Source organism: Rugamonas apoptosis (genome assembly GCF_014042355.1).
Lineage (GTDB): Bacteria > Pseudomonadota > Gammaproteobacteria > Burkholderiales > Burkholderiaceae_D > Rugamonas > Rugamonas apoptosis.
The window spans coordinates 167401-225071 of the sequence record NZ_JACEZU010000011.1; the positions used below are offsets into that span (position 1 = coordinate 167401).

Sequence of the window (57671 nt, forward strand, 5' to 3'; positions counted from 1 at the left end):
GCGGTTGACGATGTCGATCACGCTACCATACAGGTGGCCGTCGCGCAGCGTGAGCCGGAAGAAGTCCGGCACCAGCAGCAAATCGAGCAGCAGCAACAGCGCCAGCGCCGCCACGGGCCGCGCCAGCGGGTGGCGCACAAATATCGCCACCAGCGACGACAGGGCCGATGTAACCGATTTGGCCGATGCGGCCGATGTTGCGGAGGTGGCCGCGAGCGGGCCACGCGCCGCCAGCAGGCTCGCGTCGGCCGCCGGCGGATTCAAGGTTTCATGCACTATGTTCTCCCGCCGCGATCACTTGCAGCACCGAGGTTTCGTCCAGCGCACCGCGCTGGTATTCGCCGCACGCCTTGCGGTCGCGCATGACGACCACCCGGTCGCTATAGCGCAGCACTTCCGGCAGTTCGGAGGAAATGAACAGGATCGCCATGCCCTTGCGGCACAGCGCGGCCACGTAGTCCATGATCTCCTGCTTGGCACGCACGTCGATGCCGCGCGTGGGTTCGTCCAGGATCAGCATCTTGGGCGCCGTGGCCAGCCAGCGTGCCAATAGCACCTTTTGCTGGTTGCCGCCGGAGAGCATGCCGATCGGCGTCTCGATGCTGGCCGTCTTCACGCCCAGCGCCTGCACGTATTCCCGGGCCATCGCCTGCTGGCGTTGCAATGGGATGGCGCGCAGCAGGCCGCCGCGTGCCTGCAGGGCCAGCACGATGTTCTCGCGCACGCTCAGTTCGAGAATGGCGCCTTCATGCTTGCGGTCTTCCGAACAGAAACCCACGCCGGCCGCGATGGCGTCGCGCGGTGACTGGAAGCCGCGCTCTGTGCCGTCGATGGCGATGGCGCCGCTGTCGGCACGGTCGGCGCCGAACAGCAGCCGCGCCGCCTCCGTGCGGCCGGAGCCGAGCAGGCCGCACAGGCCCAGCATCTCGCCCTGGCGCAGGTCGATGTCGAGCGGCGCCAGCGCGCCCTTGCGGCCCAGCCCGCGCGCCCGCAGGAACGGCGTGCCGCCGGTGTGGGCTGGCGCGCCGCCATTCGCGCCGGCGGCGTCCACAATATCGGCATCGGCGGCGTCCGCCGGCGCACCGATCATCTTGTTCACCAGCGCCAGCCGTGACAGCTCGGCGCAGGTGTACTCCCCTTCCCGTTCGCCGTTGCGCATGACGGTGATGCGGTCCGAGATCGCATAGGTCTGGTCCAGGAAGTGGGTCACGAACAGGATCGCCATGCCTTGCGCGCGCAGCTTGCGCAGCACGGCGAACAGCAGGTCGACTTCGTTTTCGTCCAGGCTGGAAGTGGGTTCGTCCAGGATCAGCACCCGCGCCGATACGCTGATGGCGCGCGAGATGGCCACCATCTGCTGGATCGCCAGCGGATAGCGCGCCAGCGGCGCCGTCACGTCCACCTCGATCTGCAATTGCTTGAGCAGGTCGGCCGCCTGGCGCCGCATGGCGCCCCAGTCGACCTGGCCCCACTTGCGCGGATAGCGGCCGATGAAGATATTCTCGGCCACCGACAGGTTGGGACACAGGTTCACTTCCTGGTACACGGTGCTGATGCCCAGCTGCTGGGCTTCCAGCGTGGAGGCCGGACGGATCGGCCGTCCATCGAGCAGGATCTGGCCCTGGTCGGGCGTGTAGACGCCGGTCAGCACTTTGATCAGGGTCGACTTGCCGGCACCGTTCTGCCCCATCAGCGTATGCACTTCGCCCGGATACAGGCGCAGCGCGACGTTGTTGAGGGCTTTCACGCCGGGGAAGGACTGGCAGATGCCGCGCAGCTCCAGCACCGGCGCAAGCGATACGCGCGCCGATGCTGGCGCCGGGGCGGCGCCAGTGTCACTGAGGGACAAGCTCATGGCGTGTCAGTACTTACGGTTCGGGAATTCCCTGGCCGCGATTTCAGCCGGGAACACCCCCTCCTGGGTGGTGATGCGTTTCGGGACCGGCTTGGCGGCCACCACGTCGGCCGCGATCTGCATCAGCTGTGGACCCAGCAAGGGGCTGCATTCCACCGTAACGTTCAGCTTGCCGGCGATCATCGCCTCGAACGCGCCTTTCACGCCGTCGATCGAAACAATGGTGATATCCACGCCCGGCTTCAGGCCCGCTTCCTCGATCGCCTGGATGGCACCGATGGCCATGTCGTCATTGTGCGCATACAGCACATTGATCTTCTTGCCTTCCGCCTTCAGGAACGCTTCCATCACTTCCTTGCCCTTGGCGCGGGTGAAGTCGCCCGTCTGCGAGCGGATCACCTTGAACTTGGGATTGGCGGCGATCACGTCCTCGAAGCCCTTCTTGCGGTCGATGGCCGGTGCGGAACCGACCGTACCTTGCAGCTCGACGATGTTGACGGTGCCGTCAGGCGCCGTGTTCTTCGCGTGCTCCAGCAGCCACTTGCCGGCGCGCCGGCCCTCTTCCACGAAGTCCGAACCGATGAAGGTGACGTACAGGCTGTCGTCCGTCACGCTGACGGCGCGGTCGGTCAGGATGACGGGAATCTTGGCCGCCTTGGCCTCACGCAGCACCGTGTCCCAGCCCGATTCCACCACCGGCGAGAAGGCGATCACGTCGACCTTTTGCGCGATGAAGGAGCGGATCGCCTTGACCTGGTTTTCCTGCTTTTGCTGGGCGTCCGCGAACTTGAGCGTCACGCCGGCCTTCTTGGCGGCGTCCTTGATCGAGACGGTATTGGCGGTGCGCCATTCGCTCTCGGCGCCCACTTGGGAAAAACCGATCACCAGCGGCTTGGCGGCGAACGCGGTCAACGGGGAAGCGGCGCAGGCGGCGAGGACGGCCGCGGCCAGGATGGTTCTGCGAGTGAAAGTCATACCTGTCTCCTTGAGGTTTTTTTACCATTCTTGGCGCCGCCAACGGGATCGTCGGGCATGCCGCCCGGCCTGTATCGGCCGTTACTGTTCAGAGATGGTAGGAGAAAGGCAAATATCGTACTAATGACATTTATTTCAAAATTGATATCGATTTCGGTATGAGTGGCTGGCGCGTATAATGCCCGCTTTGATTTTTCAACCGTCCGTTATGATCACCACCGCCCTGCCGCCGGACGCGCGGCCCGCCCTCGTCCTGCTCCACAGCTCCATGAGTTCCCGCGCCCAGTGGGCCGACCTGATGGCCCGCCAGGAAGCGGGCTTCCGCTGCATCGCCGTCGACCTGCTCGGCTATGGCAAGTCGCCATTTCCAGCCGTGGACGGGCCCTACACGCTGGGCCACGAGGTGGACGCCATCAATGCCGCCATCGCGGCCCACCTGGCGCCGGGCGAACCGTTCCATCTGGTGGGCCACTCCTACGGCGGCGCCACCGCCCTGCGCCTGGCGCGCCAGATGCCGCGACGGGTGCTGTCGCTGACTGTGTTCGAGCCGGTGGCCTTCCACCTGCTGCCGGCGGCCGATCCGGCGCGGCGCGAGATCGAGGCCGTGGTGGGCGCCATCGCGCGCGCCGCCAGCCCGCACGACGCCACCCGCGTGTTCATCGATTACTGGAACCGGGAAGGTGTGTTCGACTCGCTGCCGGAAACGCAGCAGCAGCGCTTCACGGCGCAAATCGCCAAGGTCAAGCTGGATTTCGAAGCCTTGCTGGGTGAACCGGCCACGCTGGCCGACCTGGCTGGCCTGACGATGCCGGCGCTGGTCATGTCCGGCGCCGCCAGCCCGGCCTCCACGCGCCGCCTGGCAGCCGAACTGGCGGCCGCCCTGCCCAACGCGGCGGCCATGCAGACCAAGGGCGGCCACATGGCGCCCATCACCCATGCGGCTGTCGTCAACGAGATGATCGCCGGTTTCCTGGCCGGCGCCGAGGTGGATGCCTGACCCAGACTCACAGATAGCCGCAGCGCGCCAGCATGGCGCCCGCCTGCGGCCAGGCCGCCGCCAGCCGCGTACCCAGCGCCCGCAGCGCGGCCGGCTGGAAGCCATACAGGCCGGCCAGCGCCAGCCAGTCCTCGTCGGACGCGCCGGCGCTGGACGTCACGCCATCATCCCGTGGCGCGATGGCGGGCACCAGCTCAAACGGCGCCTGCGACAGCCACTGCCCCACCTCCTCCACCACACTCACCGCATACGCACCGTGCGCACCGTGCCCACCGTGCGCGCCATTCGCCGCGCGCCACGCCCGCACCAGCGGATCGAACACGGCCCAGCGCGCGCAGCGCAGGCCGGACGCGGTGCGCAGTTCCGGCCCCAGTCCCCGCAGCAGGGGCGAGGCGGCGGCCGGCAGCGCGCGGCCCGTCGCCAGGCTGTCGAGCACCTCCACCAGCAAGGCGTTGCCCACGTAACGGGGACAGGCGTTGGCCAGCACGCGCGCCGCCCGCCTGGCCGTGTCGCCGCGCCCGTCGAAAGCCAGCGCACCGGCCAGGCTGTACCAGGCCAGCAAGGGCCGCACCACGGCCAGCAACACGGCCCGCCGCGCCAGCACGTCGCCCTCAATGCGATTGGCGATGGCGGGACTGAACTGGGCATATTCGGCATACACGGCGTCGATCAGGCGCGCGGCCAAGAGGGAACGGGCGGCCACACGTGCGCGCAACTGGCGCAGCAGGTGCACTTCGTCCGACTGGGGCGAGCCGGTGGCGGCCGACACGACAAAACACACGGTCGTGGTGCCGGCCGCGCAGCCGCCCGGCGGCGGCCCGCTGTCGGCGCCGCCGTCGCTGCCGCCGCAATCGCTGCCGTCGCCGCAACCGCCTTCATGGTCGTTCACGTTGCGCAGGCATAGGCCCAACTGGGCGCGCAGCACGTTCTCGTCACCGATCACGGTCGCTTCCACATCGGGCTGATGATTCACTTCCAGGAACACGTGCGCCATCTCGTGATACAGCAGCACGGGATTGGGCACGGTGATGTTGTCGCCGTTAATGTTGCGCGCCACGATACCCTTGCCGCAGCACTGGCTCACGTCATACACGATGCGGATCACCAGGTGGCCGGGACTGTGGTCGGTGTAGGCCTGCGCATTGCCGGTGATGTCGTTGCCCTTGTACGGATCGTTGCCGCCGTTGAGCGCTGTGACGATGATGGGCGCGCCGAAGTCCGTATTCACCAACGCGCTCAAACGGTCCGCCGTGGGCAACTGGCCGCTCACGTCGTCGTAGGTGAGCTGCTTCATGGTGGCGTCGCCCACCACGTCGAGCAGGCCCACGCCGCCGCTCTGGCCGGACACGATGTCGAAATTGTTGAAGGCGGTGGCCGTCTGGCCCGCCAGGTCGAGAAAGATGGTCACGCATGGCCTCCCGGGGGCGATCGGCCGCGCGCATGGCGGCCAGGTTGACTAGTTGGGGCCAGGCGGACGGTTGCCATCGCCCCCCACCTTGGGCAAGTCCGGCATCTTGGCCCGCTCCACTTTCGGGCATGGCTGGTAGGTACAGGCCGGCGGCGTTTGCTCCGGCGGGCAGCAGCGCTCGATCTCGGCCTGCAACGCGGCCAGCCGCGCGCGCTCGAGCGCCGCCGCCGGGTGCTCGGCCTCCTCCATGGCGCGGATCGCGTCCAGGTTGTCGGCCATGCGCTGTTGCAACTGGGTTTGGATGGTCATCTGGGTCAGCATGGCGCAGGTGTTGCGTGAGATATTCTCCAGCGTGCAGATCACCGTGTCGGTCTGCTGCGTAAGGTGGAACAGCAGCTTGACCGCTTCGATGTCGATCAGCGCGATGGTGGTCAGGCCCTGGACCGTGGCGTTGAAGCCGGCCTTGATGTCGGCATCGACCGTGTCGACGCTGCTCTTGACCTGGTTGGTGGCGTTGGTTTCAGCGATGCCGTCCGCATGCAGCGTGGACAGGTTGGTGTTGACCGCCTGGAGTTGGTGGAATACGTCGTCGATCGATGCCATGATGCTTACTCCTTCGTTCCGGTGGGACTGATGGTGGCCCGCGCAAGTTCACCCTGCGTGCGCAGGCGCTGGCGGTGTTCCTCGGGCGTCGCGTCGGGCGGCTTGGTGAATGGCGCGTCCGCGAACTGGATGTGCAGATCGACCTGCTCGATCCGCGTGATGGCTTCCTCCACGAACGCCATGCCCAGCCCCTTGCCCGGCACCCGGCGCCGTATTACGGACGGCACGGCCAGCTCCAGCTTGGCGCGGCTGTGCGGCGGCACCTCGACCTGGCTGGGCGTGCGCGGATGGTCGGAAATCATCTTGATGGTGTCGGGCAGCGCCGGCGTGCGCTCGGTCAGGTACAGCGTGAGCACACCGCTGGCGGCGTCGTACTCGTAGGCGCGCCGGCTGGTCCACACGTGCAGCGGCGTGCCGCCGGGGTTATCCACTTCCACCAGCAACTGGCGCGGTTCGCGGTCGCACGGCGCGGCCGCGCTCAGCGCTTCGGCGCTGCGGCGCTGCAGTTCGGCGCCCAGGATATTCAACGGTTGGATCGTCATCATGCACCTCGGTTCAAATGAAACCATGGCGCGCCAGCGCGCTGATGGCTTGCGGCCAGGCTAGCGCCAACCGCGCACCCAGCGCGCGCCGCGCGTCAGGACGGAAATCGAACAGGCCGGCCAGCGCGGCCAGCTCGCCATCCAGCAGTGCCTCGGCGGGCCGGGCCAGCTGGTCGAGCGGTGCGTCGGCCAGCCATTGCGCCACCTCGGCGCGCACGTCGCGCCGCGCGCCGGCCGCGCCCCAGGCCCGCGCCAGCGGATCGAGGATGGCCCAGCCGGCATTGGGCAGCACGGCCGCCTTGCGCACGTCGGCCGCGAAGCTATGCAGCAGCGGCGGCATCTTGTCCGGCAGCGGCTGGCCGGCGCGCAGCCCGGCCAGCACGCCGGCCACGGAGGTGCGGCCCAGGTAGCGCGGGCAAGCCCGCTCCAGGTCGCGCATGGCCTGATCGGCGCCGTTGCCATCGCCATCGAAGGCGAGGATGCCGGCCAGCGTATACCACGCCAGCAAGGGCCGCACGGCCACCAGCAACACGGCCTGGCGCGCGAGCGCGTCGTGCCCCAGGCGGCCGGCGATGGCGGGACTGAACTGGTAATACTCCGCGTAGATGCGCTCGATCAGCGTGGCGCCCAGGCCGGTGGTGCCGGCCACCAGCTCGCGCAACGCCCGCAACCGTTGCACTTCCTCCGACTCGGGCGAACCGGTGGTGGCCGAGACGATGAAGCAGCCGTTCACGGTGCCGCCGCAGGTGTCGCCCGCGCCGCAACCGCCGCCGTGGTTGTTCACATCGCGCAGGCACAGGCCTTCCTGGCTGCGCAGCACATTCTCGTCCGTCTCGGCCGGAATCTCGTCGTTGCTCTGGGTGGTGCCGGTGGCGGCCCGCAGCGCGTGCGACAGCTCGTGATACAGCAGCACCGGACCGGGAAAGGTGATCTGCTTGCCGTTCACGTCGAAGACGAAAAAGCCGGAGCCGAGGCACTGGCTGGCGTCGTACACGACGCGCACGATGGAAATGCCGCTGCTGCTGTCAATATAGGTTTCGCCGGCCACCGTCGTCAGGTCGATGCCGGTGATGGGATCGGTGCCGTCGTTAAGCGCGCTGATCACGATCGGCACGCCGAAGTCCGTGTTGACCAACTGGTTGATCCGGTCTGCCGTGGCAGGCGCGCCGGCCGTTTCCACATAAGTGACCTGGAACACGGTGCTGTCGGTGGGGACATTGACTTCACCAAGGCCGCTGTCGCTGCCGGTGGCCGTAAACAGGTCGCCGAAGGCCACATCGGACAATCCGCTGGTATCGATAAAGACAGTCATGGCCAGCCCTCCTGCATCGGTGCCGCCCACTCCGGACGGAGTGCCGCCGCAGCCACCATGGGAACATGCTAGGCCGCTGCCGAGCACCGCCTTTGATCTATCGCAGCCTTGCGCGTGGCGCTACACACCATCGCGTAATCCTTGTTACCGCTGGTCGGTTATGATGCGGCGCGCGTGTTGTGCCATGCCCACAATGCGCCCGCAACGTGCATACTGAGTTCGCGCTACGCACGCCCCGGCGTGGCTTGCGTGGCCATGCGGTTGGCTTGCCGCGAACAGACGTGCGCGCCGGACGCCCGGTGCATTCGTGTTGAAATCAGCTCACCCAAAACATAAACGTAAAAATGGAGACAACATGATGCGAAGGATCGTATTGCAAGCGGCAAGCCACGTGGCGCAATTGACGGTGGCGGCGGCCTGCCTGGCCGTGCCGCAGGTGCAAGCCGCCAACAACTATCCGGTGGTGATGGTGCACGGCTTCCTCGGCTTCGGCACGGATGAACTGCAAGGCACCGGCTTCCTGTACTGGGGCGGCACCAACGACATCGCCGGCCACCTGAGCGGCGCCAACCACCAGGTCTACGTGGCCGGCGTGGGACCGGTCAGCTCCAACTGGGACCGCGCGGTGGAGCTGTACTACCAGATCAAGGGCGGCTGCGCCGACTATGGCTTCAAGCACACGGCCGCCTACGCCGCGTTTGGCGCGATCCAGACGCCGGCCGGCAAATGCTGGGCCGCCGATCCGAACAACAATCCCAACCACTATCCGCTGGCCCTGTATCCAGCGTGGGACGCCAACCATCCGCTGCACCTGATTTCGCACAGCCAGGGTGGCCAGACCATCCGCACCATGATCCAGTTGATGGAGAACGGTTCGCCCAACGGCAATGAAGGCAGCGGTGAATTGTACGCGGGCGGCAAGGTGGGCTGGGTCAAGAGCGCCACCACCATCTCCACGCCCCACAACGGCACCACGCTGCGCGACGTGATCGTGGATTACGTGCCCAAGGTATCTGAACTGGCGGGCAAGATCGTCGAGGTGGCGGGACTGGGCGGCAGCACCAATCCGATCTACAAATTCCGCCTCGAACAGTTTGGCCTGGCGCAGGGCCCCAGCGAATCGATCAGCGACTTCCTCGCCCGCACCCAGGGCGCGTCGTTCTGGCAACTGGCCAATCACGATTCGGCCCAGTGGGACCTGGGGCCGGATGGCGCGCGCGAACTCAATAACTGGGTGAAGACGTCGCCCAACGTTTACTACTACTCGATCGGCAGCGACGCCACGGAGCAAGGCAGCTGGTGCTGCAACGGCACCGACCGCATCATCGCGCCGTTCCAGAGCAGCAGCTACCAGTATGCGCGCGACGACATGATCTTCTTCCTCAAAAACACGGCCGGCGAGTGGGTGGTGCCGTCCATCCTGCAGCGCGGCATGGGCTCGTACACGCAGACCGATCCGAGCCGCGTGCTGATCGACAGCAGCTGGTTCGCCAACGACGGCGTGGTCAACACGGTGAGCATGAAGGCGCCCGCCGGCCAGCCCGTGCGCAACTACAACGGCAGCTCGGTGCGCGGCAGCTGGAACTACCTGGGCTACTACAGCACCTACGACCACTTCGACGTGATCGGCTGGCTGCAGCCTACCTCCGGCGTCTACCCGATCTACGACAATATCGCCGGCATCATCTTCGGGCTGTAACCATGCGCCCCGGTCCAGGCTTACGCAACGCCTGCGCTGGGGCCGTCGTCGCGGCCGTGCTGCTGTATGCGGCATGGCCGGCGGCGGCACCCGAACGCACTGCCGTCGCGGATCACGATAACTACTTCGACTTCGTCAAGGCCACGCCATTCGCCGCGCCGGCCGCCGCTTCGGTGGCGGACGCGCGGCGCAACGAGGTCGCGCTTGCGACGACGGTGGATGTCCCTGCCCTGCCCACCGCGCTGGCGCAAATGGAGACGGAGGTGCACACGCTGCGGCGACAAGGCGCGGACGAGCAGACCGTGTATCGCCTGCGCGCGCGCCGCGTCAACGCGCAAGTGGCGGCGCAACTGGCCGAACAGGAACAGGCGGAAGCGGCATGGCAGCGCCGCGTGCAGGCATATCGCACCGAGCGTGCCCGCGTGGCCGAGCGCGGCGACGACACGCCTGATCAGCGCGCGGCGGCACTGGCGCAACTGCGCGCCGAACGTTTCGATCAGGAGGAACTGGCGCACCTGGAAGCGAGCGATACGCCCGGCGTGCCGGTGCTGAAGCAGGACTGAGGCGCGCCATGCGGGCGCCTCGCCCGCTCGGTGTATGCGCCCACGCTTCATGCGCTGGACGGGCTTCTAGCCTATGCGCCGGACGGATTCGCGCACGACCAGGCTGAGCGCCGGGATATCGACCGTGAATTTTTCGTGGTTGATCATCTTCAGCATGATCTGGCCGATACATGTGCCGACATCAAACAAGGGCTGACGCACCGTTGTCAGCGGCGGCGTGGTGCACATGGAGCTGTGCAAATCGTCGAAGCCGATGATCGAGACATCTTCCGGCACGCGGATGTTGCGCCGGTACAGCGCGAGACGGGCGCCATAGGCGGTCAAATCATTGCCGGCAAAAATGGCGCTGAAGCGTTGTCCCGTTTCAAGCAACTGGTTGACCGCCAACAGGCCACCCGATTCCAGGAAGTCGCCCGGTACGATCAATTTCGGATTCACTTCAATATTGTGGCGTGCCAGCGTATCGCGATAGCCGGCCAGACGTGCGCGCGCATCCTCCTGCTCCGGTGGCCCCTCGATGAAGGCGATGCGCCGGTGCCCCTGCTCGATCAGGTAATCGACGGCGTCGCAGGCGGCCTGGTAATTGTCCAGGCAAAAACCGAAGGCCTGCTTGCCTTCCAGTTTGCGGCCGAACGCCACGATGGGAACCCGATTTGAATATTGCAGAATTTGCGCGTCGCTCATATTACCAGTCAAAATGACCAGGCCGTCGACGCGGCGCGCGATCAACAATTCAACGCGCTCGGCTTCTTCACTGGCGTGCCAGTGGCCGGTCATGATGAGCGGGACATAGCCCGCATCCTTCATCGCTTCGTCGATGCCGGTCATCGCTTCGTTGAAGTAGCCGCTGACGAGGGACTGCGTCAGCACCCCGATGGTGCGTGAACTTCCCATCTTCAGGCTCTGGGCCAGGACATTCGGCTTGTAATTGAGCTGCTCGATCACCTTTTCGATGCTGGCGCGCTTTTCGTCCGAGATCTTGGCCGTGCCGTTCAAGAACCGGGAAACCGTCGCGGGCGACACCCCGGCCACACGCGCAACCTCATAGACGGTGGTCGATGTCGCATTGTTCGTATCTTTTTTCATGGGTCCTTATGTGCACGAAAGCTGGCGCGGCAAGACCGCGCCCTCCGACAGCATAGCATGAAACCGGTTTCTGAAATGGCTCGCCAACGCCCCTCAACCGAGGCCGAAACATGGCGGGCATCATCCATCGCCCGCCCGGGAGTGGCATCAACCACGCGGCTGGGGCCTTGCGCGCCAGCGGCCACGCGCGGCACGCCGCGGCGGCCCATCCCAGCAAAATTATCCGGACGACGATTTTTTTGTTTGACATCGGCGCTTTTTCAAATGTACCATGAAATCGATTTCACGATAAATGAAACCGATTTCAAATTGAAAGGATCGGTTCACAGTGAAACAAACAGCAAGATCAAATCCAATAAATCAATAAATCCATCTGGAGACAAGATGACTCATTCCGCACCGCCGCGCCGCCTCTATGCGGCCTCCCCGATTCAATTCGCCATCCTGACGCTGCTGGCCGGCATGAGCACGGCACAGGCCCAGGTCCAGGAACAGGCAGCGGCAGCCGCGCCGGCCGCCGCCCCCGCCCCGGCCGTAAAAGACGACAACGTGATTCAGGAAGTCTTCGTCACGGCGACCAAACGCGCCACCTCGTTGCAGCGCACCCCGGTGGCGATCACCGCCCTGAACGCCAACGCCCTGGCGGACAACCATGTCCAGACCATCCAGGACGTGGTGAATCTGGTCCCCGGCTTCCAGGCCACCACCGAAGGCGATCATGGCGTCATCACCATGACCCTGCGCGGTATTGGCAACGACAGCGCCAAGACTGAATACGCGGACCCGGAAGTGGCCTCCTTCATCGACGGCATCTACTCGCCGCGCCCGGAAGGCGCGACGTCGCTGCTGTTCGACCTCGACGCGATTGAAGTGCTGCGCGGCCCGCAAGGCACGCTATGGGGCCGCAACTCGTCGGTTGGCGCGGTCAATATGCAAACGGCCAAGCCAGTGCTGGGTGACAGCAGCGGCAATGTCGAAACCGGCGCCGGCAGCTACCACCGCCTGGGCGCGCGCGGCGCGGTGAACGTGCCGCTCGGCGACACGGCGGCGATGCGCATCGCCTTCGTCCACGAGCAGCACGACGGTTATGTCGATTTCCAGAAGCTGCCCGTCCCTTCCGTGGCCAGCCAGCAAGCCGCCTATCTGGCCAGCGGCGGCACGCTGGCCAGCTTCCAGCCGATCAATCCGAACCTGTTCGTCACGGGCGGTCCCAAGTATGGCGCCCAGGACCAGAGCGCGCTGCGCCTGAGCTTCCTGTGGCAGCCGACGCCGCAACTGAAATGGAATCTGGCCTACGAGAACTTCGCCGACCGCGGCACGCTCAGCATGAACCTGCTGCAAACCCAGCGTCCCGGCCAGGACAAGTGGTCGGCCCTGATCGATACCGCCCCCTCGCTCACGCGCGATACCGATTCGTTCCGCAGCCGCGTCGAATACAGCCTCAACGACGCGACCATGCTCACCTACATCGCCGGCTATTCGCGCTTCAGTGGCTCATCCACCTTCGACGCTGACGGCGGCGCCAACATCCCGACCAGCTTCGCCACCGGCGCCACCTTCCAGGCCAACAATACGGTGTCGTCCCACTACGCCAACTACAGCCATGAGCTGGAGCTGCAATCGGTGGGCAAGCGGGCTGTCGACTGGCAGCTCGGCCTGTACTATGGCGCGGAAAAGAACGACATGCGCTTCGATATTCCGATCTTTAACGGCACCCAGCAAGGCACGGTGGCCTGGCAAGGTTCGTTCATCCAGCCCAAGGAAACCGTGGCCTCGACCGCCGTGTTCGGCCAGTCGACCTGGAACGCCAGTGACAGCCTGCACCTGACCGGCGGCCTGCGCTACACGTCCGACAAGCGCACCAACGTCGGCGGCAACGGCTACACCTGGAATTACGACGCATCCGTGCCCCAGGTGCCCGTCAGCCCGAGTATCGATCCGACCAAGCCGGGCCAGGGCTACAGCCCGAGCGTGCCATCGAACGACGGCGAGTTCACCGGCCACAAGATGACCGGCCTGGCCCGTATCGGCTACGATATCGACCGCAACAACATGGTCTATGCGAGCGTCTCGACCGGCTACAAGTCGGGCGGGCTGCAGGACGGCGGCCTGCACTATGGCGCGGAAACCCTGACCAACTATGAAATCGGTTCCAAGAGCACGCTGATGGGCGGCGCGCTGAAGATCAACAATGCGCTGTACTACTCGAAATTCAAGGATTTCCAGTTCAGCTCGCCGGTGACCAAACCTGACGGCTCCCATGCTTTGGCCACCAGCAATGCCGAAGGCGCGACGGTCTATGGTTTCGAGTCGGAAATCGCCGCCAAGCTCACCAAGGACGACAAGCTCCAGGCGTCGCTGGCCTGGACCCACGCGGTGCTAGGTACGCTGCGCGGCGCCGGCTCCAACGACTACTCGCTGCCGGTGTGCTCGATCCCGGGCATCAGCACCTGCCTCGACGTGTCGGGCAATACGATGCCGCACTCGCCCAAATTCTCGCTGCAACTGATGTACCAGCATACGGTCCATCTGAACGACGACGCCACGTTGACGCCGCGCATCAGCACCCACTACGAAACCTCGTCCTGGCTCAGCGTATTCAATCTGGGCGATGGCGATAAACAACAGGCGTACACCCGCTCCGATCTGGGCCTGCGCTACAGCAAGAAGAACTGGTGGATCGACGCCTTCGTGCGCAATGCGGGCAACGGCAACGTCAAGACCAGCGCTTCCAACGGCGGCAACGTCTGGCTCGCGCAATACCTGCCTCCGCGCACTTTTGGCATCAACACCGGCTTCGACTTCTAAGCTAAAGAGAACCGCTGCGCCGGTACCGGTAGCGGTTCCGCCGCAGGACGCCGCGCGGCCACAAGCTGCGCGGCGGACCAGGACGCCTTATTTCCATCCCATTACATAGACTTAAACCATGAGTGAACGACATCCATTTCCCGCCGATTTCACCTGGGGCGTTGCCACCAGCGCCTTCCAGATCGAAGGCGCCTGGGACGAAGACGGCAAGGGGCCGTCGATCTGGGACACCTTCTGCCACCAGGGCGGCAATATCATCGATGGCAGCACCGGCGACGTGGCTTGCGATCACTATCACCGGTACCGCGAGGATGTCGACCTGATCTCCTCGCTCAACGTCGACGCCTACCGTTTTTCCATGGCATGGTCACGCGTGCAGCCCGACGGCAGGGGCGCCTGGAATGAAGCCGGTTTTGATTTCTACGACCGCCTGCTCGACGCCTTGAAGGAAAAAGGAATCGGCGCGCACTTGACGCTCTACCATTGGGATTTGCCCCAGGCATTGCAAGACCATGGCGGCTGGCTCAATCGCGATACCGCCTGTCGTTTCGCCGACTACGCGGCGGAAGTGGCGCGCCGCTTCGGCGACCGGGTCGACGCCATCGCCACCCATAACGAACCCTGGTGCAGCGCCAACCTGGGTTACGGCAATGCCCAATTCGCGCCCGGCGTCGCCGATGCGAAATCGGCGATCCAGGTATCGCATCACCTGCTGCTGTCCCACGGGCTGGCCATGCAGGCGATGCGCGCGACGGGTACCACGGCCAAACTCGGCATCGTCCTGAACCAATGGACCGCCGACCCCGCCACCACATCGGCAGCCGACCGCGCCATGGCCGACCTTGAGTATGCACGCTCGGTCCAGTGGTTCATGGACCCGATCTTCAAGGGGCGCTATCCGGAACTGGCCTTGCGCGCGCATGGCGCCAATGGACCGGAAGTCCGTGCGGGCGACTTCGAGATCATCGGCCAGCCGCTCGATTTCCTCGGCGTGAATTATTACTTCCGCGCGTACTGCAGCGCCGAAACGCCGCCGCGCACGCCCCAGGGCGGACAGGGTTTCACCGACATGGGCTGGGAAATCTACCCGCAAGGACTGACCGAACTGCTGCTGGCGCTCAAGCGCGAGTATGCATTGCCCCCCATCTACATCACGGAGAACGGCATGGCCAACGCGGACCGGCTGACCGATGGCCGGGTGCCGGACAGCGCCCGTATCGCCTATATCAGACTACACCTGGCCGCGCTGGCGGCGGCGATGGAGCAAGGGGTCGATGTGCGCGGCTATTTCCTGTGGAGCCTGCTGGACAATTTCGAATGGAATTCCGGCTACGCCAAGCGTTTTGGCATCGTCCACGTCGACTACGCGACGCAACAGCGCACGCCCAAGGACAGCGCCATCTGGTACCGCGACTTCATCACCGGCCAGCGGCAAGCGCTGGCCTGAACCTGGCAAACGACGCATCACAGCAATCGGGAGAACGCCATGCATCAGGATTCTTGCACCGAGGGGCCACGCTTGTTGGCCGACAGGGGCGACACCAAGGTAGGATCACACGCTATGACCAACGAAATGGACCACCATCATGCGCGCAGCTAACCGGACGATTTCCCCGCTGCTATGGGTACCCAGCGGCTACTTCACCATGGCATTGTGCTATGTGATGCTCACCAGCGTGACGGCGATCATGTTCAAGAACCTGGGCATGGGCAATGGCCAGGCTGCGCAGTACTCAAGCATGCTCATCCTCGCCTACACCATCAAGCCCCTGTTCGCGCCGTTCGTGGAGATGTACCGCACCAAGAAGTTTTTCGTGCTGTGCGCGCAAGCGGTCATCGGCCTGGGCTTCGCCGGCATCGCCCTGGCCATGGCGCTGCCCGGTTACATGGTCGTACTGCTGCCCATGTTCGGCCTGCTGTCCTTTATCGGCGCCACCCAGGATATCGCCTGCGATGGCGTCTACGTCACTTCGCTCGACCAGCGCAGCCAATCGCTGTATTGCGGCATCCAGAGCCTGAGCTGGAATATCGGGCCCATCGTCGCTTCCGGTGGCCTGGTCTACCTGAGCGGCAAGCTCCATACGCAATGGTTCCATCATGACGCCGGGACGCCGGGCCCGGAATGGATGGACGCCTGGCGCATCGTGTTCTTCATCGTCGCCGCCATCACGATCCTGATGGCGCTGTGGCATGCCCGCTTCATGCCCGACGGCGCCCGCGCCGCCAACACGCCGGCCAGCATCCGGGACGCGGGCGGCATCCTGGGCGACGCGCTGACCACCTTCTTCCAGAAACGCGGCGTGTGGCACATGATCGCATTCGCGTTTCTGTTCCGGCTCAGCATAGGATTTCTGGAAAAGATAGGGCCATTCTTCATGGTCGACCCGCGTGCCAGCGGCGGACTCGGACTGTCGAACGAATTGCTCGGCATTATCTACGGCACCTATGGCCTGGCCGCCGTCCTGCTCGGCTCCCTGCTCGGCGGCTTCTTCGTCGCGCGGCGGGGCCTGAAAGCGACACTGTTCCTGCTGTGCTGCGCGGTCAATATTCCGAACGTCACCTTCCTGATCATGAGCATCTACCAGCCCAGCAATCTGCTGGTGATCAGCCTCGGCGTGGTGGTTGAAAAATTCTTCTTCGGCTTCGGCGCGGTGGGCTTCATGATCTATCTGATGCAGCAACTGGCTCCCGGTAAATACGCCACCACCCACTACGCATTCGGCACCGGCCTGATGGGCCTGTGCGGCCTGGTCACCGGCGTGATCAGCGGCCACCTGCAGCAGCGGCTCGGCTACGTCAGCTACTTTGTCTTCGTGATGGTCGCGACCATTCCATCGTTCCTGGCATGCTGGTTCGCGCCCTTCTACCAGGAGGAAGGCGCGGCGCAGCAACCGCCGGAACAGACGCCACTGGCGGCGGCGTCGAATGAATAAAGCGCCCTTGCGGAAACCTGGCCTGCGCTCGACCGCCGCTGCGCTCCTGTTGTCGGCGCTGGCCGCCACCGCTGGCGCGTGTACCGCGCCCATAGCCACAACCACAGCCAGCATCAAGCTCAATCAACTCGGCTTCCTGCCGGCCTCGGACAAAGTGGCCGTGGTACCGGCGAGCCCGGCAATGGTTTTTTCGGTGGTGAACGCCACGAACGGCACCGTGGTCTGGCACGGCGTGCTGGGCACCCCTGCACACTGGGCACCGTCCGGCGAAATGGTCAGCCTGGCTGATTTCTCAGGCCTGACCGCGCCGGGCGACTACCAGATCAAGGTCGATGGCCTGGCCGCTTCCACGCGCTTTACCATCGGCACGGATGTTTACCGCGCGGTCAGCGCGGCCGCGCTCAAGGGCTTCTACTTCAACCGTGCCGGCACTGCCCTGCTGGCACAGCACGCCGGCGCGTACGCGCGCGCGGCCGGCCATCCGGATACGCAGGTACTGGTGCACCGGTCGGCAGCCTCCGCCGCGCGGCCCGAAGGCACTGTCATCGCCAGCCCCAAAGGCTGGTATGACGCGGGCGACTACAACAAATACATGGTCAACTCCGGCATCGCCACCTATACGCTGCTGGCCGCCTATGAGCATTTCCCAGCGTACTTCCAGGCGCAGCAAGTGAACATCCCCGAATCGGGCAACGGCATTCCGGACATATTGAACGAAGCCCTGTGGAATCTGGAGTGGATGCTGTCGATGCAAGACCCGAACGATGGCGGCGTTTATCACAAGCTGACCAACAAGACCTTCGATCCCATGGTGATGCCGGACCAGGCCACCAGCGCGCGCTACGTGGTCCAAAAGACGACGGCGGCGACGCTCGACTTTGCCGCCGTGATGGCCAGCGCCAGCCGCGTCCTGCGTCCGTACCAGGACAAGCTGCCGGGCTTGTCGGCGCGAATGCTCGCGGCCGCCAAGATGGCATGGGCCTGGGCACAGGCCCATCCGGACGAGGTTTACCGCCAGCCGGCCGATATCGTCACCGGTGAATACGGCGATGCCACACTGGACGACGAGTTCATGTGGGCGGCGGCGGAACTCTATATCAGCACGGCCGACGACAGCTTCTACCTTGCCATGAAGCCGGGCGGGGTATCCGCCACAGTGCCGGCATGGGACGACGTGGGCAGCCTCGCCTGGATCTCACTGGCGCATCACCGCTACCATCTGAGCCCCATCGCCGACCGGGCGCTCATCGCGAATCGCATCATGACGCTAGGCGACGCATTGCTGGCGGCCCGGAAGAACTCGGCCTACGCGGTCGCGATGCGGCAAGCCGATTTTGTCTGGGGCAGCAACGCCGTGGCGCTCAATCAAGCCATCATGCTGCTGCAGGCCTATCGCCTCGGTGGCCAGCGCGCCTACCTGGACGCGGCGCAGTCGGCGTTCGACTACGTGCTCGGTCGCAATGCGACTGGGTACTCCTTCGTCACCGGTTACGGCAGTCCATCGCCACAGCACCCGCACCACCGGCCCTCGCAAGCGGACCACGTTACCGCGCCGGTGCCGGGCTTCCTGGTCGGCGGCCCGCAACCGGGGCAACAGGACAAGCAGGAATGTGCGCAGGCCTACCCATCGAACCTGGCTGCGCGGTCCTATCTGGACCAGGTCTGTAGTTACGCAAGCAATGAAATTGCGATCAACTGGAATGCGCCACTGGTCTACGTTGCGGCAGCGCTGGCGTCTTGGCCGCAAGTGAGCGCTGATCCCGGCGGGTCGTTGGCGCGCTGAAATGATCCGCACCGTTTGACGCAGCCCACCCTGCGCGCGTGGGCGCTGGAGCGGCAGGCCACGGTCACATTGACGCGGCCGTGTCGCCCGGCGTGTGATGGCGCGCGCCACCGACGGCGTCACCTCCCCGCTTCCTCGTCCTCCGTCCGCTCGTAGCGCATCCACCAGGGCAGCCTGCGTTTGCGGCGCTTGACCGTGGTGGACTGTTCCTGTCCGGCCTTGAGCGCCGGCGGCGGCGCAACCGGCAAGGGAAAACCGACAAACACCATCACCAGCAAGACGGGCAGCAACAGGTAGAACAGGGGGCGTTTCCAGTTCAGTTTGTCTTTTGTCATGTTCCGCACGTGGGGATGGCTATGGGCCGATGCAAGGCGTGCGGCAAAAATACCACATGGGCGGACCGATTCCGCCCGCCATCGCGCCGATGTGCCACCAGGCCGCGTGATATCCTGTTCAAAATTCCACCAACCGACGCAATCCAATTTGATTATTCTCAATACTTGATTTGGCTGCTTGCCGTGCGGCGCCTTCAACGCCACCATGGTTGCGCAGACGGGTCGAGTTTCTTCGGCCGCAACGGGATGTCACATGAAAGCAGACTTGATTCCTCCGCAGGAGATTCCTGGCGAGAGCCCGCACTACATTCTCGCCGTGACGGAGATGGGCGACACGCGGGAAGTTCTGGCCAGTGCCGACATCTATGCCAGCAACGGCATGAAACTGCTGGCCAAGGGCGCCAGGGTCGACAGCCTGCAATACGCCCGCCTCACCCGCCATCGCCTGTCCGCGCCGCTCGACAACATGCTGACGACGGATCGTCCCGTCGACGGCAATTTCCTCGCGCTCGAAGTGGACCGCATCATCGCGCAGGATGCCATCTACCGCCGCATCGTCACCCGGGCCGGCGACCCGCGCATGCTCAAGCACAGCCTGGTCAGCCTCACGCTGCCGCCGCCGGTGCAATTGCGCCTGACCGTGATGAGCGAGCAGCGCAAGGAAATCTATCAACACTGCTTGCGCGTGGCCATCATCGCCTTTGCCGTGGCGCAGCGGCTGCGCCTGCCCGAGGAGGACTACGGCACCATCCTGCTCGCCGCCCTGTGCCACGACATGGGCGAAATGCATACCGATCCGGACATCCTGGACCTGACCCACAGCATCACGACCGAAGAGCGCCGCTTCGTCCATGTGCACCCCATCACCGGTTATGTACTGCTGCATGAAATGCCCGATTTTCCCGCCGCGGCGGCGCAAGCCATCCTGCAGCACCACGAGCGCATGGACGGTAGCGGCTATCCGCATGCCTTGTCCGGCAATAACATCGGCACGCTGGGCAAGTTGCTGGGCGTGGCGGACGTGACGGAGGCGGCCATCAAGCGTTTGGCCCTGCCCCGCGTCGAAATGCTATTCAGGATCAACCGCGCCCGTTTCGCGCCGGCCATGCTCGATGCGCTGCGCGACCTGTTGCATGTGACGGCAAGTGATGAGCACGGCTTGCCCAGCGAGGAGGACACGGCCGCGCAGCTGAACCATCTTGGCGAGCTGCTGCAAGCATGGTTCAGCCTGCGCGCCATGCTGGTGGGACAGAAAGCTCCCGCACCCGGCGACAAGGCACCGCTGGGTTTCCTGTTCGAGCGCATGGCACAGATACGCTCGGTCGTGCTGCAAGCCGGCATGGACCCGGACAACATGAGCAGCATGCTGGCGATGACGCAGGATGCGCCGGAATTGCGGGTGGAACTGCACGCCATGCTGGACGAGATGGACTGGCTATTGCGTGACCTGGCCAACGAAATCGACCGCCGCTCGCCCGAACTCACAGGACTGTCGCAGGGGGCGCTCAAGGATTTGCAATTGCAACTGCGGCATCCGGAGACTGCGGCGGCGCATTGACGCCGGACAGTTCTTCGCAGTCACCAATGGCTGAACCCGCCAGCCACCGCCGATAAAGATTGCTATATCAAGCACGCTTGCTCAATTGCGCTTGACGATTTAAGCATGCGTGCTTAATCCAACTCTGTCGCAACGGCGAACGGAGCTACCGTGAAGCAAAGCGAAATTGTGAAGTCGCTCGGCGTGCAAGGCGCGACTTTTGAGGAGAGAACGAATCACCTCAGCGTCTACTGCAATGGTGAAATGAGTCACTTGCCACGCCCTCCGGCAAAAGAACTGAAGAAGGGGTTGGTTGAAGGCGTCAAGAAGTAGCTCAAGTTGAAGTGAGGCGGTTCCGTACGGGCGCTCGGCGCGTTTAGTTTCGCTCCCCATCAACATCTCGGCCAAAGTATTGTTGCTGAACGAAATGCTTGCCCAAGGTGTCGGCCCATCAGAGCTGGCACGTCGGATGGGCACGATTCCGCAGAACGTGAACCGCCTCATTGATGTGCGCCATACGTCAAAGCTTGATAGCATCGAGCAGGCAGTCGCAGCGCTGGGAAAGCATCTTGAGCTGCGCCTCGCGTGAATAGGTGACCGAACCCAACGGGCGACGCGCAATTTTGTCATTGCGATCGGCAGCAAAGGGAAATATCGAATTTATCAAGTAATTTGTGAGAGGGCAAAGCGCCGCAGCAGTCAACAGGGTCAGTCCCGGCAATAGTCAACAGGGTCAGTCCCGGCAATCGGCCAAATTTGTCAGAGCAGTCAACGGGGTCAGCGGGGTCAGTCCCGGCAATCGGCCAAATTTGCCAGAGAGAATGATGCTTTTAGGAATTTTGCGCTGCGCGCGGCGCCTCCGGCGCGCCACCGCGTTGCGGTGGCAAAATGGCGATTCGGAGCGGCTCGCCCCTGCAGGGGCGATGCCTTCGAATCCCCCACGCAGGGCGCGCAGGCGCCCTGCTTCTCTCCGCCATGAAACAAATGCAAAAAGGCCACCCGAGGGTGGCCTTCTTTACATTTGTATTCCTGGCGGAGAGAGGGGGATTCGAACCCCCGATAGGCTATGAACCTATACACGCTTTCCAGGCGTGCGACTTCAACCACTCATCCATCTCTCCTGCTTCTCCCCATTCAGGGAGCGGCAGATTATAGCAAGGTTTTTGGAAACCACCAACATTATTTGCCGGCAACCCCTCCATCCGACGGACAACCAACATCACCCGGCTGCCCGCCTTCTTCCAACGTTTAGGACGCTTCCTTCAACTGCTCCAGAATCGCTGGATTTTCCAGCGTGGAGACGTCCTGGGTGATCGTCTCGCCCTTGGCCAGCACGCGCAGCAGACGACGCATGATCTTGCCCGAGCGCGTCTTCGGCAGGTTGTCGCCGAAGCGGATTTCTTTCGGCTTGGCGATCGGTCCAATCTCCTTGCCCACCCAGTTGCGCAACTCCAGCGCCAGCCGCTTGGCATCTTCGCCCGTCGGACGCGCCTGCTTCAGCACCACGAACGCGCAAATCGATTCGCCCGTCGTATCGTCCGGCTTGCCCACCACGGCCGCCTCGGCCACCAGTGGATTGGCCACCAGCGCCGATTCGATCTCCATCGTGCCCATGCGGTGACCCGATACGTTCAGCACGTCATCGATACGGCCGGTGATGGTGAAGTAGCCGGTTTCCTTGTTGCGGATCGCGCCGTCGCCCGCCAGGTACATCTTGCCGCCCAGTTCTTCCGGGAAGTAGCCGGACTTGAAGCGCTCCGGATTGCCCCAGATGGTGCGGATCATCGATGGCCATGGACGCTTGACGACCAAAATACCGCCCTGCCCGTTCGGCACGTCATGCCCCGCTTCGTCGACGATGGCGGCCATGATGCCCGGCAGCGGCAGCGTGCACGAACCCGGCACCATCGGCGTGGCGCCCGGCAGCGGGGTGATCATGTGACCGCCCGTTTCCGTCTGCCAGAAGGTATCGACGATCGGGCATTTTTCGCGGCCGACATTGTTGTAGTACCACATCCACGCTTCTGGATTAATGGGCTCGCCCACCGTGCCCAGCAAACGCAGCGTGGACAGGTCGAAGTTGTTCGGATGCACTTTCGGATCGACATCCGAGGCTTTGATCAGCGAACGGATCGCGGTCGGCGCCGTGTAGAAGATGCTGACCTTGTGCTTGGCGATGGTGTCCCAGAACCGGCCCGCGTTCGGGTAGGTCGGGATGCCTTCGAACACCACCTGGGTGGCGCCCACCGCCAGCGGGCCGTAGGCGATGTAGCTGTGGCCGGTCACCCAGCCGATGTCGGCCGTGCACCAGAACACGTCGTTCGGTTTGATGTCGAAGCTCCACTTCATCGTCAACGCGGCCCACAGGAGGTAGCCGCCGCTCGAGTGCTGCACGCCTTTCGGGGTGCCGGTCGAGCCGGACGTGTAGAGGATGAACAGCGGATGCTCGGCGCTCACCCATTCCGGTTCGCATTCGGCCGACTGCTGATCGACCAGGTCGCTCAGCCACATGTCGCGGCCGGCCACCATGGCGATGTTGCCGCCCGTGCGTTTGTAGACGATCACGTCCTTCACGGATTCGCAGCCGCCCAGCGCCAGCGCTTCGTCAACGATGGCTTTCAGTGGCAGTTGCTTGCCGCCGCGCAGTTGCTCGTCGCCCGTGATCACGGCCACGGCGCCGGCGTCGATGATGCGTTCCTGCAGCGATTTGGCGGAGAAGCCGCCGAACACCACCGAGTGGGTGGCGCCGATGCGGGCGCACGCTTGCATGGCGGCCACACCTTCCACCGACATCGACATGTAGATGATGACGCGGTCGCCCTTCTTGATGCCGCGCGATTTCAGGCCATTGGCGAATTTGCACACTTTTTCGTGCAGTTGGCGATAGCTGACGGGGGTGCTGGTGCCGTCGTCCGCTTCGAAGATGATGGCGGTCTTGTCGGCGTTGCCGTTCTGCAGGTTGCGGTCCAGGCAGTTGTACGACACGTTCAGGTGGCCGTCTTCGAACCATTTGTAGAACGGCGCGTCCGCTTCGTTCAGCACACTGGTGAACGGTTTTTGCCACGCCAGGTTTTCACGGGCCAGACGGGCCCAGAAACCTTCGTAGTCGGCGGCCGCTTCGGCGCACAGGGCGTCGTAGGCGGCCATGCCCGATACGGCGGCCTGCTCCGCGAACGCCGCTGGCGGTGCGAAGACGCGGGATTCTTGTGGACCCTGTTGTTGGGCGCTTTGTGCTTGGTTTGCGGTGCTGGTCATGCTGATCTCCAGTGTAGTAATCGTTTGATAACAACATTAAACTTGATCGCTTACTGAGTCCTTACAGACATTCGGCGGCAGTGGATTTGACGTCAGTACCCGTTGCAATCACGCCTGTTGTGCCATTTTACCAATCTTTTAATTCGGGCATTCCTGACGCATCAAGGCGCCGCGCGGATGCGATTGCCGATCAGCACGTGTAGAATGTCGGCAGTTCTCATCTGCCTGCCTGCTAGCATACCGGAGTCCTGCCCTGATGACTTGTCCGCTTTCCCCACAGCCCGCGCCGCGCTTGTGGCCGCTGTGCGCCACGCGGCCGTCGTGGGCGCCGCAACTGCCGCCATTGCCGCCGCCGGGCCGCTGCCCCGATTTCCGCATCACTCATCGTTCCTTTCGAATTTAACCACGCGAGATCACCATGACCATCATCAAGCAAGAAGACCTGATCGACTCCGTCGCCGCCGCGCTGCAGTACATCAGCTACTACCATCCAGCCGATTACATCCAGCACCTGGCGCGCGCCTACGAGGCCGAACAGAGCCCGGCCGCCAAGGACGCCATCGCACAGATCCTGACCAACTCGCGCATGTGCGCCGAAGGCAAGCGTCCGATCTGCCAGGATACCGGTATCGTCAACGTGTTCCTGAAGATCGGCATGGGTGTGCGCTTCGAGGGCTTCTCGGGCACCGTGACCGACGCCGTCAACGAAGGCGTGCGCCGGGCCTACAACTTCGATGACAACAAGCTGCGCGCTTCCATCGTGGCCGATCCGCTGTTCGACCGCAAGAACACCAAGGACAACACGCCAGCCGTGGTGCACATGGAACTGGTGGAAGGCAACACGGTCGACGTGAAAGTGGCGGCCAAGGGCGGCGGCTCGGAAAACAAGTCGAAGATGATCATGATGAATCCATCCGATTCGCTGCTGGACTGGGTGCTGAAAACCGTGCCGACCATGGGCGCCGGCTGGTGCCCTCCCGGCATGCTGGGCATCGGCGTCGGCGGCACCGCCGAGAAGGCCATGATGATGGCCAAGGAAGTGCTGATGGACGACATCGACATGTACGAACTCAAGCAGCGCGGCCCGCAGAACAAGCTGGAAGAACTGCGTATCGAGCTGTGCGACAAGATCAACGCGCTGGGCATCGGCGCCCAGGGCCTGGGCGGCCTGACCACGGTGCTGGACGTGAAGATCATGATGCACCCAACCCACGCGGCGTCCAAGCCGGTGGCCATGATCCCCAACTGCGCAGCCACCCGCCACGCCCACTTCGTGCTCGACGGTTCCGGCCCGTCCTACATCACGCCGCCGGCGCTGTCGACCTGGCCTGAAGTGCACTGGACCCCGGACACGGAAAAATCCAAGCGCGTCGATCTGGACACGCTGACCAAGGAAGAAGTGGCATCGTGGAAGCCGGGCCAGACCCTGCTGCTGAACGGCAAAATGCTGACCGGCCGCGATGCCGCGCACAAGCGCATCCAGGACATGCTGGCCAAGGGCGAACCGCTGCCGGTGGACTTCAAGAACCGCGTGATCTACTACGTCGGTCCGGTCGATCCAGTGCGCGACGAAGCCGTTGGTCCAGCCGGCCCAACCACGGCCACCCGCATGGACAAGTTCACCGACATGATGCTGGAGAAAACCGGCCTGATCGCCATGATCGGCAAGGCCGAGCGCGGCCCGGCCGCCATCGAGTCGATCCAGAAGCACAAGTCGGCTTACCTGATGGCCGTGGGCGGCGCCGCTTACCTGGTGTCCAAAGCCATCAAGAGCGCCAAGGTGCTGGGCTTTGCAGACATGGGCATGGAAGCGATCTACGAGTTCGAGGTGGTCGACATGCCCGTCACCGTGGCCGTCGACTCGGCCGGCACTTCGGTCCACAACACTGGTCCAAAGGAATGGCAAGCCAAGATTGAGCAGCTGAGCACCGTGGGCAAGATCCCCGTCACCGTCGCTTAAGCCGTACCCTTGCCGCCCCGCTGTCGTCAGGCCGCGGGGCGGTTGCCGTTTACCGAGACCACCATGCACCCTATCCCCGCTATCTCCACCGACCCGGACGCGCCCATCGGCGTATTCGATTCCGGCGTGGGCGGCCTGTCCGTACTGCGCCATATCCGCGCCCAGCTGCCGCATGAGCACCTGACCTATTTCGCCGATATCGGCTACGCACCCTACGGCGACAAGCCGGAAGCCGTGGTCACGGCGCGCGCGCTGGCGGTGGCGGACTTCCTCGTCACACAAGGCGTCAAGGGCTTGGTGGTGGCCTGCAACACGGCCACCGTGGCCGCCATCAAGGCCATCCGGGCGCGCTATCCGCTGCTGCCCGTGGTGGGCGTGGAGCCCGGCCTGAAGCCGGCCGTGGCGGCCAGCCACAATGGCAAGATCGGGGTGCTGGCCACGGACCGCACGCTGTCGGGCGAAAAGTTCCTGCAGTTGCGGGCCCAGATCAGCGGCGCCAGCGGGGCTGAATTCCTGCTGATGCCGTGCATCGGCCTGGCCGACCAGATCAACCTCGGCGAGCTCGACACGCCGGCCACGCAAGCGCTGCTGCAACGCTACGTGGCGCCACTGATCGCGCAAGGCGTCGATACGCTGGTGCTCGGTTGCACTCATTATGTGTTCGTGCAACCGGGCATCGAACACGTGGTGGAGCGCACCAGCGCCCATCCGGTCGCCATCATCGACACGGGCGACGCCGTGGCGCGCCAGATCGCGCGCCTGTTGCACGCGGCCGGGCTGGAGCGCATGCCGGCAGCGGACGCGAACGCGGGCGATTGCGCCGGCGCTGCACCGTCGCCAACGCCGTCACCAGCCAGACTGCTGGGCTACACGAGCGCCGGCGCGGACGAATTGGCGACCGCGTTCAGCAACCTGCTGGGCCTGGCCCCACCTGTGCAAAGCGTGACCATTTAGGTGCGCCGCGCGCGTGATCGGCGCGCCGCTGTGACAACCTGTGCATTTAGATTTGCACGTTTCAAAACTGGCTTGTATAATTCGGCACCTGTCTCGCAAACACCGAGACAAACGTAAGACCAGTGGTGGCTGTAGCTCAGTTGGTAGAGTCCAGGATTGTGATTCCTGTTGTCGTGGGTTCGAGCCCCATCAGCCACCCCACCGGATTCGTAGTACGCAAAAGGCCATAAGTTCATCCTTGTGGCTTTTTTGTTTTAGTAGAAACACCTGCCGTCGCGCCTGGCGCGATGGCCGTAGCAAGTCAGTGGTGGCTGTAGCTCAGTTGGTAGAGTCCAGGATTGTGATTCCTGTTGTCGTGGGTTCGAGCCCCATCAGCCACCCCAAGAATTCGCAGCAAACAAAAAGCCACAAGTTCGCACTTGTGGCTTTTTTGTTTTCCAGCCCGCCCCAGCCCGAAGGCGGGGCCGGGGCTATCCGGCGATCGGCGACGCTCAGGCTTTGGACTGGCGGCGGCGCATCAGCATCAGACCGGCCAGGCCCACGCCCATCATGGCCCAGCTCGATGGCTCAGGTACCGGCGAAGTAGGCAGCACGCCGGCGAAGGTGCGGTCATGCAGCTCGCCATCGCCCACGTAATTGGCGGCGTACAGGAAACCATTCATGGCCGAGCCGGCGCTGACCGTGGAGGTGCCCGCCAGCACGGTGCCATACCAGCCGCGGAAGTTCACGGCGGTGGTGTCGACGAAGTTCCAGACGATATGGTTGCCCATATGAGAGTTATCGTTGAAATTGCCATTGATGGTGAAGGCTTTCGCGCCATTACCACCCACCACGCCATCGTAGCGCACGTTGATGATGACGGTGCCGGCCGTGCCACTGAAGTTGATGTTGGCGGCCGAGCCCAGCTGGCTGGTGGTCAGGTTGAACACCGAGGTGGAGCTGGCGCTGCCGGTCAGGTTGAAGGTGAAATTATTCGGGTCGGCGGCGTTCAGCACGCCGTTGGCGTTGCTCATGCCGGCCAGTTGCCCTTCCAGCGCGTTCAGCGGGTTGGCGAAGTCGGCCATGGAGAAGGTCGGCACGCCGTGCTGGATGCTGCCGCCGCCATTCAGGTTGAAATGGCCGGCGTTGCTGTTGATGTAGTTCACCGCGCCACCATTGTTGACGTTGCCGCCGCCATTGGCCTGGATGTTGATGGCGTTCACCGCCACGTACGCGGATGGCGTATTGCTGGGGTTATTGTAGAAGGTGGCGCCCTTGACCAGGTTGTTGGCCACCAGCCGGCCCTCGACATCGCTGGCGGTGGAGAAATTGCCGGTCACTACGCCGTTGAACTGGGTCAGGATCTGGCTGGCCGTCAAGGTGTCGGCATGGGCGGAGACGGCGGCCAGGGTCGCCACGGTTCCAATCGCAAGGGTGTTCAGTATGCGCATAGCGGATGTCGAGAAAGTCGAAAGAGTGTCCAATAGGCTATTTTAAACTATAACCAATAAAAATTATCAAATCGCAACTTGAAATGTTTTTATTGCATGTTTGAAAGTCATTCACCAAGCACCAGAAAATGTCTGGCTTTATTGCACGACGGAACTGGTTTAACGCTACAATAAGGTGTCGCCGGGCCCGCCCATGCGGGCCTCTGAAGCAGCAGCAATCCGGGCCGAATCGCCGCCCTGCTCCCCAACAACACTGAACAGGAATGCCCCGCCGTCACCGGCTGGAGGCGCATGAGTATATGTCTGAAGAAATCTCCAACCAGGAAATCACCACCTATGGCAAGGACACGCCCGTGGGCCGTCCCGATATCGATGGCCGCGCCGCCGTGTTCGTGCCCACCGGCGCGTTTGACCTGGACAATACCACCACCATCCGCAAGGGCGCCGGCGTAGTAGGCTTCGGCAACCCGGATGGCTCGCTGACCGTCTATTTCGAAGCCAACCGCTTCGACGACAGCAGCCTGCACAAGTGGGAAAACAAGGCCCGCAAGGCGTACGACCGCATGGTGATGAACGCGCCCACCGTGTCCAAGGCCAAGATCGACGCCCGCATGCTGGAACAGATCGGCACCATCGATGGCATGGGCATCCACCTCAAGCATCCGGAACGGTTGCGGCACTGGCTGGAACTGTCCAATGCGCTCGATACGGCACCCGCTGACGCCGTGGTGCTGTGGCGCAATAAATAATCCCCATCCACGCGCCATCGTCCTACAAAACCGTGGACGATGGACCGATGGCATATCGTGGGTTCATGCACTAGACTGGGTGTATGAATATCTCGCACCACATGCCGTTCCACGTTCCCGAGGCCACATTGGCGCACGTGCGCCATGTCGCGTGGGGAACGTTCCTGCTGGGCTTGGTGGGTACATCGGCCTACCTGCTGTGTTCGGAATTGGCCATGCTCGATAACGGCACGCTGTACATGCTGCCCTAGCCTGCTTCCACGCAAAACCAAACAAGCCCGCTACGCCGGCATGGCGTAACGGGCTTGGCATTGTTATGCCGCGACGTCGAACGTGTCAGCGGTGGCGGTAAGCGCCTCGGCCGCCCCAGCGGTGGCCACAACACCAGTTGCCGAACACGAAGTCCAGTCCTATCGTCACGGGCGGATAGTAATAAGACGGCGCGGGCGCAGCGTACACGGGCGCGTAGACTGGCGCCGCATACACGGGCTGGGGCGCATACACGGGCTCGCTGCTGTATTGCACGCGCGACGCGCCGGCCGGCTCCACCGCCACCGTATGCCACTGGTACGGGTCCACCGGGGCGGCGCGGCCGCCATAATAGGTGGGCGCCGGCGGCGCCACCACGCAACCACCCAAGGTCGCCAACGCCAGCACTGCCAAGATCGTTTTCATCGCATTCTCCTCCTGTTCGTACTATAGGGAAAATTGACGCCCCGCGCTGCGGATTTACAGCTTGTTACACCCGTTGGGAGAGCGGAAACGCGGGCCGCCCATGAAAAAACCGGCGCGCGGCCGGTTTCTTGTGCGGGATGGCGGTTGCCGGATCAGTCCAGCTTCCAGGCGTAATCGACCTTGGTCCAGGTTTCCGCTGGCGCGCCATCCTTGGTGCCCGGCTTGAACTTGCAGGCGCTGATGGCCTTGATGGCCGCCTTGTCCAGGTTCTTGAAACCGCTCGTCTTTTCCACCTTGGAGTCAGCCACCGTACCGTCGGCCTTGACCAGGAACATCATCGATACCGTGCCCTGCTCCTCGTTCATCAGCGATGCCTTCGGATATTCAGCCTTGCAGTTCTTGGCATCAAAGGTGGCGGGCACTTCGCCCGCATACGCCACCGCCGTGCCCGACATGAGCACCGCCGCAAATACACTCAACCAACGCTTATTGATAGACATCTGTTTTCCCCAAGTGGCTAATTCTGGATCAAGTTACCGACGGCAAGTGCCGCGTGCGCGTTATTACAGTTTCCAGTCGTAATCGACCTTGGTCCAGGTCTGGGCCACGGCGCCATCCTTGGTACCCGGCTTGAACTTGCAGGCGCTGATGGCCTTGATGGCGGCCTTGTCCAGGTTCTTGTAGCCGCTCGATTTTTCAACCTTGGAATCGACGACGCTGCCATCCGCCGACACCAGGAAAGCCATCGACACATTGCCCTGCTCCTCATTCATCAGGGATGCCTTGGGATAGTCCGCGCGGCAGTTCTTGGCGTCGAACGTGGCGGGCACTTCGCCCGCGAAGGCGGCGCCGGTGCCGGACAGGAGGAGGGCTGCGATGATGCTGGTCGAAACTTTGTTCATATTCTCGTTATTCCCACTACGTTTATTATTGAAAACTAACAGAAGCGATTAAAACTCTTCCCACTCATCTTCAGCCTGGGCGGCGGCCATGGCTTTCTTCGGCTTGGCGACGGGTGCGGCGGCCAGCTTGCGCACCGGCGCGGCCGGACGGCTCACCGCGGCAGGCTTGACCACGGCCACCGGCGGCGTGTAGGCGACCGGGGCCACGCGCGTCTCACCTTCCACCAGCTTGAAGATGCTGACCACCCGCGCCAGTTCGCCAGCCTGGTCCTGCAGGCTCTGGGCGGCGGCGGCCGCTTCTTCCACCAGCGCCGCGTTCTGCTGGGTCATGCTGTCCATCTCGATGATGGAGTGGTTGACCTGCTCGATGCCGGCGCTCTGTTCCTGGCTGGCGTTGGCGATCTCGCTCATGATGTCGGTCACGCGGCGCACGGATGCCACCACTTCGTCCATCGTCACACCGGCCTGGCCCACCAGCTTGGTGCCGGCGCCCACTTTTTCCACCGAGTCATCGATCAGCGACTTGATTTCCTTGGCGGCGCCAGCGGAGCGCTGGGCCAGGTTGCGCACTTCCGACGCCACCACCGCGAAGCCGCGGCCCTGTTCGCCGGCGCGGGCCGCTTCCACGGCCGCGTTCAGCGCCAGGATGTTGGTCTGGAACGCGATACCGTCGATCACGCCGATGATGTCCACGATCTTCTTGGCCGAAGCGTCGATCGAGCTCATGGTGTCGACCACTTGCGACACCACGGCGCCGCCCTTCATGGCCACGTCGGAGGCGGTGGCGGCCAGCTGGTTCGCTTCACGGGCGTTGTCCGCGTTCTGCTTCACGGTCGCCGTCAGCTCTTCCATGGCGGTGGCCGTTTTTTCCAGCGAGCTCGCTTGCATTTCCGTACGCGACGACAGGTCGATATTGCCGGCCGCGATTTCGCGCGAAGCCGTGCCGATGGTTTCCGTGCCGTTGCGTACCTGGCCCACGATGTCGACCAGGCTGTCGCGCATTTCCTTCATCTCGGCCAGCAGGCTGTCCTGGTCGCGGCTGTCGGTGGCGATCATGACGGACAGGTCGCCCTTGGCGATGCTGCCGGCGATGCTGGCGGTGTAGTCGGGTTCGCCGCCCAGCTGCTTGAGCAGGCCGCGGGTGATGACGATGGCGGCCAGCACGCTGATGGCCACGGCCAGCGCGCCCAGCACGATCATGAAAGTACGGGCGCTGGCGAAGCCGGTGGCGGCATCCACTTGCACCTGGGTGTTCAGTTTGTCTTCGAGGGCGGTCAGCTGATCGAGGGCGGCCATCCACTTTTTCTGCACGGGACGGATTTCCTTCATCATGACCTTGGTCGCGTCTTCGGCCTTGTTGGCCAGCCACAGCTCGGAAGCCTTGGCGATGGCGGGCAAGGCGGCCGCTTCAAATTCCTTGATCTGGCCCAGCAGGGCCTTTTCTTCCGGGGTCGCTTCCAGCGCGAACTGGGCGCTCAGTTTCTTTTCCGCTTCGCCATATTTGGCGGCCTGGTCCTTGATGCGGTTCATTTCCGGCTCCAGGTCCGAGCCTTCGGGCATCAAGGTCAGGATGCGCAGCGCCGTGATGCGGTCGCTGACGTTGGTGCGCATCTCGATCACCAGTCGGGTAACGACGTTATTGACACCCACCACGTGGTCCAGGCGATCCTGGATCTGCGCCATGCGGGCGATGCCGACAGCGGTGACGGCCACCAGGAACAGCAACACCAAGGCGAACCCGAGACCCAGTCGCGTCCCAACTTTCATTTTTGCTAAATTCATTTCGTCTCTTCGTAAGTGACACTATTGATCAAGAATTTGCCCTGGAAACCAAGCTTCGTGTGCTTGGCGATCCACCGGGCCCGTGCTGTTAGGCGTGCGACAGTAGCAAACAATGACTGCGAATGCAAAATGCGCGACTCCACCAGCGGCGCGCATTTCCTGAGGTGCTATACACAAACGGAATTCGGTGGATTTGTGTGAATATTCAAGAATTATAGATGTGAAATTTGCCTCAAAGCAAGCAAAAACTGCCTCAATTTTACGCAAGAAAACTTTCTGCGTAGAAATTGAGTTGCCACCAACAATTACTTGGAAAAAGCGGGCTTAGGGCGTGGAATGGCGCAGCCGGGCGGCCGCTTCGAGCAGTAAACGTGGGTCGGCGGCGGCCAGTTTTTTGGAGTCCGACAGGGTTTGGCGGAACGCTTTGGCGCCAGGCAAACCCTGCATCAAACCGAGCATGTGGCGGGTGATGGCATTGAGCTTGAGGCCACGGCCGCCCTCCTGTTTGAGCTGGGCTGCGATGTAGGGCACCATGGCCGCCAGCACCTGTTCGCGCGTGGGGCGCTCGGCCGTGTCGCCATAATAGCGCTGGTCGAAACCGGCCATCATGAACGGGTTGTGGTAAGCCTCGCGGCCCAGCATCACCCCATCCACGTGCTGCAGGTGCTGGTCGATCTCGGCCTCGGTCTTGATGCCGCCGTTAATGAGGATTTCGAAGTCGGGAAAATCGCGCTTGAGGCGGTAGGCGAAATCATACTTGAGCGGGGGAATCTCGCGGTTTTCCTTGGGCGACAAGCCCTTCAGGATGGCATTGCGGGCATGCACGATGAAGGTGCGGCAGCCGGCGTCGGCCACCGTGCCCACGAAGTCGCGCACGAAGTCATAGCTTTCCGTCTGGTCGATGCCGATCCGGTGCTTGACGGTCACGTCGATGGTGACGGCGTCGCGCATGGCCTTGACGCAATCGGCCACCAGTTGCGGTTCGGCCATCAGGCAAGCGCCGAACGCGCCCTTCTGCACCCGTTCCGACGGGCAGCCGCAATTGAGGTTGATCTCATCGTAGCCCCAGTCCTGGCCCTTCTTCGCGCTCACGGCCAGGTCGGCCGGATCGCTGCCGCCCAGTTGCAGGGCGACCGGATGCTCTTCCTCGCTGAAGCGCAGGTGGCGCTCGACGTCGCCGTACACCAGCGCACCGGTGGTCACCATCTCCGTGTAGAGCCAGGTGTGGCGCGTGATCTGGCGGTGGAACACGCGGCAGTGGCGGTCGGTCCAGTCCATCATGGGGGCGACGGACAGGCGGCGGGAAGGCAGGATTTTGGTAGTCACGATATTACTCACACAACTTGCATAATAAACAGGGCTCAAAACGGCAAACCCGCTGCCCTGCATCACCGGTGAAAGTCATGCAGGCACAGCGGGCCTGGGCCGCGCGCCGGCTGGCGCGCGTGGTCATGCGGGGGCGATTACGCCTCGCGCGACGCTTTCTTACGCTCGTGCTCTTTCAGGAAGCGCTTGCGCAGACGGATCGATTTCGGGGTGATTTCCACCAGTTCGTCGTCGTCGATGAATTCCACTGCGTATTCCAGCGACATCTGGATCGGCGGCACCAGGCGCACCGCTTCGTCGGTACCGGACGAACGCACGTTGGTCAGCTGCTTGCCCTTGATCGGGTTGACCACCAGGTCGTTGTCACGCGAGTGGATACCGATGATCATGCCTTCGTACACGGGGTCGTTGTGGACCACGAACATACGGCCGCGATCCTGCAGTTTCCAGATCGCGTAGGCCACGGCGGCGCCGTCGTCCTGCGAGATCAGCACGCCGTTGCGACGGCCGCCCAGTTCACCCTTGGTGTTGTCCACTGGCGCGTACTCGTCGAAGATGTGCGACATCAGGCCGGTACCACGGGTCAGGGTCATGAACTCGGACTGGAAGCCGATCAGGCCACGGGCCGGGATGCGGTATTCCAGGCGCACGCGGCCCTTGGCATCCGATTCCATGTTCTGCAGGTCGCCACGACGACGGCCCAGTTCTTCCATCACGCCACCCTGGTTGGCTTCTTCCACATCCACGGTCAGCAGTTCGAACGGTTCCTGGCGCACGCCATCCACCATCTTGAACACCACGCGCGGACGCGACACGGCCAGCTCGAAACCTTCGCGGCGCATGTTTTCGATCAGAATGGTCAGGTGCAGCTCGCCGCGGCCCGACACTTCAAAGATGGTGTCGTCGTCGGTCGGTGCCACGCGCAGTGCCACGTTGGCTTTCAGTTCTTTTTCCAGACGGTCACGCAGCTGGCGGCTGGTGACGAACTTGCCTTCGCGGCCGGCCAGTGGCGAGTTGTTGACCATGAAGTTCATGGTCAGGGTAGGCTCGTCGACGGTCAGCATGGGCAACGCTTCCGGGGTGTCCGGTGCGCACACGGTCGAACCGATGCCGATTTCTTCGATACCGTTGATCAGGATGATGTCGCCGGCGACGGCTTCATCGACCAGCACGCGCTCCAGGCCCTTGAAGTTCAGCACCTGGTTGATGCGGCCCTTGATCGGGGTCGAGTCAGGACCATTCAGCACGATCACGTCCTGGCCGGTCTTGACGCGGCCGCGGTTGATACGGCCGATACCGATCTTGCCCACGTACGAGGAGTAGTCCAGCGAGGTGATTTGCATCTGCAGCGGGCCGTCCGGATTGTCGTCACGCACAGGCACGTGCTTGAGGATGGCGTCGAACAGCGGCTTCATGTCGCCTTCGCGCACGGTGTCGTCCAGCGAAGCGTAGCCGTTCAGGGCCGAAGCGTACACCACCGGGAAGTCCAGCTGCTCATCGGTCGCGCCCAGCTTGTCGAACAGTTCGAAGGTGGCGTTGATGGCCCAGTCAGGACGCGCGCCCGGACGGTCGATCTTGTTGACCACCACGATAGGCTTCAGGCCCAGCGCCAGCGCCTTGCGGGTCACGAAACGGGTCTGTGGCATCGGGCCTTCCTGCGCATCGACCAGCAGCAGCACGGAATCGACCATCGACAGCACGCGTTCCACTTCGCCGCCGAAGTCGGCGTGGCCGGGGGTGTCGACGATGTTGATGTGGGTGCCTTCGTACTCAACGGCGCAGTTCTTCGACAGAATCGTGATGCCGCGTTCTTTTTCGAGGTCGTTCGAATCCATGACGCGGGTTTCAACTTGCTGGTTGTCGCGGAAAGTACCGGACTGACGCAGCAGTTTGTCGACCAGGGTGGTTTTACCGTGGTCAACGTGGGCGATGATAGCGATGTTGCGAATTGCGCGTTTTGTAGTAGACATGATCGTTATATTTGCTGAAAAACTGCGGGGTGCGTACGGGGGTGTACGAGGCGTTACAGTGCTTGCCAAATTCTGGAACCGCGTAGTATAGCATGGTGCGCTGCAACTCCCCTTGAAATTCCTAATATTTTCAAGGAGTTGTCCAACCACACGGCGGTGTCAGGTCTGTCAATCGGACATTTCGCATGCGAAATGTCCGATTGACAGACCTGACACCGGTTTTAAGTGTGGGCGGTGGCGATCAGGCGCTCGGGCGCCAGGATGCTGTATTCGCCCAGCTGGGCCGTGCCCAGCAACTTGTCGTCCAGGTAGACCCGCACCCGGCCTTGCTGCTCCGGTACGGTGACGGGCTCCTTGCCCAGCGCCAGGCGCTGGCCTTGCAGGAAACGCTTGGCCAGCTCGGCGTTCAGGCGCACGGCCGGGAAGCTGGACAGCAGCGCATCGACCGGCGCCAGCAGGCCAAGCGGCTCAGGATGGGCCAGCAGCGCTTCCAGCGTGATCATGCCGTCGGCCGTCAGCGCGCCCACCTGGGTGCGGCGCAACGCGTTCAAGTGGGCGCCGCAACCGAGCGCTTCGCCGATGTCCTGGCCCAGCACGCGGATGTAGGTGCCCTTGCTGCAGGTGACGGCCAGCTTGAGGAACGGCGCCTCGTAACCGAGCAGCTCCAGCTTGTGGATGACGACGTTGCGCGCTTCGCGCTCCAGCGTGATGCCGGCGCGCGCGTATTCGTACAGCGGCTTGCCGTCGCGCTTCAAGGCCGAGTACATGGGCGGCACTTGCGCGATGGGGCCGCGGAAACGGGCCAGCACGGCTTCGATCTGGTCCAGCGTCACCTTCACGTCGCGCGTGTCGACCACTTCGCCTTCCGTGTCGCCGGTGTCCGTGGTCTGGCCCAGGTGCACCACGGTTTCGTAGGTCTTGTCCGCTTCCAGCAAATCTTGCGAGAACTTGGTCGCTTCGCCAAAGCACAGCGGCAGCAAGCCGGTGGCGAACGGATCGAGCGTGCCGGTGTGGCCGGCCTTCTTGGCGTTGAGCACGCGCTTGGCCTTGATCAGTGCGTCATTGCTGGAAAAGCCGACCGGCTTGTCGAGCAGCAGTACGCCGTCGACCAGGTCGCGGACTTTTTTCGGGTGGTTTTGCTTCATGGTGATGGTGGCGCCGCGGCACGCGCGGCGCCACGCCTGTCCTTATTCCGCGTCCGTATCAGCGTCGGTGCGCTGCTGGCTTTGCTCGTCGTCGAGCGAGCGGGTGGCGTTGGCCTGGTCGATCAACGCCGACAGTTCCATGCCGCGCGCGGTCGAGATGTCGTGCACGAAGTGCAGCTGCGGCAAGGTGTGGATGTGCAAGCGCTTGCCCAGCTGGTTGCGCATGTAGCCGGACGCCTTGTTCAAGCCTTCGATGGTGTTCTGCACGGCTTCCTTGCTGTCCTTCAGCATGGTGAAGAAGATCTTGGCGTGCGCGTAGTCGGGCGTGAGCTGCACTTCCGTCAGCGTGATCATGCCGACGCGGGGATCTTTCAATTCGAACGCGATGATTTCGGACAGGTCGCGCTGGATCTGGTCCGCCACGCGCTGGCCGCGCTGTGGAATGGTTTTGCTATGTTTTGCCATGATTCGGTACTGCCTTCCTAAAACGGCAAGTGGACGGAAGCGCTGCGCCTCCGTCCACTTGCCTGGTCTCGCCTGTACGTTGGGGATTACAGCGTACGTGCGATTTCCTGTACTTCAAACACTTCCAGCGAGTCGCCCACCTGGATGTCGTTGTAGTTCTTCAGCGACAGACCGCACTCGAGGCCGGCGCGCACTTCCTTGGCATCGTCCTTGAAGCGCTTGAGCGAGTCGATCTCGCCCGACCACACGACGATGTTGTTGCGCAGCAGGCGTACCGAGGAGGTGCGCTTGACCACGCCGTCGGTGACCAGACAGCCGGCGATGGCGCCCACTTTCGACACCAGGATAACCTGGCGGATCTCGACCTGGCCGATGACGGTTTCCCGCTTCTCCGGCGCCAGCATGCCCGACAGTGCCGACTTCACATCGTCGATCGCGTCGTAAATGATGTTGTAGTAACGGATGTCCACGCCGTTCGACTCGGCCAGCTTGCGCGCTTGTGCATCGGCACGGGCGTTGAAGCCGATGATGACCGCTTTCGAGGCCACCGCCAGGTTGACGTCCGATTCCGTGATGCCGCCGACCGCCGCGTGCACCACTTGCACCCGCACTTCCGAGGTCGACAGTTTCTGCAACGAGCTGACCAGTGCTTCCTGCGAACCTTGCACGTCGGTCTTGATGATCATCGGCAGGTTCTTCACTTCGCCTTCGGCCATCTGGTCGAACATGTTCTCCAGCTTGGCGGCCTGCTGCTTGGCCAGCTTCACGTCGCGGAACTTACCTTGACGGAACAGACCAATTTCACGCGCCTTGCGCTCGTCAGCCATGACCATGACTTCTTCACCAGCTTGCGGCACTTCCGTCAGACCCTGGATTTCGACCGGGATCGATGGACCGGCTTCCGTGATCGGCTTGCCGTTCTCGTCCAGCATGGCGCGCACGCGGCCATAGGAGGAGCCAGCCAGGATCACGTCGCCGCGCTTCAGGGTACCGGACTGCACCAGGATGGTGGCGACCGGGCCCTTGCCCTTGTCCAGGCGGCCTTCGACCACCAGGCCACGGGCCGGCGCATCGACCGGCGCCTTCAGTTCCAGCACTTCAGCTTGCAGCAGCACTTGCTCCAGCAGCGCGTCGATGCCCTGGCCGGTCTTGGCCGACACCGGCACGAATGGCGATTCGCCACCGTATTCTTCCGGCACCACTTGCTCGGCCACCAGTTCCTGGGTGACGCGGTCCACGTTGCCGCCCGGTTTGTCGATCTTGTTGATCGCCACCACCAGCGGCACGCCGGCCGCCTTGGCGTGGGCAATCGCTTCCTTGGTCTGCGGCATCACGCCGTCGTCCGCCGCCACCACCAGGATGACGATGTCGGTCGCCTTGGCGCCGCGGGCACGCATGGCCGTAAACGCTTCGTGGCCTGGCGTATCGAGGAAGGTGATGATGCCGCGCGGGGTTTCCACGTGGTAGGCACCGATGTGCTGCGTAATGCCGCCCGCTTCGCCGGACGCCACTTTGGCGCGGCGGATGTAGTCCAGCAGCGACGTCTTACCGTGGTCGACGTGGCCCATGACGGTCACGACCGGTGCGCGCGAGATGGCTTCGAAGTGGGCGTGTTCACCCTGGTCGGCCAGCAGCGCTTCCGGATCGTCCTGCTCGGCGGCAAAGGCTTTGTGGCCCATTTCCTCGACCAGAATCATGGCCGTTTCCTGGTCCAGCACCTGGTTGATGGTGCACATCTGGCCCAGCTTCATCAGCTGCTTGATGACCTCGGATGCCTTGACCGACATCTTGTGCGCCAGTTCGGCCACGGTGATGGTTTCAGGCACGTACACGTCCTTGACCACGGCTTCCGTCGGCGCCTGGAAGTTCGTTTCGCGATCTTCCGTGTGGCCGCCGCGGCGACCGCCGCTCTTGCCGCCGCTGCGCCATGCGTCGCGGCCACCGGTCGAGCCGGTATTGCCACGGCCCTTGGGTGCGCCCGGTGCGCCGCGCTTCTTGGCATCGTCCGACCAGGTCGACGAGACATTGGCCGACTTGATCGACTTCTTGTCGGCCGTGACCGGTTTCTTGTCGTCTTTCTTCTCGCCAGGCTTCTTGTCGGCAGGCTTGTGCAGCGTGCCTTCCGGTGCCTTGGCCTTGACCGGGGCCGGTGCCGGCTCCGGTGCCTTGATGGCGCGCCGTGGCGCGTTCATCATGGCCTTGATCTGTGCCACCTCATCGGCCACGGCCTTACGGGCGCGCTCGGTCGCTTCCGCTTTTTCAGCAGCTTCCTTGGCGGCGGCGGCGGCCTTCTTCTTGGCCTCCTCGGCGGCGGCGGCCTTCTTCTCTTCCGCGGCGGCGTCCACAGCAGCCGGTGCGGCGGCGGCGCCGGCGGCGGCGTCGGCAGCAGCCTTGGCGGCGGCTTTCTTCGCTTCCGCTTCCGCTTCCTTCTTCGCTTCCGCTTCGGCGGCGGCGGTCGCTTTCGCTTGCGCTTCCTTCTCCGCGTCCAGCTTGGCCAGCGCTTCCTGCTTCTCGCGCAGTTCCGCTTCCTGGCGTGCGATCAGCTCCGCCTGCTTGCGCATTTCCTCTTCACGGCGCGCCACTTCGGCGGCGTCGATCACGGGCGCGGCGGGTGCGGCGGCCGGAGCCGGCGCAATATCGTCGCGCTGCACGAAAGTGCGCACTTTCTTGACGGCGACCTGGATCGTGCGCGACTTGCCCGTGGCGTCGGCCTGCTTGATCTCGGTGGTTTCCTTGCGCGTCAGCGTGATCTTTTTCTTTTCGGTGTCAGCCGCCGCGCCGTGGGTACGGCGCAGGTGATCCAGCAACTTATCCTTATCATCTTTCGACAATGGATCTGACGTCGAACTTTTCTCGACGCCGGCAGAACGCAGCTGCGTCAGCAGCAAATCTGCAGGCATCTTCAGTTCGGTGGCAAATTGGGCTACGTTGTTACTCGCCATTCAGTCCTCTTTTCTATGTGTCGCGGAGATGATAAAGATACTCAAATTAAGCCTTTGCGGATTCGGCAAGACTCCATGCCTTGGCTTGCAAGCCTTTGGCACGATCGTCGTACTTCGAGTCAACCAACTTCATCTCTTCGTCGGTCACATCTTCAAATTCACTCTTAATCAGTTCTCGTGCACGGTCGGCGGACAGGGCCAGGATGGCGCCAAATTCGTCGTAGGCCAGTGCAGCAAATGCTTCTACGGTCTTGATACCAGCCAGACCCAGCTTGCCGGCGGTGATGCGGTCCATGCCTTCCAGACCAACCAGCGCCTCGTCCATGCCTTCCAGGCCTTCTTCCGAAGCGATCGCTTCGGTCACCAGCGCGTCGCGGGCGCGGGTCCGGAGTTCATTGACGGTATCTTCATCGAACGATTCGATTTCCAGCATTTCGGAGATCGGCACGTAAGCGATTTCTTCCAGGCTGGCAAAGCCCTCTTCCACCAGGATGTCGGCCACTTCCTGGTCGACGTCCAGTTTCTCCATGAACAGGGCGCGCACGGCGGCCGTTTCCTGGGCTGCCTTGTCGGCCGATTCCTCAGCCGTCATGATGTTGATCTTCCAGCCGGTCAGGTCGGAAGCCAGGCGCACGTTCTGGCCCGAGCGGCCGATAGCGATGGCCAGGTTTTCCTCGTCCACCACCACGTCCATGGCGTGTTTTTCCTCATCGACCATGATCGACGACACGTTGGCCGGGGCCAGCGCGCCGATCACGAACTGGGCCGGATCTTCCGACCACAGCACGATGTCCACGCGTTCGCCGCCGAGCTCGCCGGTCACGGCTTGCACGCGCGAACCGCGCATGCCCACGCAGGTGCCGATTGGATCGATACGCTTGTCGGCCGTGTAGACGGCGATCTTGGCGCGCACGCCGGCGTCGCGGGCGGCCGATTTAATTTCCAGCATGCCTTGCTCGATTTCCGGCACTTCCAGCTCGAACAGCTTCATGATGAATTCAGGCGCGGTGCGCGACAGGATCACCTGTGGGCCGCGCATATTGCGGTCGATGCGCAGAATGTAGGCACGCACGCGGTCGCCGATACGCAGGTTCTCTTTCGGGATCATCTGGTCGCGCGGCAGGCGCGCTTCGATCTTGCCCGATTCGACGATGGCGTCGCCGCGTTCCATGCGCTTGATGGTACCGGTCACGAGCGAGTCGCCGCGTTCCAGGAAGTCCACCAGGATCTGTTCACGTTCAGCATCGCGCACGCGCTGCAGCACCACTTGCTTGGTGTCCTGCGCGAAGCGGCGGCCGAATTCCACGGATTCGATCGGCTCTTCGATGTGGTCGTCCACTTCGATATCGGCGATCTGTTCCTTTGCTTCGAACAGCAGGATTTCCTGATCCGGCAGCTGGAGGCCAGCTTCGTCCGGCACCACATGCCAGCGGCGGAAGGACTCGAATTCACCCGACTCGCGGTCGATCGAAACGCGGATATCGACTTCACCTTCATAGCGTTTCTTCGTGGCTTGCGCCAACGCGAATTCCAGCGCGCCGAAGACCACATCCTTATCGACGTTTTTCTCACGCGCCAGCGCGTCTACCAATAACAAAACTTCGCGACTCATGCTTTGCGTCCCTTAAAAACCACCTGCGGCACCAAGTGTGCCTTATCCATATCGGCGAGCGTGAACTCCAACAGCGCCGGACCATCTTTACTTTCAAATTCCAACGACAATTTATCGTCCTGGGGCGCCTGCAGGATGCCCTGGAACGATTTCCGGTTGTTCGATTCCGGCATGGCGACGCGCAGCTTGACGATGGCTTCACAGCCGGCAAAGCGCACGAAATCCGCCATTTTCCGCAGCGGGCGATCGAGGCCCGGCGACGAGATTTCCAACCGTTCGTAGTTGACGTTCTCGACCGTCAATACGTGCGACAGCTGATGGCTCACCGTGGCACAATCTTCCACAGTGATCGGGCCTTTTTCGGCCACATCTTCCGCCGGGAAATCGATATACACACGCAACAGTCCGCGCTCGGCCCGTTCGACATCAACCAGCTCATAGCCCAGACCGGACACGGTCATTTCAATTAACTGCGGCAGCTGCAAGAAATTCTCCAGTTCAAAGTCCGTTTCCACTATGAAAAACGGACCACTCAAAACGGTTCACCAAAAAAAAAATGGGCATCTGCCCATCTTCTTGTCATTCCAACCAGATGAAGCACTCCGAGCAAGCAGACCTTGCGAAGAACTTCAATCAGGCTGTGAATTATAACCCGTTCTTCCTTGTGCCGCAATCCCGGACATACCCCAAAGACGGGCTTACAACAAGGAAAATCGTGCTACAAGGCCCAAAAAACAGGCCCAACAGCGGACGGCGGCCAGGCCGCCGTCGCATCAACCTTTACGGCGGCGCGGCATGCCGTGGTCGATGGCGCCACCACGCGGTGGCTGGCTGCGGCGCGGCGCACCGGCGTTACCGAAACCGAACGTCGTTTGCAGCGGATCAGGCTGGCGCGGACCGCGTTGCGGGCCCTTGGCGGCGCCAAAACCCTGCCCCTGGCCTTGACCGCCCTGACCACGGCCCTGGGACTTGCCGCGCCCCTGACCCTGCCCCTGACCCTGGCCTTCGAAGCCGCCGCCCAGTGGGCGGCCGCCAGCGTAAGCACCCAACGCGCCACCTTGCGGACGGCCACCGGGACGGCCGCTCTGGCCCATGCCCATGCCGCCCGGACGACCCTGGCCGCGGCCCTGGCCACGCGCCGGTTTCGGGAACGGCAGCGCATTGTCGTTGCTGACGTCGAGACGGTTGCCGTTCGGCTCGTCGCGTTCGCCGCGCTCGCGCTTGGCGCTGCCGCCGCGCGGCGCATCGCCCGCGCCCGCGTTGCCGCCGGCGCCCTTCTTCTCCACACCGTAGGCCGCCATCAGGTCGCGCACGGTGTTTTCTTCCATCTCCTCCCAGCGGCCGCGCTTCAGACTGCTTGGCAGGGTCATGGCGCCGTAGCGGGTACGGATCAGGCGCGACACGGTCAGGCCGATCGCTTCGAACATGCGGCGCACTTCGCGGTTACGGCCTTCGCCGATCACCACGCGGTACCACTTGTTGATGCCTTCGCCGCCGCCGTCGGCGATCTTGGTGAACTGCGCCAAACCGTCTTCCAGCTCAACGCCGGCCAGCAGCTTCTGGCGCATGCCCTCTTCCAGTTCGCCCAGCGTGCGCACCGCGTATTCGCGGTCGATGCCGTAGCGCGGGTGCATCAGCCGGTTGGCCAGGTCGCCCGAGGTGGTGAACAGCAGCAGACCTTCCGTGTTGAAGTCCAGACGGCCCACGGCCAGCCACTTGCCAGCCTTCATGGTGGGCAGGCGGTCGAACACGGATGGACGGCCGTCCGGATCGTCATGGCTGACGATCTCGCCGGCCGGCTTGTGGTACACCAGCACGCGCGGCGGCTTCTTGCTCACGCGGCGCTGGATCAGCTTGCCGTTGATACGTACCTGGTCGGTGCCCAGGATGCGCTGGCCGATGTGGGCCGGCTCGCCATTGACCGACACGCGGCCGGCGATGATCAATTCTTCCATGTCGCGGCGCGAACCGAGACCCGCTTCGGCCAGCACCTTGTGCAGCTTGGGCGCATCATCGTCCGAGGTCAGGTCGCGACGCACAGCCTTGACCGGGGCGCCACGGCCGGAGCCGCCTTCTTCCGTGTCGTAGGCATCCGAGGTCACGAAGGAGAATACGGCGTCGGCATCGTTACCCTTGGGCGCGCCGCCCTTGCCACCTTGGGCGCCGCGTTGCTGCTGCTTGCCGCCCTTGCCTTTCTTCTGGTTCTGCTGGCCTTTGCCATTGGCATTAGCGTTGCCATTGCCGCGCGCTTCGTTACGTTGACCGCGCTCCTGGCGCGGCTTGCCATCCTTGGGCCAGACGCTTTCGCCTTCGGCCGGCGCCTCACCTTCCACGGCGGCGACCGGCTCAGGACGCGGCATCGTGGCCTGGCGGGCGGCGCGCTGTTCGCGCATCTGGCGTGGGCCGCGCGGCGGACGCGGGCCGCGCTCGGCGCGCTGGCCGCCGGCCGCTTCGGCCGGGTTGGACGACGCTGCGGCGGCCGGAGCGGCTTCGGCGGCAGCCGGAGCGGGCGTGGCGGCCACAGGTTTAGGTGCGGATGCAGCAAGCACTGGCGCGGCGGCATGGGCCGACTCGGGCGCGGTGGCCGCAGTCTTCGCGGCCGGCTTGGCACGCGGTTTCTTCACGGGCGCCGCAGCCGGCGTGGCCGCTGGCTGGTCGGCCGTGGCGGCCGGGGCAGCGGCTTCGGCTGCCGCCTTCGGTTTGCGTTTCGGCTTGACCGGCTCGCCGGCGGCGGCATCGGCCGCCGCGTCGGCTTCGATCTGGGCTTTGGTGCGGCGTTTAGGCTTGGCGACCACTTCGGCGACGGGTGCGCCGCTGACTGACTCTGGAGAATTAGGATTGTTCATTATTCATTTCTTGGTTGTGCTCAGCGTCAACCGTTAAATCTGGCGCAGGGCCGTGGGTAATGGCCGGGAGCGGCGATATGTCGGCCGTTCCCGCGTCTTGGCCGGCATCCGGGCTTGCCGTGACATCCACGGCCATTTCCGCCTCACCATCCGTACCAACTGCTTGTTGCGCGGCATTATGTGCCGCAAAATTTTCCTGCAGGGCCGCTTCCAGCGCTTCCATATCGGGACCGCCGCCCTGCATTTCGCTGATTTGCTGCAACGGCGGCAGCTGGGACAGCGAATTCAAGCCCAAATCATCCAAAAACTGCTTGGTGGTGCCCAGCAAGGCCGGACGGCCCACCACATCACGGTAGCCGATGGCGTCAACCCAGCCCCGGTCTTCCAACATCTTGATCGTCTGCGAATTGACGGCCACACCGCGGATTTCCTCGATATCGCCGCGCGTCACCGGCTGGCGATAAGCAATGATGGCCAGCGTTTCCAGCGTCGCGCGCGAGTATTTGGACGGCTTTTCCGGATTCAGACGGTCCAGGTACAACTTCATTTCCGGCCGGCTCTGGAAGCGCCAGCCACTCGACAGGCTGACCACTTCAATCCCTTTGCCGGCCCAGTCCAGCCGCAATTCTTCCAGCAAGACCTTGATCGTATCGGCACCCACACCGGGGCCGCGCGGCCTGCCCTGCTCATCCACTTCGACATACAGCTTTTTCAAACTGTGGATGGACAAAGGCTCATGCGCGCACAACAGCGCGGTTTCGAGGACTTTTTTCGCCTCACCAGTATTCATAGCGATCTAGTGGTTGCATTCACATGCAAGAAAGAAATCAATAACAATCAGTGAGGCATATGGCCGGCATCCGGGATGCCGCCTGGCTGGAGTACTCGCTGAAGCTGGTTTTTCCGACGCTCGGGCCGATGCGCGCTGAGCGGGAGGGAGAGACAGACCACATATGGGGCCGCGATAACGACGCAGCGGCTACCCTTGATTTCAAGTGAAACGCAGTCCTGGCACGCCGTTTTCGGGCGAAAAGCGGTGCGCACTATCTGGAACGATCCATGCCGTTTCATCCAACAGTGCGAATTGTACCTGATAAAAGACTGAAAAGCGCATTTCGCTGACGGCGAAATGTAACATGGCTTACGCTTGAGCAAGTCTTTCCAACAAAATTGCCGACACGCCAACGAAGGCAGGGTATTCCGCCGTGATGACGAAGGTGGGCACTTTGGCCAGGTAAGCGGCGAAGCGGCCCTTCTGCTCGAAGCGGGCGCGGAAGCCGGAACGGTCGAAGCGCGCGCCCAGGCGGGGCACGATGCCGCCGCCAATATAAATACCGCCCTGCGCGCCCAGCGTGATGGCCACGTTGCTGGCCACCGTGCCCAGCATGCAGCAGAACGCCTCGATCACCTGGTCGCACAAGGGCGACTCACCGGCCAGCGCGCGGCGCGCGATTTCCGGCGCGCCGATCGCTTCGGCCGGCACGCCCGTATGGTCGGCCAGCGCGCGGTAGATCAGCTCGATCCCCACGCCCGACATCAGGCGCTCGGCCGACACGTGTTCGAATTCGCGCCACGCGAAGCGCAGGATGGCGACTTCCGTCTCGTTGAACGGCGAGAAGCTGACGTGGCCGCCCTCGCTGAGCAAGGCGGTCCAGCTATCGCCGGACGGAATCAGGCCCGATACGCCCAAGCCCGTACCGGCGCCGATCAAACCGATCGGCGTACCAGCCTGTGCCGCGCCACCGCCCACCTGGTGCTTCTGCAGGTCGGACAGCAGCGGCAGCGAACGGGCCAGGGCCGTGAAATCGTTGACCACCACCAACGTGTCGAAGCCGCACTCGGTGCGCAGCGCCTCGATGGAAAATTCCCAGTGGTGATTGGTCATGCGCACCAGATCGCCCGTGACCGGATTGGCGATGGCGATGGCGCCCTGCCGAACCGGCCCCAGATTGGCCTGCGCCACGGCCGGCAACGCCAGGTATGCCTGCAAGGCGGCGGCCAGCGTGGGGTAATCGGCGCACGGCAGCACATTGATCAGCTCAATCTTGCCCGGCACCGCTTCCAGCGCAAAACGGGCGTTGGTACCGCCCACATCCGCCAGCAGGCGCGGGCCGCCAGGGAAAGCGTTCGTTTGGGCGTGTGGTGCGTGCAAGGACTGGGCTGTCATGATGAACCAAAGGAAGTTGAGCCCTAAGCTTAATGGATTTCTTAGCCGATCCGCAAGTGTTCTTTGTAGTTTTAGTACACGCTCAGCGACATTTCCTACAAAAACTTACATTATGAAATATTGGAGTCGTAGTATGACTACCGTTTTCATGGATTTTCGCCAGCTTTTCCCTTGTTTTCATGCCGGTTGCGGCTCCTCAAACAGGAATCCGAGCGGTGCGAATACGCTCCAATATCAGAGCAGCAATGCAAGGGGATAAGGGGACGTTAACTGGCGACCCGACAGGATAAGGAATTCCAAACGCAGCTACGTCGCGCCGCCCAAGGGCAAGCGAACTTCGCCGGCCATTACCGGATCGTCACATTTGGATGCGGCGCGTCGTGCGTGATGGGCGCCATTACGTGCTCAAGCACGATCAACTGACCTTTATTGGCTCACGACCTCAGTAGCCTCCACTGCGGAAGCGGCCGGCGCCGGCGCGAACGCGGCGTTCCACGCCTCCAGCCCGCCATGCAGCGGCCGGGCGCGGTGGAAGCCGTGGGCCAGCAATTCCTTGGCCACCTGGGCGGCGGAAACGTCGTTGGGGCAGCTGCAATAGACGATGATGTGGCTATCCTTGTCCAGCGCCGCCAGTTCCGGGATGGGCTCGCCGCCCTTGAACAGCAGCGCGCCAGGCACGGCCGGCTCCAGCGATTGCGCCGTCGCGCTGCGGGCGTCCACCAGCACCGGTTCGTGCCCGTCGTCCAGCAGGCTTTTCAGTTCGTCGATGGTGATGCGGTCCATCTGCGTGGCTTGACGGAAACGCTTGCGCTCCACGTATTTGAACGTGACGAACAAACCCAGCAGCACGCCCAGCACGATCAGCGCCGTCGTGCCCATGGTGCTGAGAATGCCCAGCACCTGCGCCACGCTGGTGTGGAAATAGGCGCCGATGACGATGCCGGTGCCGCTCCACAGCAGGCCGCCGGCCATGCTGAAACCGAGGAAAGTGGCTTTGGCCGTGCCCATGGCGCCCGCCAGCGGCGAGGCGATGGTGTTGAAGCCGGGGATGAATTTGGACACCATCAGCGCCTTCGGGCCCCAGCGCTTGAAATTGTCTTCCGTCTGGCTCACGCAGTAGTCGGGCGACAGGGAAATGCGGCACAGCAGCTTGAGGATGCGCTTGCCGAAGTAACGCCCGGCGTGGAACCAGAACTGGTCGCTGATCACGCAGGCGATCAGGCTCACGGCCAGCACGCCCGGCCAGGCCAGGTCGCCATCCTTGGCCAGCGCGCCGGCCACAATCAGCACCGGATAGGCGGGAATGGGCAATCCGATCTGCTCGACCAGCACGACGGCGAAGACGATCAGGACGCCGTATTGTTGCAGCAGTGGGATGAGATTGGCCATCCCGCTATCTTAACGTAAAACGCGGCGGCTAGCCGGGCAGGCCGCGCGGGATAGCCGCCAGCAGGCTGCGCGTGTAAGGGTGGCTGGGATTGCGATACAACGCATCCGAATTGGCCAGTTCCACCACCCTGCCCTGTTGCATCACCATGACCTGGTCGGCCATGTATTTCACGACCGATAAGTCATGCGAAATGAACAAGTAGGACAGTCCGTACTCATCCTGCAAGTCCTGCAGCAGGTTGAGCACCTGGGCCTGCACCGACACATCCAACGCGGACACGGACTCGTCGCACACGAGAATTTCCGGCTTCATCGTCAGGCAGCGGGCGATGGCGATGCGCTGCCGCTGGCCGCCGGAAAACTCGTGCGGGTAGCGCTGCATGGCCTGCGCCGGCAAGCCCACCCGCTCCAGCAACTGGCAGGCGATGGCAGCACGCGCGCGGTCGTCGGCGCCGATGGCGTGGATGCGCATCGGCTCCAGCAATATCTGCCCCACCGTGAAGCGCGGATTGAGCGAGGCGTAAGGATTCTGGAAGATGATCTGGATGCGCCGCTTGTAAGGCAGGAATTCACGCGCGCTCATGGCCAGCAGGTCGCGCCCTTCGAAGATGGCGCTGCCGGCCGTCGCCTGGTGCAGGCGCAACAGCGTCAAGCCCACCGTGGTCTTGCCGGAACCCGATTCGCCCACCACACCCAGCGTCTTGCCGCGCGCCAGCGTGAACGATACATCCCGCACGGCCTGGAACTCGCGCTTGCCGAACCAGCCTTCGCGCAAATAAAAACTCTTGCCCAGATTGTTTACAGTCAGCACCGTTTCGTCGCCGGGGGCGACGCCGCGCTCGCGCCCGCGCGCAGGCACAGGCACGGGGACTGGCACAGGCACAGGTACGGATATGGGCTGGCCGGCCTCGGCCTTGCCCTCCAAATAATCGGCGATCACGGGCAAGCGCCACGGCCGCGCGGCCAGCGGCGGCCGGCAGTGCAGCAAGGCGCGCGTGTAGGCGTCCTGCGGATGATCGAACACCTGGCGCACCGGACCGGCCTCGCGCACTTCGCCGTGGCGCATGACGATCACGTGGTCCGCGATCTCGCCCACCAGCGCCAGGTCGTGCGTGATGAACAGCACCGACATCTTGTGCTTGCGGCGCAGGCTGGCCAGCAAGGCCATGATCTGCCTCTGGATCGTCACGTCCAGCGCGGTGGTGGGTTCGTCGGCGATCAAGAGCTTGGGCTCGCAGGCAATGGCCATGGCGATCATCACCCGCTGCTGCTGGCCACCCGATAATTGGCCGGGATAAGCATCAATCTTGCGGGCCGGGTCCGGGATGCCCACCTCGTCCAGCAGCGCCAGCGTGCGGGCGCGCGCCTGTCGCCGGTCCATGCTCATGTGCTGGCGCAGCACTTCACCGATCTGGAAGCCGACCGTGAACACGGGATTGAGCGAGGACATGGGTTCCTGGAAGATCATGGCCACGTCCTTGCCGCACAACGCGCGCCGCTCCTGCGCACTGAGCGCCAACAGCTCACGGCCATCGAAACGGATGCTGGACGCCGGCGCGATGGCGGCACTGTCCGGCGGCAGCAAGCCCATCACGGCCAGCGCGCTGACAGACTTGCCACTGCCCGACTCGCCCACCAGCGCCACGGTCGCATCGCGCGGCACGTCGAACGTGACGCCTTTGACGGCCTCCACGCTGCGCTGCTTGTCCACGCGGAAGCGCACGCGCAGGCCGCATACCTGCAGCAAGTGATCGCCGCTCATGCCGCGCTCCTTACCTTGGGATCGAGCGCGTCGCGCAGCGCGTCCGTCAGCAATGAGAACGCCGTCACCAGCAGCGCCATGGCGACGGCGGCGGCCGCCAGTTGCCACCACTTGCCCAGTATCAGTTCGTTCTGCGCCTCGTTCAGCATGCTGCCCCACGACACCACGCCGACCGGCACGCCAAAGCCCAGGAAACTCAAAATCACTTCCGCCTTGATGAAGCCCACCACCAGGATCGACAACTGCACCAACGCCACATGGCTGACGTTGGGGAAAATGTGGCCGAACATCTTGCGCCAGTGCGAGGCGCCGATGGCGTCCGCCGCCAGCACGTATTCGCGGCCCTTGTGCTTGATGTACTCGGCCCGGATCAAACGGTACGGGCCGGTCCAGCCCGTCAGGCCCAGGATCAGCACGATGGTCAGCACACCTTTTTGCTGCAGCACGGCGGCCACGGCCAGGATCATCAGGATCGAGGGGATGGAAGTGAAAATGCTGTAGAACCAGTTGAACAGGTCGTCCACCAGCCCGCCGAAATAACCGGACACGGCGCCAAACAGCGTGCCCAGCGCCACCGCCAGCGAGGCCGCCACCAGGCCGACGACGATAGAGGTTTCGCCGCCCTTGATGGTTTTCTTGAGCACATCATGGCCCCATTTGTCGGCCCCGAATGGCAGGCTGGACAGGCGCGGGCCGTGGCCGCGGGAGCTGGCGTTGGCCGGCAGCGTGGTGCGCAACTGCGCCAGGTCGGCCGCCAGCGGATCGGTCAGGCCATACATATCAAGCGCCCCCGTACCCTGCCCCTGAAGTTGGGCGCGCAATTCAGCCAGATCGGTGGCCAGCGGATCGAACGGATTGTCGGGCGGTGGCGCGGCGGCGGACGCGCCCGTGATGGCTACGGCGGCGGCTGCGTTCTGGCGCTGGTCCACCTGATCGAGCAGGAACGTCGGCGGCGCATAATTGACGGCCACCTCATCCTCCCAGTCGGCCACGATCAGGCCGCTGGCCGACAACAGCAGCAGCAACAGGAATGCCGCCACCACGGCCAGCGCGGCCATGGCCAGACGGTCGGCCCGCAGGCGGCGCCAGGCCAGCGCCCACAGGCCGGGAGAAACCAGCGCGTCATGCATGGTTGAACCTCATGACAGTTGCACGCGCGGATCAACGGCCTGGTACAACAGGTCGGTGAGCAGATTGGCCAGCATGGTGGCGGCCGCCACATAGATCGTGATGGCTTTGATGACGGGAAAATCGCTGCGCTCAACGGCCAGGATCACTTCCCGCCCGATGCCGGGAATGCCGAAAAAACGCTCCAGTAGAAACGCGCCGATCAGCAGCGCCGGCAGGTTGGACATCACGTAGGTAATGATGGGAATGGCGGCGTTACGCAGCACATGCACCCACATCACGCGCCGCTCGGACAAGCCCTTGGCGCGGGCCGTGCGCACATAGTCCTGCCCCACCTCGTCCAGCACAAAACTGCGGAACAGGCGCAAGGTGGGCGCCACCGACACGGCCAGCCCGATCAGGATGGGCAAAGGTGCATAGCGCAGCAGGTTGATCCAGACACTGTCGCCCCAGCCCTGCACCGGGAACAACCCCAACTGGTAGGCCAAGCCATACTGGAACACGATGATATACACCAGGATGCTGACCGACATGCCCACCGTGCACGCCACCATCACGGCGCGGTCCGTCAGCGAGCCGCGCACAAAGGCGATGGCCAGCGCCAGCGCGATACCGAGCGCCGTTTCCAGCACGGTCAGTGGCACCAGCACCGTCAGCGACGGCCCCAGCCGCGTCGTCACGATGCTGGACACAGCTTCCCCCGTCGCCCAGCTTTGGCCAAAATCAAACGTCACGATCTGCTTGATAAAGATCCACAACTGCACGTAATAAGGCTGATCCACACCCAACTGGTGGCGAATGTTGGCGATGCTCTGGGCATTGGCCATCTTGCCCGCCAGGATGTAGGCGGGGTCGCCGCCCACCCAGTTGAACAGGATGAACACCAGCAGCACCACTCCCAGCATGGTAGGCAGCATTTGCCACAGTCGACGGACGATATAAGCAAACATAATATTTTTCTTCTTCTATTAGCTGCGCTTATCTGGACGGCCCGGCCGAACGGTCCAGATCGATGTAGGGCCATTCCTGATGCAGGATGGGATGCTTCTTATATCCCAGCACGGCCGGTTGCGCCAGCATATTGCGGTAGCGCGCATAGCCCATCAGTGCCACGCCGTTCACTTCGATGCTGCGCGCCATCTGGTGGTACAGCGCATCGCGCTCCGGCCCGGCCGGCAAGGCGTGGCTGGCCGCGTACCAGGCATCGTACTGCGCGTCCTGGTAGCAGGCGGCGTTATTCTGGTGCACATTGGGGCCGTAGAACAACTGCATGAAGTTATCACCGTCGGGAAAATCCGCGATCCACTGGAAGTTGCGGGTTTGCAGCTTACACTGGGTTTCCGCCTGCATGATATCGCCCAGGATCAAACGGTCATTGTCCATGTGGATGGACAGCGCGTTGTAGGTCTTGCGCCACAGCTCAGCCAGCAGCACGCCGCTGGCCTCGTTGCGCGACGTGTAGCGCACCCGCAGCGGTTTGCCGTCGGGCAGCGTGCGCCAGCCGTCGGCACCTTTCTTGTAGCCGTAGCGGTCGAGCAGCTGGTTGGCCAGCACCGGATCGTATTGCAGCAGGCTGCGGTAACGCGGATCATGCCCCACCACGCCCGGCGGAATCGGATAGTGCACGGGCGTGGCCTGGCCGTTCCACACCAGGCGGATTTCCTCGTCCACATTGTGAGCCATGGCGATGGCGCGCCGCAGGGCGATTTTTTCCTTGCCCTGGCCGCCCAGCACGGGGTCCTGCATATTCCAGTAATAATAGGTGATCTCGGGGTCGATCAGGCGCGACAGTTGTATGCCCCTGGCCGCCAGTTCCGGCCGCAGCGCGCCATCCAGCAGGGCCTTGGGCGCCAGCGGGCCGTCCAGCCAGAACAGGTCGGCCGCGCCGCTGGTGAAAGACAGCCAGCGCGACTGGTCTTCCAGTTGCACCGTGATCTCAACGCGGCCGATCTGGGGCACCTTCTTGCCCCGCATCTGGCGCACGATGCGCTGGTCGTCAGGATCGTCGCCAGCCTGGAAGTTCCACACCATGGGCCGGTGGCCGGGATTCTCATCGAGCACGATGCGGCTGCCGCGCACCCACTGCCCCAGCTGATACACGCCTGTACCCACCGGATGGTCCGCCACCTCGCCCTTGGCGTCGCCGTAGCGCGCCACCACTTCGCGCGCCACCGCCGCCAACGGCACGTAGGCCAGGATCATGCCCAGGTTGAAATCCGTCTGCGTCAGGTGGATGCGCAAGGTGTAGCGGTCCAGCTGCTCCAGCCCCGCCACCGGACGGTCGTAATCGAACTTGCCGCTGCGCCCGGCGTCGGCCGCCAGCTGATCCAGTCCGACGATCTTGCCTTCGAGCAGCCAGCTGTGGGGCGATGCCAGCCGCGGATCGAACAGCCGCTTCCAGGCATATACATAATCGGCCACGGTCAGCTCGCGCCGCTTGCCGCCAAACGCGGGATCGGGCGTGAAATAGATGCCGTGCTGAAGGTGGATGGTGTAGGTCTTGCCGTCGGCCGCGATCTCGGGCAAGGCGGCGGCCGTCTGTGGCGCCAGCTTGACCGGCCGCGCCAGGTAATCGTAGGTGTACAGGGTCTCGAAGATGGCTTCGTTGACATGGCCCGTGTACAGGTCGCGCGCGATGGCCGGATCGAAACTGGTCTCAGCCGCCGGCAGGATGGTGTGCAGCACCTTGACCGGCTCGGCGGCGCCGGCCGGGGTGGCCGCCAGCAGTCCAGCCAGGCACGCCAGCACGGGCAGTTTCCTTTTCAATGGTGCCGGCATGCGGACGCTCGCGGTTGAGGGTTTCTGAAGAGCAAAGAACCGTAACAATAACCGAAATTCCCCCCTGCCAGGCATAGCTCCCTTGCATCAATTTGGTGCGCATTTCGCACCGTCAAGGTGCATCGATGCTGCATCGCACAACCGAAGATGGGACTTTGTTGCATTGCCGCGCAAGTCCTGCACAGCCTTTCCTGCCGCCTCTCCGACTTTCTGACAAAGCCACCTGCTGCGACGCAGCAAAGGAAAATTCCCCTATTTGCATAGTGCAAACAAAGTGTTGTATTAAAACATCAAAAACAACGATTTTGTTTGACAGGCAATAGCGCACGGTGTTCTTATTCGCCCCTTCTGAAAATACGTTAAGTGATTTTTGGAAAGAATTGGCGACTGATGCTTTCCTTCCCGCTACCCACGAGGTGGCAGGGAGGGCGTTTTGCCGCCGTCTAGATACTTTCTATGGAGTTATTGGTAATGATGATGGAAACGGTAATTTCCCGTTCCGTGCGCCTGATGTTTTCGGGCAGCGTGGCGGCAGTAAGCCTGGGCCTGCTGGCCCAGCCGGCATTCGCACAAGACGCCAACATCCAGCGCGTCGAAATCACGGGTTCGAGCATCAAGCGCGCCTCCGCGGAAACCGCGTCCCCGGTCCAGATGATCGGCCGCGAAGAGCTGATGAAATCGGGCAAGGCGACCGTCGCCGAGTTCCTGCAAACCCTGACCGTGGACGGCGCCGGTTCGCTGCCTACCGGCTTCGGCAGCGGCTTCGCCGCCGGCTCGACCGCCATTTCCCTTCGTGGCCTGGGCGCCACCTCCACCCTGGTACTGCTGAACGGCCGCCGCATGGCACCGTACGCCCGTGCCGATGACGGCCAGAAGAGCTTCACCGACCTGTCCACCATTCCGATGCAGATCGTGGAACGGATCGAAGTGCTGAAGGACGGCGCCTCGTCGACCTACGGCGCCGACGCCATCGCCGGCGTGGTCAACATCATCCTGCGCAAGGACTTCGAAGGCGTGCAGCTGAAGGCCGACACCGGCGCTTCGCGCTACAGCGACAACAAGCAGAACAACATCGCCCTGACCGTGGGCAAGGGCAACCTGGACGACGACAAGTACAACCTGGTGTTCAACGCCGAGTACAAGAAGTCCGACCTGCTGGCCGCCGCCGACCGCGCCGACCGCGGCTGGATCGGCCATGGCGACATCCGTCCATGGGGCTACACCCAGAACACCCAGTACATGGGCGGTTACATCACCCCGGGCAATTCGTCGTACACCCCGACCGGCGCCCTGCGCGACCCGAAAACGGGCAACTTCGTATCGCTGGGCGGCTGCGGCCAGTTCTCGCAGACCGTCAAGCAAGACCCGGCCGGCGGCTGCCTGTGGTCGCAAGACCAGTTCCGTTCGCTGCAACCGAACGTGGAAACGGTCAACCTGTACACCCGCGGCACGCTGCAACTGAACGCCGACCACCAGATCTACACGGAACTGGGCTACTCGCAGCGCAACAGCTCCTTCACGCTGGCGCCCGTCTCGGCCACGCCTAACGTGACCTTCCCCGGCACGGCGGCCAACCCGACCGGCATCATCCTGTACAGCAACGACGTGCAGATGGCCGCTTCGCACCCGCAGAACATCTTCGGCGTGAACACCCGCATGCGCTACGCCATGTTCGACGTGGGCCCAAGCAACCACATCGCCAACAACCAGTTCAACCGCATCGTCATCGGCGCCAAGGGCACCGTCGCCGGCTGGGATTACGACACCGGCCTGACCCACTCGGAATCGAAGCTGCACATCGAGTGGACCAACCAGCTGAACATGAAAGTGGTGAAGGCCGCCCTGGGCGACCCGACCAGCCAGTACTTCCCGTACTACATCGGCTCGCAGGCGTACAAAAACCCCGCGTCGCTGTACGCCGCCATGGTGACCAACGCCACCTCCGATTCGAGCACCAAGCTCGATATCGTCGACTTCAAGGCGTCGCGTGAACTGTTCGCGCTGCCAGGCGGCAATCTGGGCCTGGCCCTGGGCGCCGAGCACCGCCGTGAGCAGCTGGACAACCCATCGCTGAGCGGCACCGCCGACGGCTCGACCAACTCCAGCTACGTGGCCGCCAAGGGCGAAACCAAGGTATCGGCCATGTACGCCGAATTGCTGGCGCCTGTCGTGAAGACGGTGGAACTGTCGGCCGCCCTGCGTTACGACCACTACAGCCAGTTCAACTCCACCACGCCGAAACTGGGCCTGAAGTGGACTCCGGTCAAGAGCTTCGCACTGCGCGGCACCTACACCGAAGGCTTCCGCGCTCCTGGCGTGGCCGAAGCGAGCGCCGACAGCCAGTCGACCGGTTCCTCGTCGGTGGTCGATCCAGTGCGTTGCCCAGGCGGCAAACCAGCCGCTGGCGGCGCCACCACGCTGGACTGCAACATCCAGATCGGTGCCGTCAAGATCGGCAATCCTAACCTGGCACCTGAAAAATCCAAGGGCTACACTCTGGGTATGGTCTGGGATCCGCTGAACGACACCAATATGTCGCTGGACGCGTGGAAGATCCGCCGCACCAACGAGATCAACCCGCTGTCGTACGTGGAAGCGGCTTCGCTGCCATCGGCTGTACGCCTGGACAACAACCTGGTCGTCAACGGCGTCGTGGTCCCGAACTCGGGCACCCTGCTGATCTCCAACGCGCCTTACCAGAATTCCAGCTACACGGAAGTCAAGGGTATCGACCTGGACGTCAAACAGCGTTTGCGCCTGGGTAACTACGGCAAGGCCACCATCAACCTGGTATGGTCGCACGTAGCCTCGTGGGTACGCGCCGACAAGAGCCAGACCTTCCAGTTCGCCGGCACCCATGGCAACTGCGATACGTCGGACTGCGCCGGCACGCCGAAGGACAAGATCAACCTGATCACTTCGTGGGACAAGGGTGACTGGAACGTCAGCGGCACCATCAACTACCGTTCGGACCTGAAAAACATCCGTTACGAAGGCGCCAAGTGCGCCACCCTGATGGTTGACGGCAGCAACTCGCCGAACGGCGCTTGCCGCCTGCCTTCGTTCACCACGCTGGACATGTCGACCCGCTACAACTACAGCAAGCAGCTGCAATTGTTCGCGTCGATCAACAACGTGCTGGACAAGATCGCCCCGCTCGATCCGCTGACCTACGGCGGCATGAGCTTCAACCCGATGGACGCCTCCGGCGCCACCGGCCGCTACTTCAAAGTGGGCGCGCAGTACAAGTTCAACTGATCTGAACTGACGTGACCGGCCTGGCCGGTCCGATCCGAAGGGCGGTGAGCGATCACCGCCCTTTTTTCATGTGGCGCATCAGATCGCGCCCATACAAAACAGCGCCTGGATCGCTTGCTGGAACAAGTCGCCAAGCCATTCCGGGCAGCCCAAGGGGGCATCCGTTGTTTTAAAAAAAATATCGCGGATTTACCACACAATTGTCAAATCACCACCTTCATCCAATATAAGATTCGTTGATATTATCGATTATACGAATTTAATATTACATGAATGTTGTTTTCGCCGCACACTTGGAAATTCTAGATTGACACAAAATATCCCCGGGTGATTAGATCGCAAAGTTGAAAATATCCAATTTCAATTAAATATCGTCTCGGGGGCCGAACTGAACTAGCTCGGCATCCTCCATTCAAAACAGCACCAGCGTAGTTTTTTCCGGAGTTTTAGGCATGATGATAGAAACCATATTGAGCCGTTCAGTTCGCACCATGTTCGCCGGCGGCGTCGCAGTCGTCGGCTTGGGTATGTTGGCGCAACCTGCCATGGCGCAGGACAGCCAACCCGAAGGCAAAATGCAGCGTGTGGAAGTGACCGGGTCGTCGATCAAGCGCCTGGTCTCGGAAACGGCCAATCCGCTGTCGATACTGAAGGCGGAGGACTTCGTCAAACAGGGCCTGACCACGGCTGCCGAAGTGCTCGACCGCATCCCCTCGAATGGTTCGAGCATGGGCGCCGGC

Annotated in this window: 47 protein-coding genes and 3 tRNA genes (2 of these 50 only partly in view); 18 read left to right on the plus strand and 32 right to left on the minus strand. The window is 63.2% G+C overall.

Annotated features, from left to right (window positions below; all coding sequences use genetic code 11):
* The 3 genes from H3H39_RS21115 to H3H39_RS21125 form a co-directional block, all read right to left on the minus strand.
* On the minus strand, positions 1–144 hold the 5' portion of the coding sequence (locus H3H39_RS21115; protein WP_311196954.1) for an ABC transporter permease. The gene continues 891 nt to the left of window position 1, outside the view; 144 of the gene's 1035 nt are visible here — the first part of the coding sequence; its start codon is at positions 142–144; the stop codon falls past the left edge of the window.
* Positions 145–268: 124 nt separating this feature from the next.
* Positions 269–1855 (minus strand): sugar ABC transporter ATP-binding protein, encoded by a 1587-nt coding sequence (locus H3H39_RS21120; protein WP_182156232.1) that lies wholly within the window; start codon positions 1853–1855, stop codon positions 269–271.
* 6 nt (positions 1856–1861) lie between these two features.
* Positions 1862–2830 carry an ABC transporter substrate-binding protein gene (locus tag H3H39_RS21125; RefSeq protein ID WP_182156234.1) on the minus strand — a complete coding sequence of 323 codons (969 nt, stop codon included), beginning with the start codon at positions 2828–2830 and terminating at the stop codon, positions 1862–1864.
* A 208-nt stretch (positions 2831–3038) separates the two neighbouring features.
* On the opposite strand from H3H39_RS21125, the gene H3H39_RS21130 reads away from it, so the two are divergent.
* The gene (locus H3H39_RS21130) at positions 3039–3827 is read left to right on the plus strand and encodes an alpha/beta fold hydrolase (RefSeq protein ID WP_182156236.1); all 789 of its coding nucleotides are present in this window, start codon (positions 3039–3041) and stop codon (positions 3825–3827) included.
* Between the two features lie 7 nt (positions 3828–3834).
* Here H3H39_RS21130 and H3H39_RS21135 read toward each other — a convergent pair whose 3' ends face one another.
* Genes H3H39_RS21135 through H3H39_RS21150 form a run of 4 tightly spaced genes read right to left on the minus strand, consistent with a single transcriptional unit; the run spans position 3835 to position 7692 of the window.
* Complete coding sequence (locus H3H39_RS21135) at positions 3835–5235, minus strand: hypothetical protein (protein ID WP_182156238.1); 1401 nt, start codon at positions 5233–5235, stop codon at positions 3835–3837.
* 48 nt (positions 5236–5283) lie between these two features.
* Positions 5284–5838: a hypothetical protein gene (locus tag H3H39_RS21140; protein WP_182156240.1), complete on the minus strand. Its 555-nt coding sequence runs from the start codon at positions 5836–5838 to the stop codon at positions 5284–5286.
* 5 nt (positions 5839–5843) lie between these two features.
* Positions 5844–6383, minus strand: a complete 540-nt coding sequence (locus H3H39_RS21145) for a hypothetical protein (RefSeq protein WP_182156242.1) — start codon at positions 6381–6383, stop codon at positions 5844–5846.
* A 10-nt stretch (positions 6384–6393) separates the two neighbouring features.
* Positions 6394–7692 (minus strand): hypothetical protein, encoded by a 1299-nt coding sequence (locus tag H3H39_RS21150; protein ID WP_182156244.1) that lies wholly within the window; start codon positions 7690–7692, stop codon positions 6394–6396.
* Positions 7693–8047: 355 nt separating this feature from the next.
* Between H3H39_RS21150 and H3H39_RS21155 the strand changes: the two genes are divergently transcribed.
* Positions 8048–9391: an esterase/lipase family protein gene (locus tag H3H39_RS21155; RefSeq protein WP_182156245.1), complete on the plus strand. Its 1344-nt coding sequence runs from the start codon at positions 8048–8050 to the stop codon at positions 9389–9391.
* Positions 9392–9393: 2 nt separating this feature from the next.
* Positions 9394–9954 (plus strand): lipase secretion chaperone, encoded by a 561-nt coding sequence (locus H3H39_RS21160; protein ID WP_182156247.1) that lies wholly within the window; start codon positions 9394–9396, stop codon positions 9952–9954.
* 66 nt (positions 9955–10020) lie between these two features.
* Here H3H39_RS21160 and H3H39_RS21165 read toward each other — a convergent pair whose 3' ends face one another.
* Positions 10021–11040 (minus strand): LacI family DNA-binding transcriptional regulator, encoded by a 1020-nt coding sequence (locus H3H39_RS21165; protein ID WP_182156249.1) that lies wholly within the window; start codon positions 11038–11040, stop codon positions 10021–10023.
* 384 nt (positions 11041–11424) lie between these two features.
* On the opposite strand from H3H39_RS21165, the gene H3H39_RS21170 reads away from it, so the two are divergent.
* The 4 genes from H3H39_RS21170 (at position 11425) to H3H39_RS21185 (ending at position 18564) form a co-directional block, all read left to right on the plus strand.
* Positions 11425–13848, plus strand: coding sequence for a TonB-dependent receptor (locus H3H39_RS21170; protein WP_182156251.1), 2424 nt, complete (start codon positions 11425–11427; stop codon positions 13846–13848).
* Positions 13849–13966: 118 nt separating this feature from the next.
* On the plus strand, positions 13967–15295 hold the full coding sequence (locus tag H3H39_RS21175; protein ID WP_182156253.1) for a GH1 family beta-glucosidase: 1329 nt from the start codon (positions 13967–13969) through the stop codon (positions 15293–15295).
* A gap of 139 nt (positions 15296–15434) precedes the next feature.
* Complete coding sequence (locus tag H3H39_RS21180; RefSeq protein WP_182156255.1) at positions 15435–16781, plus strand: MFS transporter; 1347 nt, start codon at positions 15435–15437, stop codon at positions 16779–16781.
* A complete protein-coding gene (locus tag H3H39_RS21185) occupies positions 16774–18564 on the plus strand; it encodes a glycoside hydrolase family 9 protein (RefSeq protein ID WP_182156257.1) in 1791 nt (596 codons plus the stop codon). Before H3H39_RS21180 ends, H3H39_RS21185 begins: the two co-directional genes overlap by 8 nt.
* Before the next feature lie 119 nt (positions 18565–18683).
* Here H3H39_RS21185 and H3H39_RS21190 read toward each other — a convergent pair whose 3' ends face one another.
* Positions 18684–18899, minus strand: a complete 216-nt coding sequence (locus H3H39_RS21190; RefSeq protein WP_182156259.1) for a hypothetical protein — start codon at positions 18897–18899, stop codon at positions 18684–18686.
* A 253-nt stretch (positions 18900–19152) separates the two neighbouring features.
* Here H3H39_RS21190 and H3H39_RS21195 point away from each other — a divergent pair, with 253 nt between their 5' ends.
* The 3 genes from H3H39_RS21195 to H3H39_RS21205 all read left to right on the plus strand — a co-directional run bounded on the left by H3H39_RS21195 (position 19153) and on the right by H3H39_RS21205 (position 21025).
* A complete protein-coding gene (locus tag H3H39_RS21195) occupies positions 19153–20457 on the plus strand; it encodes an HD-GYP domain-containing protein (RefSeq protein WP_182156261.1) in 1305 nt (434 codons plus the stop codon).
* Between the two features lie 150 nt (positions 20458–20607).
* Positions 20608–20769: an mRNA interferase gene (locus H3H39_RS21200; protein WP_182156263.1), complete on the plus strand. Its 162-nt coding sequence runs from the start codon at positions 20608–20610 to the stop codon at positions 20767–20769.
* Between the two features lie 79 nt (positions 20770–20848).
* On the plus strand, positions 20849–21025 hold the full coding sequence (locus H3H39_RS21205) for a hypothetical protein (protein ID WP_182156265.1): 177 nt from the start codon (positions 20849–20851) through the stop codon (positions 21023–21025).
* A 441-nt stretch (positions 21026–21466) separates the two neighbouring features.
* On the opposite strand, the gene H3H39_RS21210 is transcribed toward H3H39_RS21205, so the two are convergent.
* Both H3H39_RS21210 and acs read right to left on the minus strand, forming a co-directional pair.
* Positions 21467–21557: transfer RNA gene (locus H3H39_RS21210), tRNA-Ser, on the minus strand.
* Between the two features lie 127 nt (positions 21558–21684).
* Positions 21685–23691 carry an acetate--CoA ligase gene (acs, locus tag H3H39_RS21215; protein WP_182156267.1) on the minus strand — a complete coding sequence of 669 codons (2007 nt, stop codon included), beginning with the start codon at positions 23689–23691 and terminating at the stop codon, positions 21685–21687.
* Between the two features lie 418 nt (positions 23692–24109).
* Here acs and H3H39_RS21220 point away from each other — a divergent pair, with 418 nt between their 5' ends.
* The 4 genes from H3H39_RS21220 (at position 24110) to H3H39_RS21235 (ending at position 26988) form a co-directional block, all read left to right on the plus strand.
* Complete coding sequence (locus tag H3H39_RS21220) at positions 24110–25651, plus strand: fumarate hydratase (RefSeq protein WP_182156269.1); 1542 nt, start codon at positions 24110–24112, stop codon at positions 25649–25651.
* 63 nt (positions 25652–25714) lie between these two features.
* Entirely contained in the window at positions 25715–26605 is an 891-nt protein-coding gene (gene murI, locus H3H39_RS21225; RefSeq protein ID WP_182156271.1) for a glutamate racemase, read from the plus strand.
* Positions 26606–26730: 125 nt separating this feature from the next.
* Positions 26731–26806, plus strand: a tRNA-His gene (locus H3H39_RS21230).
* A gap of 106 nt (positions 26807–26912) precedes the next feature.
* Positions 26913–26988 (plus strand) — tRNA-His (locus tag H3H39_RS21235).
* Between the two features lie 108 nt (positions 26989–27096).
* Here H3H39_RS21235 and H3H39_RS21240 read toward each other — a convergent pair.
* Complete coding sequence (locus tag H3H39_RS21240; RefSeq protein WP_182156273.1) at positions 27097–28035, minus strand: collagen-binding domain-containing protein; 939 nt, start codon at positions 28033–28035, stop codon at positions 27097–27099.
* Between the two features lie 299 nt (positions 28036–28334).
* Between H3H39_RS21240 and H3H39_RS21245 the strand changes: the two genes are divergently transcribed.
* Positions 28335–28784, plus strand: coding sequence for a hypothetical protein (locus H3H39_RS21245; protein ID WP_182156275.1), 450 nt, complete (start codon positions 28335–28337; stop codon positions 28782–28784).
* Positions 28785–28867: 83 nt separating this feature from the next.
* A complete protein-coding gene (locus H3H39_RS21250) occupies positions 28868–29035 on the plus strand; it encodes a hypothetical protein (RefSeq protein WP_182156277.1) in 168 nt (55 codons plus the stop codon).
* A gap of 85 nt (positions 29036–29120) precedes the next feature.
* Here H3H39_RS21250 and H3H39_RS21255 read toward each other — a convergent pair whose 3' ends face one another.
* The 20 genes from H3H39_RS21255 to H3H39_RS21350 form a co-directional block, all read right to left on the minus strand.
* The gene (locus H3H39_RS21255) at positions 29121–29459 is read right to left on the minus strand and encodes a hypothetical protein (protein WP_182156279.1); all 339 of its coding nucleotides are present in this window, start codon (positions 29457–29459) and stop codon (positions 29121–29123) included.
* Positions 29460–29611: 152 nt separating this feature from the next.
* A complete protein-coding gene (locus tag H3H39_RS21260) occupies positions 29612–29959 on the minus strand; it encodes an energy transducer TonB (RefSeq protein WP_182156281.1) in 348 nt (115 codons plus the stop codon).
* A 63-nt stretch (positions 29960–30022) separates the two neighbouring features.
* A complete protein-coding gene (locus H3H39_RS21265; protein ID WP_182156283.1) occupies positions 30023–30361 on the minus strand; it encodes an energy transducer TonB in 339 nt (112 codons plus the stop codon).
* 48 nt (positions 30362–30409) lie between these two features.
* A complete protein-coding gene (locus H3H39_RS21270; RefSeq protein WP_229218169.1) occupies positions 30410–32143 on the minus strand; it encodes a methyl-accepting chemotaxis protein in 1734 nt (577 codons plus the stop codon).
* Positions 32144–32467: 324 nt separating this feature from the next.
* Positions 32468–33532 (minus strand): tRNA dihydrouridine(20/20a) synthase DusA, encoded by a 1065-nt coding sequence (gene dusA / locus H3H39_RS21275; protein ID WP_182156358.1) that lies wholly within the window; start codon positions 33530–33532, stop codon positions 32468–32470.
* Between the two features lie 74 nt (positions 33533–33606).
* Entirely contained in the window at positions 33607–35439 is a 1833-nt protein-coding gene (gene typA / locus H3H39_RS21280; protein ID WP_182156285.1) for a translational GTPase TypA, read from the minus strand.
* Between the two features lie 221 nt (positions 35440–35660).
* The gene (gene truB / locus H3H39_RS21285; RefSeq protein WP_182156287.1) at positions 35661–36584 is read right to left on the minus strand and encodes a tRNA pseudouridine(55) synthase TruB; all 924 of its coding nucleotides are present in this window, start codon (positions 36582–36584) and stop codon (positions 35661–35663) included.
* A 42-nt stretch (positions 36585–36626) separates the two neighbouring features.
* The gene (gene rbfA, locus H3H39_RS21290) at positions 36627–37049 is read right to left on the minus strand and encodes a 30S ribosome-binding factor RbfA (RefSeq protein WP_182156289.1); all 423 of its coding nucleotides are present in this window, start codon (positions 37047–37049) and stop codon (positions 36627–36629) included.
* An 86-nt stretch (positions 37050–37135) separates the two neighbouring features.
* The gene (infB, locus tag H3H39_RS21295) at positions 37136–39991 is read right to left on the minus strand and encodes a translation initiation factor IF-2 (RefSeq protein ID WP_182156291.1); all 2856 of its coding nucleotides are present in this window, start codon (positions 39989–39991) and stop codon (positions 37136–37138) included.
* 46 nt (positions 39992–40037) lie between these two features.
* Positions 40038–41603, minus strand: a complete 1566-nt coding sequence (gene nusA, locus H3H39_RS21300; protein ID WP_182156293.1) for a transcription termination factor NusA — start codon at positions 41601–41603, stop codon at positions 40038–40040.
* Positions 41600–42088 carry a ribosome maturation factor RimP gene (gene rimP, locus H3H39_RS21305; protein ID WP_182156295.1) on the minus strand — a complete coding sequence of 163 codons (489 nt, stop codon included), beginning with the start codon at positions 42086–42088 and terminating at the stop codon, positions 41600–41602. The genes nusA and rimP overlap by 4 nt, the downstream gene beginning before the upstream one ends.
* A 288-nt stretch (positions 42089–42376) precedes the next feature.
* Positions 42377–44449 (minus strand): pseudouridine synthase, encoded by a 2073-nt coding sequence (locus H3H39_RS21310; protein ID WP_182156297.1) that lies wholly within the window; start codon positions 44447–44449, stop codon positions 42377–42379.
* Positions 44436–45239 (minus strand): SMC-Scp complex subunit ScpB, encoded by an 804-nt coding sequence (gene scpB / locus H3H39_RS21315; RefSeq protein WP_182156299.1) that lies wholly within the window; start codon positions 45237–45239, stop codon positions 44436–44438. Before scpB ends, H3H39_RS21310 begins: the two co-directional genes overlap by 14 nt.
* A gap of 201 nt (positions 45240–45440) precedes the next feature.
* Positions 45441–45587, minus strand: coding sequence for a hypothetical protein (locus H3H39_RS21320; RefSeq protein WP_182156301.1), 147 nt, complete (start codon positions 45585–45587; stop codon positions 45441–45443).
* Between the two features lie 3 nt (positions 45588–45590).
* Positions 45591–46616 carry a glucokinase gene (locus H3H39_RS21325; protein WP_182156303.1) on the minus strand — a complete coding sequence of 342 codons (1026 nt, stop codon included), beginning with the start codon at positions 46614–46616 and terminating at the stop codon, positions 45591–45593.
* 426 nt (positions 46617–47042) lie between these two features.
* On the minus strand, positions 47043–48005 hold the full coding sequence (locus H3H39_RS21330) for a VTT domain-containing protein (RefSeq protein WP_182156305.1): 963 nt from the start codon (positions 48003–48005) through the stop codon (positions 47043–47045).
* 28 nt (positions 48006–48033) lie between these two features.
* Positions 48034–49767 (minus strand): ABC transporter ATP-binding protein, encoded by a 1734-nt coding sequence (locus H3H39_RS21335; protein ID WP_182156307.1) that lies wholly within the window; start codon positions 49765–49767, stop codon positions 48034–48036.
* Positions 49764–50897, minus strand: a complete 1134-nt coding sequence (locus H3H39_RS21340; RefSeq protein ID WP_182156309.1) for an ABC transporter permease — start codon at positions 50895–50897, stop codon at positions 49764–49766. Before H3H39_RS21340 ends, H3H39_RS21335 begins: the two co-directional genes overlap by 4 nt.
* Positions 50898–50906: 9 nt before the next feature.
* Positions 50907–51845 (minus strand): ABC transporter permease, encoded by a 939-nt coding sequence (locus tag H3H39_RS21345; protein ID WP_182156311.1) that lies wholly within the window; start codon positions 51843–51845, stop codon positions 50907–50909.
* A 28-nt stretch (positions 51846–51873) separates the two neighbouring features.
* Positions 51874–53673, minus strand: coding sequence for an ABC transporter substrate-binding protein (locus H3H39_RS21350; protein ID WP_182156313.1), 1800 nt, complete (start codon positions 53671–53673; stop codon positions 51874–51876).
* Positions 53674–54129: 456 nt separating this feature from the next.
* Between H3H39_RS21350 and H3H39_RS21355 the strand changes: the two genes are divergently transcribed.
* A complete protein-coding gene (locus tag H3H39_RS21355; RefSeq protein WP_229218170.1) occupies positions 54130–56931 on the plus strand; it encodes a TonB-dependent receptor in 2802 nt (933 codons plus the stop codon).
* 452 nt (positions 56932–57383) lie between these two features.
* Positions 57384–57671, plus strand: partial view of a TonB-dependent receptor gene (locus tag H3H39_RS21360; protein WP_182156315.1) — the beginning only. 2385 nt of this gene lie beyond the right edge of the window; only the first 288 of its 2673 coding nucleotides appear in the window; the start codon lies at positions 57384–57386; its stop codon lies beyond the right edge, outside the window.

Excerpts from the sequence above, each read along its gene's own strand:
- H3H39_RS21120 (WP_182156232.1), bottom strand. The coding sequence starts at position 1,855 with ATGAGCTTGTCCCTCAGTGACACTGGCGCCGCCCCGGCGCCAGCATCG.
- H3H39_RS21125 (WP_182156234.1), bottom strand. The coding sequence starts at position 2,830 with ATGACTTTCACTCGCAGAACCATCCTGGCCGCGGCCGTCCTCGCCGCC.
- H3H39_RS21130 (WP_182156236.1), top strand. The coding sequence starts at position 3,039 with ATGATCACCACCGCCCTGCCGCCGGACGCGCGGCCCGCCCTCGTCCTG.
- H3H39_RS21140 (WP_182156240.1), bottom strand. The coding sequence starts at position 5,838 with ATGGCATCGATCGACGACGTATTCCACCAACTCCAGGCGGTCAACACC.
- H3H39_RS21145 (WP_182156242.1), bottom strand. The coding sequence starts at position 6,383 with ATGATGACGATCCAACCGTTGAATATCCTGGGCGCCGAACTGCAGCGC.
- H3H39_RS21150 (WP_182156244.1), bottom strand. The coding sequence starts at position 7,692 with ATGACTGTCTTTATCGATACCAGCGGATTGTCCGATGTGGCCTTCGGC.
- H3H39_RS21155 (WP_182156245.1), top strand. The coding sequence starts at position 8,048 with ATGATGCGAAGGATCGTATTGCAAGCGGCAAGCCACGTGGCGCAATTG.
- H3H39_RS21160 (WP_182156247.1), top strand. The coding sequence starts at position 9,394 with ATGCGCCCCGGTCCAGGCTTACGCAACGCCTGCGCTGGGGCCGTCGTC.
- H3H39_RS21165 (WP_182156249.1), bottom strand. The coding sequence starts at position 11,040 with ATGAAAAAAGATACGAACAATGCGACATCGACCACCGTCTATGAGGTT.
- H3H39_RS21170 (WP_182156251.1), top strand. The coding sequence starts at position 11,425 with ATGACTCATTCCGCACCGCCGCGCCGCCTCTATGCGGCCTCCCCGATT.
- H3H39_RS21175 (WP_182156253.1), top strand. The coding sequence starts at position 13,967 with ATGAGTGAACGACATCCATTTCCCGCCGATTTCACCTGGGGCGTTGCC.
- H3H39_RS21180 (WP_182156255.1), top strand. The coding sequence starts at position 15,435 with ATGCGCGCAGCTAACCGGACGATTTCCCCGCTGCTATGGGTACCCAGC.
- H3H39_RS21185 (WP_182156257.1), top strand. The coding sequence starts at position 16,774 with ATGAATAAAGCGCCCTTGCGGAAACCTGGCCTGCGCTCGACCGCCGCT.
- H3H39_RS21190 (WP_182156259.1), bottom strand. The coding sequence starts at position 18,899 with ATGACAAAAGACAAACTGAACTGGAAACGCCCCCTGTTCTACCTGTTG.
- H3H39_RS21195 (WP_182156261.1), top strand. The coding sequence starts at position 19,153 with ATGAAAGCAGACTTGATTCCTCCGCAGGAGATTCCTGGCGAGAGCCCG.
- acs (WP_182156267.1), bottom strand. The coding sequence starts at position 23,691 with ATGACCAGCACCGCAAACCAAGCACAAAGCGCCCAACAACAGGGTCCA.
- H3H39_RS21220 (WP_182156269.1), top strand. The coding sequence starts at position 24,110 with ATGACCATCATCAAGCAAGAAGACCTGATCGACTCCGTCGCCGCCGCG.
- murI (WP_182156271.1), top strand. The coding sequence starts at position 25,715 with ATGCACCCTATCCCCGCTATCTCCACCGACCCGGACGCGCCCATCGGC.
- H3H39_RS21240 (WP_182156273.1), bottom strand. The coding sequence starts at position 28,035 with ATGCGCATACTGAACACCCTTGCGATTGGAACCGTGGCGACCCTGGCC.
- H3H39_RS21245 (WP_182156275.1), top strand. The coding sequence starts at position 28,335 with ATGTCTGAAGAAATCTCCAACCAGGAAATCACCACCTATGGCAAGGAC.
- H3H39_RS21250 (WP_182156277.1), top strand. The coding sequence starts at position 28,868 with ATGAATATCTCGCACCACATGCCGTTCCACGTTCCCGAGGCCACATTG.
- H3H39_RS21255 (WP_182156279.1), bottom strand. The coding sequence starts at position 29,459 with ATGAAAACGATCTTGGCAGTGCTGGCGTTGGCGACCTTGGGTGGTTGC.
- H3H39_RS21260 (WP_182156281.1), bottom strand. The coding sequence starts at position 29,959 with ATGTCTATCAATAAGCGTTGGTTGAGTGTATTTGCGGCGGTGCTCATG.
- H3H39_RS21265 (WP_182156283.1), bottom strand. The coding sequence starts at position 30,361 with ATGAACAAAGTTTCGACCAGCATCATCGCAGCCCTCCTCCTGTCCGGC.
- H3H39_RS21270 (WP_229218169.1), bottom strand. The coding sequence starts at position 32,143 with ATGAATTTAGCAAAAATGAAAGTTGGGACGCGACTGGGTCTCGGGTTC.
- dusA (WP_182156358.1), bottom strand. The coding sequence starts at position 33,532 with ATGCAGGGCAGCGGGTTTGCCGTTTTGAGCCCTGTTTATTATGCAAGT.
- typA (WP_182156285.1), bottom strand. The coding sequence starts at position 35,439 with ATGTCTACTACAAAACGCGCAATTCGCAACATCGCTATCATCGCCCAC.
- truB (WP_182156287.1), bottom strand. The coding sequence starts at position 36,584 with ATGAAGCAAAACCACCCGAAAAAAGTCCGCGACCTGGTCGACGGCGTA.
- rbfA (WP_182156289.1), bottom strand. The coding sequence starts at position 37,049 with ATGGCAAAACATAGCAAAACCATTCCACAGCGCGGCCAGCGCGTGGCG.
- infB (WP_182156291.1), bottom strand. The coding sequence starts at position 39,991 with ATGGCGAGTAACAACGTAGCCCAATTTGCCACCGAACTGAAGATGCCT.
- nusA (WP_182156293.1), bottom strand. The coding sequence starts at position 41,603 with ATGAGTCGCGAAGTTTTGTTATTGGTAGACGCGCTGGCGCGTGAGAAA.
- H3H39_RS21310 (WP_182156297.1), bottom strand. The coding sequence starts at position 44,449 with ATGAACAATCCTAATTCTCCAGAGTCAGTCAGCGGCGCACCCGTCGCC.
- scpB (WP_182156299.1), bottom strand. The coding sequence starts at position 45,239 with ATGAATACTGGTGAGGCGAAAAAAGTCCTCGAAACCGCGCTGTTGTGC.
- H3H39_RS21320 (WP_182156301.1), bottom strand. The coding sequence starts at position 45,587 with ATGTTACATTTCGCCGTCAGCGAAATGCGCTTTTCAGTCTTTTATCAG.
- H3H39_RS21325 (WP_182156303.1), bottom strand. The coding sequence starts at position 46,616 with ATGACAGCCCAGTCCTTGCACGCACCACACGCCCAAACGAACGCTTTC.
- H3H39_RS21330 (WP_182156305.1), bottom strand. The coding sequence starts at position 48,005 with ATGGCCAATCTCATCCCACTGCTGCAACAATACGGCGTCCTGATCGTC.
- H3H39_RS21335 (WP_182156307.1), bottom strand. The coding sequence starts at position 49,767 with ATGAGCGGCGATCACTTGCTGCAGGTATGCGGCCTGCGCGTGCGCTTC.
- H3H39_RS21340 (WP_182156309.1), bottom strand. The coding sequence starts at position 50,897 with ATGCATGACGCGCTGGTTTCTCCCGGCCTGTGGGCGCTGGCCTGGCGC.
- H3H39_RS21345 (WP_182156311.1), bottom strand. The coding sequence starts at position 51,845 with ATGTTTGCTTATATCGTCCGTCGACTGTGGCAAATGCTGCCTACCATG.
- H3H39_RS21350 (WP_182156313.1), bottom strand. The coding sequence starts at position 53,673 with ATGCCGGCACCATTGAAAAGGAAACTGCCCGTGCTGGCGTGCCTGGCT.
- H3H39_RS21355 (WP_229218170.1), top strand. The coding sequence starts at position 54,130 with ATGGAGTTATTGGTAATGATGATGGAAACGGTAATTTCCCGTTCCGTG.